Annotated in this window: 51 protein-coding genes, 2 tRNA genes, 1 rRNA gene and 2 other annotated features (1 of these 56 running past the window's edge); of the genes, 4 read left to right on the forward strand and 50 right to left on the reverse strand. The window is 47.0% G+C overall.

Annotated features, from left to right (window positions below; translation table 11 throughout):
- The 40 genes from WH46_RS21495 to WH46_RS21690 form a co-directional block, all read right to left on the reverse strand.
- Positions 1 to 153, reverse strand: a 16S ribosomal RNA gene (locus WH46_RS21495); the annotation flags it as partial.
- A 792-nt stretch (positions 154 to 945) separates the two neighbouring features.
- On the reverse strand, positions 946 to 1,827 hold the full coding sequence (gene pheA / locus WH46_RS21500; RefSeq protein ID WP_046228321.1) for a prephenate dehydratase: 882 nt from the start codon (positions 1,825 to 1,827) through the stop codon (positions 946 to 948).
- Complete coding sequence (thrB, locus tag WH46_RS21505; RefSeq protein ID WP_046228322.1) at positions 1,824 to 2,822, reverse strand: homoserine kinase; 999 nt, start codon at positions 2,820 to 2,822, stop codon at positions 1,824 to 1,826. The genes pheA and thrB overlap by 4 nt, the downstream gene beginning before the upstream one ends.
- 12 nt (positions 2,823 to 2,834) lie before the next feature.
- Positions 2,835 to 4,124 carry a homoserine dehydrogenase gene (locus tag WH46_RS21510; protein ID WP_046228323.1) on the reverse strand — a complete coding sequence of 430 codons (1,290 nt, stop codon included), beginning with the start codon at positions 4,122 to 4,124 and terminating at the stop codon, positions 2,835 to 2,837.
- A 106-nt stretch (positions 4,125 to 4,230) separates the two neighbouring features.
- The gene (locus tag WH46_RS21515) at positions 4,231 to 4,668 is read right to left on the reverse strand and encodes an ACT domain-containing protein (protein ID WP_017814061.1); all 438 of its coding nucleotides are present in this window, start codon (positions 4,666 to 4,668) and stop codon (positions 4,231 to 4,233) included.
- Between the two features lie 221 nt (positions 4,669 to 4,889).
- The gene (gene obgE, locus WH46_RS21520) at positions 4,890 to 6,200 is read right to left on the reverse strand and encodes a GTPase ObgE (RefSeq protein ID WP_017814062.1); all 1,311 of its coding nucleotides are present in this window, start codon (positions 6,198 to 6,200) and stop codon (positions 4,890 to 4,892) included.
- Between the two features lie 80 nt (positions 6,201 to 6,280).
- Positions 6,281 to 7,123: a Spo0B domain-containing protein gene (locus WH46_RS23945; RefSeq protein ID WP_082208489.1), complete on the reverse strand. Its 843-nt coding sequence runs from the start codon at positions 7,121 to 7,123 to the stop codon at positions 6,281 to 6,283.
- Between the two features lie 215 nt (positions 7,124 to 7,338).
- Positions 7,339 to 7,650, reverse strand: a complete 312-nt coding sequence (rpmA, locus tag WH46_RS21530) for a 50S ribosomal protein L27 (RefSeq protein WP_017814064.1) — start codon at positions 7,648 to 7,650, stop codon at positions 7,339 to 7,341.
- 17 nt (positions 7,651 to 7,667) lie between these two features.
- Positions 7,668 to 8,003, reverse strand: a complete 336-nt coding sequence (locus WH46_RS21535) for a ribosomal-processing cysteine protease Prp (protein ID WP_046228324.1) — start codon at positions 8,001 to 8,003, stop codon at positions 7,668 to 7,670.
- 13 nt (positions 8,004 to 8,016) lie between these two features.
- Complete coding sequence (rplU, locus tag WH46_RS21540; protein ID WP_017814066.1) at positions 8,017 to 8,328, reverse strand: 50S ribosomal protein L21; 312 nt, start codon at positions 8,326 to 8,328, stop codon at positions 8,017 to 8,019.
- Between the two features lie 14 nt (positions 8,329 to 8,342).
- Positions 8,343 to 8,424: a sequence feature (ribosomal protein L21 leader region), on the reverse strand.
- Positions 8,425 to 8,479: 55 nt separating this feature from the next.
- Positions 8,480 to 9,727 (reverse strand): Rne/Rng family ribonuclease, encoded by a 1,248-nt coding sequence (locus tag WH46_RS21545; RefSeq protein ID WP_046228325.1) that lies wholly within the window; start codon positions 9,725 to 9,727, stop codon positions 8,480 to 8,482.
- A gap of 212 nt (positions 9,728 to 9,939) precedes the next feature.
- Positions 9,940 to 11,082: an FtsW/RodA/SpoVE family cell cycle protein gene (locus WH46_RS21550; RefSeq protein ID WP_046228326.1), complete on the reverse strand. Its 1,143-nt coding sequence runs from the start codon at positions 11,080 to 11,082 to the stop codon at positions 9,940 to 9,942.
- A gap of 6 nt (positions 11,083 to 11,088) precedes the next feature.
- Entirely contained in the window at positions 11,089 to 11,883 is a 795-nt protein-coding gene (minD, locus tag WH46_RS21555) for a septum site-determining protein MinD (RefSeq protein WP_046228327.1), read from the reverse strand.
- A gap of 3 nt (positions 11,884 to 11,886) precedes the next feature.
- Positions 11,887 to 12,555 (reverse strand): septum site-determining protein MinC, encoded by a 669-nt coding sequence (locus tag WH46_RS21560; protein ID WP_017814070.1) that lies wholly within the window; start codon positions 12,553 to 12,555, stop codon positions 11,887 to 11,889.
- 101 nt (positions 12,556 to 12,656) lie between these two features.
- A complete protein-coding gene (gene mreD, locus WH46_RS21565; protein WP_017814071.1) occupies positions 12,657 to 13,187 on the reverse strand; it encodes a rod shape-determining protein MreD in 531 nt (176 codons plus the stop codon).
- On the reverse strand, positions 13,187 to 14,059 hold the full coding sequence (gene mreC, locus WH46_RS21570) for a rod shape-determining protein MreC (protein ID WP_197088308.1): 873 nt from the start codon (positions 14,057 to 14,059) through the stop codon (positions 13,187 to 13,189). Before mreC ends, mreD begins: the two co-directional genes overlap by 1 nt.
- 59 nt (positions 14,060 to 14,118) lie before the next feature.
- Entirely contained in the window at positions 14,119 to 15,153 is a 1,035-nt protein-coding gene (locus WH46_RS21575) for a rod shape-determining protein (protein ID WP_017814073.1), read from the reverse strand.
- Positions 15,154 to 15,192: 39 nt separating this feature from the next.
- Positions 15,193 to 15,882 (reverse strand): RadC family protein, encoded by a 690-nt coding sequence (gene radC / locus WH46_RS21580; protein ID WP_017814074.1) that lies wholly within the window; start codon positions 15,880 to 15,882, stop codon positions 15,193 to 15,195.
- A 27-nt stretch (positions 15,883 to 15,909) separates the two neighbouring features.
- On the reverse strand, positions 15,910 to 16,518 hold the full coding sequence (locus tag WH46_RS21585; protein WP_046228329.1) for a Maf family protein: 609 nt from the start codon (positions 16,516 to 16,518) through the stop codon (positions 15,910 to 15,912).
- Positions 16,519 to 16,559: 41 nt separating this feature from the next.
- A complete protein-coding gene (locus WH46_RS21590) occupies positions 16,560 to 16,802 on the reverse strand; it encodes a DUF4321 domain-containing protein (RefSeq protein WP_017814076.1) in 243 nt (80 codons plus the stop codon).
- A gap of 184 nt (positions 16,803 to 16,986) precedes the next feature.
- Positions 16,987 to 18,360: a UDP-N-acetylmuramate--L-alanine ligase gene (murC, locus tag WH46_RS21595; RefSeq protein ID WP_046228330.1), complete on the reverse strand. Its 1,374-nt coding sequence runs from the start codon at positions 18,358 to 18,360 to the stop codon at positions 16,987 to 16,989.
- Between the two features lie 6 nt (positions 18,361 to 18,366).
- The gene (locus WH46_RS21600) at positions 18,367 to 19,743 is read right to left on the reverse strand and encodes a bifunctional folylpolyglutamate synthase/dihydrofolate synthase (RefSeq protein WP_046228331.1); all 1,377 of its coding nucleotides are present in this window, start codon (positions 19,741 to 19,743) and stop codon (positions 18,367 to 18,369) included.
- Positions 19,744 to 19,753: 10 nt separating this feature from the next.
- A complete protein-coding gene (locus WH46_RS21605) occupies positions 19,754 to 22,423 on the reverse strand; it encodes a valine--tRNA ligase (RefSeq protein ID WP_046228332.1) in 2,670 nt (889 codons plus the stop codon).
- A gap of 157 nt (positions 22,424 to 22,580) precedes the next feature.
- Positions 22,581 to 22,849, reverse strand: a binding site (T-box leader).
- 140 nt (positions 22,850 to 22,989) lie between these two features.
- On the reverse strand, positions 22,990 to 23,943 hold the full coding sequence (locus tag WH46_RS21610) for an RluA family pseudouridine synthase (protein ID WP_046228401.1): 954 nt from the start codon (positions 23,941 to 23,943) through the stop codon (positions 22,990 to 22,992).
- Between the two features lie 14 nt (positions 23,944 to 23,957).
- Complete coding sequence (gene hemL / locus WH46_RS21615; protein WP_046228333.1) at positions 23,958 to 25,259, reverse strand: glutamate-1-semialdehyde 2,1-aminomutase; 1,302 nt, start codon at positions 25,257 to 25,259, stop codon at positions 23,958 to 23,960.
- Between the two features lie 152 nt (positions 25,260 to 25,411).
- A complete protein-coding gene (gene hemB / locus WH46_RS21620) occupies positions 25,412 to 26,413 on the reverse strand; it encodes a porphobilinogen synthase (protein WP_017814082.1) in 1,002 nt (333 codons plus the stop codon).
- Positions 26,414 to 26,492: 79 nt separating this feature from the next.
- Positions 26,493 to 28,049 (reverse strand): uroporphyrinogen-III C-methyltransferase, encoded by a 1,557-nt coding sequence (gene cobA / locus WH46_RS21625; protein WP_046228334.1) that lies wholly within the window; start codon positions 28,047 to 28,049, stop codon positions 26,493 to 26,495.
- Positions 28,050 to 28,053: 4 nt separating this feature from the next.
- Complete coding sequence (gene hemC, locus WH46_RS21630) at positions 28,054 to 29,004, reverse strand: hydroxymethylbilane synthase (protein ID WP_046228335.1); 951 nt, start codon at positions 29,002 to 29,004, stop codon at positions 28,054 to 28,056.
- Positions 29,004 to 29,699: a precorrin-2 dehydrogenase/sirohydrochlorin ferrochelatase family protein gene (locus tag WH46_RS21635; RefSeq protein WP_046228336.1), complete on the reverse strand. Its 696-nt coding sequence runs from the start codon at positions 29,697 to 29,699 to the stop codon at positions 29,004 to 29,006. Before WH46_RS21635 ends, hemC begins: the two co-directional genes overlap by 1 nt.
- Positions 29,696 to 30,523, reverse strand: a complete 828-nt coding sequence (locus WH46_RS21640) for a cytochrome C assembly family protein (RefSeq protein WP_046228337.1) — start codon at positions 30,521 to 30,523, stop codon at positions 29,696 to 29,698. The genes WH46_RS21635 and WH46_RS21640 overlap by 4 nt, the downstream gene beginning before the upstream one ends.
- A gap of 14 nt (positions 30,524 to 30,537) precedes the next feature.
- Positions 30,538 to 31,923: a glutamyl-tRNA reductase gene (gene hemA, locus WH46_RS21645; protein ID WP_046228338.1), complete on the reverse strand. Its 1,386-nt coding sequence runs from the start codon at positions 31,921 to 31,923 to the stop codon at positions 30,538 to 30,540.
- A 353-nt stretch (positions 31,924 to 32,276) separates the two neighbouring features.
- Positions 32,277 to 32,681 (reverse strand): adenosylmethionine decarboxylase, encoded by a 405-nt coding sequence (speD, locus tag WH46_RS21650; protein WP_017814088.1) that lies wholly within the window; start codon positions 32,679 to 32,681, stop codon positions 32,277 to 32,279.
- Positions 32,682 to 33,047: 366 nt separating this feature from the next.
- On the reverse strand, positions 33,048 to 33,629 hold the full coding sequence (locus tag WH46_RS21655) for a hypothetical protein (RefSeq protein ID WP_046228339.1): 582 nt from the start codon (positions 33,627 to 33,629) through the stop codon (positions 33,048 to 33,050).
- Between the two features lie 207 nt (positions 33,630 to 33,836).
- Positions 33,837 to 34,526 carry a ribosome biogenesis GTP-binding protein YihA/YsxC gene (gene yihA, locus WH46_RS21660; protein WP_017814090.1) on the reverse strand — a complete coding sequence of 230 codons (690 nt, stop codon included), beginning with the start codon at positions 34,524 to 34,526 and terminating at the stop codon, positions 33,837 to 33,839.
- A gap of 452 nt (positions 34,527 to 34,978) precedes the next feature.
- Positions 34,979 to 37,315, reverse strand: a complete 2,337-nt coding sequence (gene lon, locus WH46_RS21665) for an endopeptidase La (protein WP_046228340.1) — start codon at positions 37,313 to 37,315, stop codon at positions 34,979 to 34,981.
- A 326-nt stretch (positions 37,316 to 37,641) separates the two neighbouring features.
- On the reverse strand, positions 37,642 to 38,763 hold the full coding sequence (gene ispG, locus WH46_RS21670) for a flavodoxin-dependent (E)-4-hydroxy-3-methylbut-2-enyl-diphosphate synthase (RefSeq protein WP_046228402.1): 1,122 nt from the start codon (positions 38,761 to 38,763) through the stop codon (positions 37,642 to 37,644).
- A gap of 150 nt (positions 38,764 to 38,913) precedes the next feature.
- Entirely contained in the window at positions 38,914 to 40,170 is a 1,257-nt protein-coding gene (clpX, locus tag WH46_RS21675; RefSeq protein WP_017814093.1) for an ATP-dependent protease ATP-binding subunit ClpX, read from the reverse strand.
- Positions 40,171 to 40,184: 14 nt separating this feature from the next.
- Entirely contained in the window at positions 40,185 to 40,775 is a 591-nt protein-coding gene (clpP, locus tag WH46_RS21680) for an ATP-dependent Clp endopeptidase proteolytic subunit ClpP (protein ID WP_017814094.1), read from the reverse strand.
- 413 nt (positions 40,776 to 41,188) lie between these two features.
- The gene (gene tig, locus WH46_RS21685; protein ID WP_046228341.1) at positions 41,189 to 42,499 is read right to left on the reverse strand and encodes a trigger factor; all 1,311 of its coding nucleotides are present in this window, start codon (positions 42,497 to 42,499) and stop codon (positions 41,189 to 41,191) included.
- A 152-nt stretch (positions 42,500 to 42,651) separates the two neighbouring features.
- Positions 42,652 to 43,614 carry a hypothetical protein gene (locus tag WH46_RS21690; protein ID WP_046228342.1) on the reverse strand — a complete coding sequence of 321 codons (963 nt, stop codon included), beginning with the start codon at positions 43,612 to 43,614 and terminating at the stop codon, positions 42,652 to 42,654.
- 279 nt (positions 43,615 to 43,893) lie between these two features.
- On the opposite strand from WH46_RS21690, the gene WH46_RS21695 reads away from it, so the two are divergent.
- Positions 43,894 to 43,967: transfer RNA gene (locus tag WH46_RS21695), tRNA-Arg, on the forward strand.
- A gap of 178 nt (positions 43,968 to 44,145) precedes the next feature.
- On the opposite strand, the gene WH46_RS21700 is transcribed toward WH46_RS21695, so the two are convergent.
- Positions 44,146 to 45,150 (reverse strand): Gfo/Idh/MocA family protein, encoded by a 1,005-nt coding sequence (locus tag WH46_RS21700; protein WP_046228343.1) that lies wholly within the window; start codon positions 45,148 to 45,150, stop codon positions 44,146 to 44,148.
- A 451-nt stretch (positions 45,151 to 45,601) separates the two neighbouring features.
- Here WH46_RS21700 and WH46_RS21705 point away from each other — a divergent pair, with 451 nt between their 5' ends.
- The gene (locus WH46_RS21705; RefSeq protein WP_046228344.1) at positions 45,602 to 45,946 is read left to right on the forward strand and encodes a YkgJ family cysteine cluster protein; all 345 of its coding nucleotides are present in this window, start codon (positions 45,602 to 45,604) and stop codon (positions 45,944 to 45,946) included.
- 119 nt (positions 45,947 to 46,065) lie between these two features.
- Here the strand turns inward: WH46_RS21705 and WH46_RS21710 are convergent, their stop codons facing one another.
- Positions 46,066 to 47,409, reverse strand: a complete 1,344-nt coding sequence (locus WH46_RS21710; protein ID WP_046228345.1) for a Gfo/Idh/MocA family protein — start codon at positions 47,407 to 47,409, stop codon at positions 46,066 to 46,068.
- Positions 47,410 to 47,571: 162 nt separating this feature from the next.
- Between WH46_RS21710 and WH46_RS21715 the strand changes: the two genes are divergently transcribed.
- Complete coding sequence (locus tag WH46_RS21715; RefSeq protein WP_046228346.1) at positions 47,572 to 48,447, forward strand: helix-turn-helix transcriptional regulator; 876 nt, start codon at positions 47,572 to 47,574, stop codon at positions 48,445 to 48,447.
- Positions 48,448 to 48,595: 148 nt separating this feature from the next.
- Here WH46_RS21715 and WH46_RS21720 read toward each other — a convergent pair whose 3' ends face one another.
- The 3 genes from WH46_RS21720 to WH46_RS21730 all read right to left on the reverse strand — a co-directional run bounded on the left by WH46_RS21720 (position 48,596) and on the right by WH46_RS21730 (position 49,962).
- Positions 48,596 to 49,057 carry a hypothetical protein gene (locus WH46_RS21720; RefSeq protein WP_046228347.1) on the reverse strand — a complete coding sequence of 154 codons (462 nt, stop codon included), beginning with the start codon at positions 49,055 to 49,057 and terminating at the stop codon, positions 48,596 to 48,598.
- A 104-nt stretch (positions 49,058 to 49,161) separates the two neighbouring features.
- Complete coding sequence (psiE, locus tag WH46_RS21725; protein WP_017814103.1) at positions 49,162 to 49,578, reverse strand: phosphate-starvation-inducible protein PsiE; 417 nt, start codon at positions 49,576 to 49,578, stop codon at positions 49,162 to 49,164.
- A gap of 310 nt (positions 49,579 to 49,888) precedes the next feature.
- Positions 49,889 to 49,962, reverse strand: a tRNA-Arg gene (locus WH46_RS21730).
- A gap of 327 nt (positions 49,963 to 50,289) precedes the next feature.
- On the opposite strand from WH46_RS21730, the gene WH46_RS21735 reads away from it, so the two are divergent.
- Positions 50,290 to 52,158: a DUF342 domain-containing protein gene (locus WH46_RS21735; protein ID WP_052714333.1), complete on the forward strand. Its 1,869-nt coding sequence runs from the start codon at positions 50,290 to 50,292 to the stop codon at positions 52,156 to 52,158.
- Positions 52,159 to 52,396: 238 nt separating this feature from the next.
- Here WH46_RS21735 and WH46_RS21740 read toward each other — a convergent pair whose 3' ends face one another.
- The 5 genes from WH46_RS21740 to WH46_RS21760 form a co-directional block, all read right to left on the reverse strand.
- The gene (locus WH46_RS21740) at positions 52,397 to 53,272 is read right to left on the reverse strand and encodes an STM4011 family radical SAM protein (RefSeq protein ID WP_046228404.1); all 876 of its coding nucleotides are present in this window, start codon (positions 53,270 to 53,272) and stop codon (positions 52,397 to 52,399) included.
- 214 nt (positions 53,273 to 53,486) lie between these two features.
- Complete coding sequence (locus tag WH46_RS21745; protein ID WP_052714334.1) at positions 53,487 to 54,926, reverse strand: STM4012 family radical SAM protein; 1,440 nt, start codon at positions 54,924 to 54,926, stop codon at positions 53,487 to 53,489.
- Positions 54,927 to 54,971: 45 nt separating this feature from the next.
- Positions 54,972 to 55,757 carry an STM4013/SEN3800 family hydrolase gene (locus WH46_RS21750; protein WP_046228348.1) on the reverse strand — a complete coding sequence of 262 codons (786 nt, stop codon included), beginning with the start codon at positions 55,755 to 55,757 and terminating at the stop codon, positions 54,972 to 54,974.
- A gap of 6 nt (positions 55,758 to 55,763) precedes the next feature.
- Positions 55,764 to 57,200, reverse strand: coding sequence for an STM4014 family protein (locus WH46_RS21755; protein ID WP_156172330.1), 1,437 nt, complete (start codon positions 57,198 to 57,200; stop codon positions 55,764 to 55,766).
- Positions 57,173 to 57,671: the 3' portion of an STM4015 family protein gene (locus WH46_RS21760; protein WP_017814109.1), read on the reverse strand. The gene runs 344 nt beyond the window's last position; 499 of the gene's 843 nt are visible here — the last part of the coding sequence; its start codon lies beyond the right edge, outside the window; its stop codon occupies positions 57,173 to 57,175. The genes WH46_RS21755 and WH46_RS21760 overlap by 28 nt, the downstream gene beginning before the upstream one ends.

Raw genomic sequence — 57,671 nt, forward strand, 5'->3', positions numbered from 1 at the left:
TTATCCCAGTCTGAGGGGCAGGTTGCCTACGTGTTACTCACCCGTCCGCCGCTAAGTCTCAAGGAAGCAAGCTTCCTTGAGACTCCGCTCGACTTGCATGTATTAGGCACGCCGCCAGCGTTCGTCCTGAGCCAGGATCAAACTCTCCATAAAGTGTTTGACTTGCTCATTTCGTGCTGACGAGAACATTGCTGTTCTCTATATTTTGAAGAACTGAAGTTCTTCACTCACTCGTTGTTCAGTTTTCAAAGATCAAAGTCTTTTTCGTTGTCGCCGTATCTCTCGGTGACAACTTTTATATCTTATCATGTTAGCAACCATTCTGTCAACATCTTTTTTTGAAGAAGTTTTTTTGAAACTCACTTGCTTTAAGGATGTGTATGATGATTACTAATCTGATTTTGATGTCATTCGTTCGTGACAACTTTTATAATATATCATGCAGTTAGACTTTTAGCAAGCATTTTTTATTGGATTATTTCTTCGTTTTTTTGTCCTCGTTATTTTCCTGTATTTCTTTACTATGACGCCATGGATTAGTAAGCACAATGTAGATCCTTTATTGATATTATCTACTTTTGGTATCTAGCTTTTTTATGAGTTTATAATGCTGGTACCTTACCACACTACAAGATCATCCCCTTTCCTAGTATTTAAGTTTATTTAGAAATATTTATTACCTGTATAGGCCTTTTGTTCATCCTGCATACTGATAATATGCATCCCCCCTATCTTAGCTATTAGTCACTTCTCTATTGATGTGATTATTTATATATTCACTTATCAAATAATTAAATATTTTAATGCAGCTTATAAAAAAGGTTCACCTGCTCATTCATAAGCAAGTGAACCTTTTCCAATACAGGATTACCCTTAAAGATCTCATAATACATTCACCAGGCAGAAGCTCTTAGCTCTTAGCTCTTAGCTCTTAGCTCTTAGCTCTTAGCTCTTAGCTACCAAATTATACTCATAGCACGGATAAGAGCCAAGTACTCTTACCTGACAGCCAAGCGCTTCAATTTCTTCTATCGCTGCGTTTAGCAATACCGAGTTTCTATTGTCTAATACATCAATATAAAAATAATAGGTACCCAGCTTCTTCTTGGTTGGACGGGATTCGATACGGGACAGATTTAGTTTACGCCAGGAAAATGTAGCCAATACCTGATGAAGGGCCCCTGCAAAGTCTTCTGTGAGGGTGACCAATATGCTTGTCTTTTGGTGATCTGCATTTTTGGCAACGGATATCGGCTGGTTGCCGATCAGTACAAATCTTGTATGGTTATTATCATGATCGGTAACTCGGCTTGCCAGTATATCCAGGTTATACTTTTGAGCACCAAGCGTTGTGCCGATTGCTGTCCAACCGTTTCCAGGATTCTGACTAACCATTTGTACTGCTTCCGCTGTACTACCTACATGTTCGAGCTCGGCCTGCGGCATCTCTGCACGAATAAATTGAAGACACTGTGCCATAGCTACAGGATGGGACAGTACTTTAGTTACTTTGGAGTAGTCCAGTTGCTCATGATCCGATACAAATTCGGTACGATTGCCAATTAGATTTTGAATAGAAGGATATACCCATTCCAGCTGCATAGGTATATCCACTTCATGAACCAGCCAATCCATATGCAGAGATACTGAGCCTTCTATCGTATTCTCAATCGGAATCACACTATATTCCGTTTTTCCCTGCGCTGTAGACATAAAAACATCGGCAATCATTTTGTGATGTGTAATTTCAAATGGTTGTTCTCCCATAATATGCAGGAGTGCTTCATGAGAGACAGAACCCGAGGGTAAAGCTGCTATACGGATCATAGACGTACTTCTCCTTTGACGGTGTCCATAAATGAACTTGATTCGGTATCGTAGTAGTATATAACTCCTTCGGTCACCGGTTCAAGCCATAATGCCTGTGCAGCAATTCCATGAGACTGCATCGTCTGCAGCAAATAGTTTTCCAACTGCTGTTTTTGTGCGGAATGGCGATCAACAAGTGCAATCATGGTAGGTCCTGCTCCACTTAATGCGATTCCCAATGCACCATATTCTGCTGCATGTGCCAGAATAGGTTCCATTCCCGGTATAAGTGCAGCACGGTACGGCTGATGCAAGCGATCCTGCATGGCCTCTCTGATCATTTCAAGTTTACCCGACGAGAGCGCTGCAACAAGAAGAGAGCTGCGGCTGATATTGTACACGGCATCGGCCATAGATAGCTGGGCAGGAAGTACATCACGTGCCTTGGTTGTAGACAATTGGAATTCCGGGATAACGACTAGAGCCTGCAAGGCTTCCGGCGGCTGAATACCAATACATCTGGCCTGTTCTCCATCCCATGTCGCTGCTATAATGCCCCCATACAGGGAAGCACCTACATTATCAGGATGTTTCTCAAAAGCGGTAGCCATATTCAGCAATTCCTCATCTGATAACAGGTGACCTGTAAGTGCATTGGCCGCAGCCAGCGCACCGATCAGAGCAGAAGCACTGCTGCCGAGTCCTCTTGTCAGCGGGATATCGGAGTACATGGTAATTTCCAGTTCCGGTATCGATACGCCAGTCTTCTCGAAAACCGACTGTGCTATCTTATAAATCAGGTTGGTCTTGTCGGTAGGTATTCCATACAGCTGATCTCCAAGCAGAGTAATAGAGGTCTGCTCGGCTTCTTTCAATTCCAGCCAGGAATACAGACTCAAAGCCATACCAAGTGTGTCAAATCCCGGGCCCAGGTTAGCTGTGCTCGCAGGTACGGCTACACGCACAGAGCTTCTACGGCTGTATACTTTTTCTGATTCCTGATTACTCATCATTGCATGGCTCCTTTAAATATCTTCTACCCGGTATACGCTCTTGATTCTCTGAATGACATCAAGCTCCTCAAAATGCTGAAGCACTCTATCCAAATTCGCTTTGCTGGCACGGTGAGTAATGATCACAATCTCTGCATCCGGATTGTGTTCATTAGGCTGCTGCACGACTGAAGCCAGGCTGACATCGTATTCGGCAAATACCTGGGTAATCTGAGCAAGTACACCGGCTTTGTCATCCACATGCAAGAGAATAAAGTTTTTGTAAAATACCTGATCAGGACTTTGCAGCTTTTTGGTTTTGTAAGGCACGATTGCCTTGAGTCCGTTCACACCCAGTTTAAGATTTTTGACAACAGCTACCAGGTCAGCTACAACTGAAGTGGCTGTAGGCATTTCTCCGGCGCCTGCCCCATAAAACATTGTCTCTCCTACTGCTTCGCCATGTACATATACGGCATTGAATACACCATTGACCGATGCAAGCGGATGACTCTGTTTGATCATCGTTGGCTGTACGCTAATCGTAATATGTTCATTGGAACTGGTGGCGATTCCCAGCAATTTCATCTCATAACCCAGATTACGGGCATAGTTAATATCTTCCTTGGTCACCGAAGAAATCCCCTGTACAGCTACATCATCCAGTTCCACATTGGTACGGAATCCAAGTGTACCCAGAATCGCCATTTTGCGAGCTGCATCCAGACCTTCTACATCACTGGTCGGATCAGACTCTGCATAGCCCAGATCCTGAGCCTCTTTGAGAACATCCTCGTAAGAAGCAGCTTCCTGGCTCATCTTGGTCATTATGTAATTGGTAGTACCGTTTACAATCCCCATGATTTTGACGATACGGTCGGAAGAGAAGCCTTCAATCAATGTACGAATGATAGGAATGCCTCCCGCAACACTGGCTTCATAAAAGACATCGCACTGCTTTTCCTGAGCTTTGGCCAGAATCTCGGAACCATGTAGTGCCATCAGATCCTTGTTGGCGGTGACTACATGCTTACCACGTTCCAGTGCTTCCAAGATATATTCCTTGGTCTGATCAATCCCACCCATTACTTCAACAATGACGTCAATCTCCGGATCACGAATAACTTCCCACGGATCAATTGTCAGCTTGGCGGCATCAATCTCTATGTTACGTGCTTTATCTGCACTGCGTACAGCAATTTTCTCAATTACAATCGGTGAACCGACCTGACTGTTCAGATCCTGCTGGTTCCCTTCGACAATTCTTACTACCCCCGTACCTACAGTTCCTAGTCCCAATAATCCTACTTTTACCGGTTTCATATGCTGATTCCCCTCCTGGGCTGATTTAGATTGCCATAACTATTGTTATTCATTGTACGGATTAACTGTTATCTGTAAAGCATTGCAAAAAGCAATAATTGTGAAATTATCCTTGCCCAATAATATGGATATGACGGACACCTGTCACATTCTGCATCGCCTCTACCATCGTATCCAGATCCTGTGTCAGACGTGATGTCTCCACAGATAGTACAACATTGGCTCTTCCCTGCAGTGGAATACTTTGATGAATTGTCAGTACATTACCGCCGTATTCAGCCATTAGACCAAGCACATGGGATAAAATACCGGATCGATGATCCAAATCAAAAGATACGGTAATAATTTTATCCCTTTCCAGTCTATTGAGCGGGTGTATACCATCTTTGTATTTGTAAAAGGCACTACGACTGAGGCCGACCTTCTCGACTGCTTCATTGATCGTACGACTCTCCCCTGCAGCCAGCAGTTCTTTGACACGCATTGTTTTTAACACAGCATCGGGTAATATATCTTCCCGTACCAGATAATATTTTTCTTTCACAAACGTCCTCTCCTCAAAGACCCATGTATTCGTATAGTGGACATTATAAAGTAACTCTGCAGGTCAGGCAACCTTTTCTTCCAGTAACCTATGAAAGATAATAGCACTCTAGCAATGAGTAATCCTTTTTCCACAAAAAAAACCGGAAACCCTGAAGGCTTCCGGTTGGTCTGATATTCATTTCATTGTAACTGTATAATCAAGCAATTGGAGATAGACGTTTAGAAATAGCTGCTGCCTTCAACAAATTCAAATTCAAATTCGCCAATACGTACAATCGTACCATCTTTGGCACCACGTTTACGCAGTTCTGCATCGACGCCCATATGTCTCATTGTACGTCCCAGCTTCATAATTGCATCTTCTGAAGTCAACTGCATACGCTTCATGAGATTTTCGATTTTTTTGCTCTCGACGACGAACATCTCGTTTTCGCGGTGTACAGTGAAGCCTTCGTCTTCTTTTTTCTCCAGCTTGTAGACTTTACGTTCAGCTACCTGCTCAACTTCTTCTACAGTCACGATTTCAGGCATCTGATCCAGCATATCGGCTGCTTTGTACAGAAGCTCCTGAATTCCCTGACGTGTCAGAGAAGAGATAGGGATGATCTGAATTTCTGGATTCACTTCGCGAATTCGCTTGGTGAATTCCTCCAGATTCTCTTGTGCTTCGGCCATATCCATTTTGTTGGCTGCTACGATCTGAGGACGGCTCTCCAGTTCAATATTGTAGAGCTTCAGTTCTTCATTGATCTTTTGCCAGTCTTCAAAAGGATCGCGTCCTTCGGAGCCGGATACATCGACCACATGAATAATGACACGTGTACGTTCAACGTGACGAAGGAATTCATGCCCTAGTCCGATTCCTTCATGCGCACCTTCAATCAGTCCTGGCAAATCTGCCATAACAAAGCTGCGATCGTCGCCCACAGCAACAACGCCGAGGTTAGGCGTGATAGTCGTAAAGTGATACGCGCCGATTTTCGGTTCAGCTGCTGAGACTACAGACAGCAGAGTGGATTTTCCGACACTCGGGAAACCAACCAGACCTACATCAGCCATAACTTTCAATTCCAGTACAATATTGCGTTCCTGGCCTTCTTCGCCATTTTCAGCCAGATAAGGAGCCGGATTATTCGGTGTGGAGAAACGTGTATTACCACGTCCACCGCGTCCGCCTTTGGCCACTACAATCTCCTGATTATGACGGGTCAAATCCGCAAGGATTTCTCCATTGTCTTCATCAATAATAACGGTACCCGGAGGAATACGTACAATCGTATCCTCTGCACCTGCTCCATGCTGGTTTTTGGTACGGCCTTTTTCACCACGCTGGCCTTTGAAATGACGCTGATAACGAAAGTCCATCAGTGTACGCAAGCCTTCATCAACACGGAAAATAACGTCGCCACCGCGTCCGCCATCACCGCCTGCAGGTCCGCCATTCGGTACATACTTCTCACGACGGAACGAAATGGTACCATTACCACCGTCGCCGCCTTTTACAAAAATCTTCGCTTTATCTACAAACATGGATTGCACCTCAACTTTTATAGTACTCTAGCTCATGATTATCTCATGAGAATATCCGCTTACTCAGCGGATGTGTCTGTCTAAATCGGATAGATATGCAGTGAAATAGAAGCAGGATCATCTTCCGGGCGGGTAGCGGTAATATTCGTTCCTGCAATCAACTGATTGACCGCTGCCCAGATCTGATCCGGCCCGGGATAGATTTCTTCGGGTTCAAATATGAACTGAACCTCTTCGTCCTCATTCCGGATAATAATTGATAAGGTGGGGCACTCACCCCAGGACGATCCTCCGCTTGTCTGATAAGCAGAGATCGTCTCTTGAATGACTCGGGTCAATTCCTCACGCTGTTCCGTTCCAAGCCGGTCGGCAAGTGTGATCCCATCTTCTATCTCTACTTCTAACTGAATATCACGGTTTAACGCCTTGAAGGACTGCAAATAAAATACGAGGGAAGGAATACCCAGCTTGGATACCCGGCTGTCCGTCATCATTTGCTCTTTGATTCGCTCAATATTTTCGATGAGCTTGTCTCTGTTGCCGAGCTGAATATAGCCATACAGCAGTTGAAGATCATTCATCCAATCATGACGATGATGACTAAAAGCTTCGATTGCTGTAGCATGAGTGGTCTCAGTCTGCTGCTGTAACCGTGTACGTTCCTGTTCACGATTTAGCATCTCCTGTTCTAACTGCTCATTCTGCTGCAATATCTGTTTCATTTGCTGGTGTACTTCTTGTGTCTGACGGCTATTTTGCTCCTGCGCTTGGCTTTGTATACTACGAATGCCAAGCCAATAAGCAGCGCCAATCCAAATCACCAACACAATATAAGCTGCTACCGAATGAAGCCAGTAGGTTGCGATTAAAGGTATGATGATTGTTCCAGCCAGTAAGACAGGAACACGGCTAAAATGATTCATGGTTTCTCTCCAATCTTCCGATGGCTTTTTAACCAAGAACAAGTATATCACAATTGTCCAGAAACCATTGTCAAAACTCAAACATAATCTGGAAAATAATGTGTATAACCGTATTATACTTAACTATTGCTGTATTCTTCAACGGTAGATAAATATAATAAGCCTCCGGCACCAACATGTACCGGAGGCTTATTGATCCTAGTCCGTAGACAGGATTATTGTTCGATTGCTGCTGCTACTGGAGCAACGTCAACCGGGTAGACGCTCACTTTTTTGCGGTCACGGCCCCAACGTTCGAATTTCACGACGCCGTCAACTTTTGCAAACAGTGTATCGTCTTTACCGATGCCCACGTTTGTTCCTGGGTGAATTTTAGTACCGCGTTGACGGAACAAAATGTTACCACCAGTTACGAACTGACCATCTGCACGTTTTGCACCAAGACGTTTGGAGTGGGAATCACGTCCGTTCTTTGTGGAACCTACACCCTTCTTGGAAGCGAACAATTGCAAATTAAGCTTCAACATGTTGTCTACCTCCTTTTTTACGTTAATGTGACTTGCTTTATCTTGATATACTCTCCGTAAGACTCTTCAATACTAGCCAGCATAACCTGCATCGATTCCAGCAACAACTGAACCTGTTCCTTAGGGCTGTTTTCCGGAAGATCCGGCAAACGTGCACTCAGAAAACCATCCTTCATCTTGGTCTTCATTTCTACACCGGTCAGAGCTTCAATGGAGTTCACTGTACCTACCGTAACGGCAGAAATAGCTGCACACACAATATCTTCTCCATGATCGGCGTATCCTGCATGTCCACGTGATGAAAAACCATCAATTGTACCATCTTCATGACGCTCAATACGTACGATAACCAATTACCGCACCTTCTTATGCTTGGATTTTCTCGATAGTCACTTTAGTATATGGTTGACGATGACCTTGTTTTACGTGGTAGTTCTTTTTAGGTTTGTATTTGTAAACTACAACCTTTTGGCCTTTAACGTGTTTTTCAACTTTCGCTGTCACGCTAGCGCCTTCTACCAGCGGCAAACCAGTTACCAGACCGTCTTCTTTGGATACAGCCAGAACGCGGTCAAAAGTTACGCTGTCGCCATCAGTAGCGTCCAGCTTCTCGATGAACAATACATCGCCTTCTTGCACTTTGTATTGCTTACCACCTGTTTCGATAATTGCGTACATTCTCCTTGCACCTCCTCATGTCTCAGACTCGCCTGATCCAGGTGCCATAGGGAATACCCATGAACTTATACCCGATCGGAGCGGTTGCAGCATGTGAAAGGAGTAATACCCGACACATACCAAATTATTGTAGCACAGCCAAATCAATAAATCAATCTTTTATCCGGGATGCAATTTTGCCGGTTCCGTGACATGTACTGCAGGTTTTGTACATCATGCTGGCTGTTTCTTCGCGTGCTTTTTTGCGAGTCATTTCCAGCATTCCCAGTCGAGTCCAGCCGACAATATGCGTCTTGGTACGATCCTGATACAAAACTTTCTCCATTGCTTCAATTACTGCATGGCGGCCAGCCTCACTGTCCATATCGATAAAGTCCACAATAATAATCCCGCCCGTGTCACGCAAACGCAGCAACCTGGCAATCTTCTCGCCTGCCTGTATATTGGTGTGGGTCACCGTCTCTTCCAGGGTAGCGCCACTTGTAAATTTGCCGGTGTTCACATCAATAACCGTTAACGCTTCGGTCTGATCCCAGATAATATGACTGCCATTATCCAGCCAGATTTTGCGCTGGAAATCGCGATGCAAGTGTTCCTGCACGCCCATATGTTGAAAGAGCGGTTCCTGTCCGCTGTATGTCTCTACAGGAAGTGGTGATCCCGATGGAGTCAGTGTGCTGATAAATTCCGAAGCCTGATCAGCGCAATCCACCTGATCGGTGATAAAACGATCTTCCTGTGGATTGAATACATCCCGAATCATGCGTTCCACAATTCCCAGATCGCGGTGCAGCTCTACGGGTGGTGCACCATGATCTGAACGACTGACAATACGCTTCCATGTCTCCCGCAGCTGCCGGATATCAGCTGCAATCGCTTCAGGCTGTGCTCCTTCGGATATGGTACGCAGGATCAATCCTTCTTCTCCTTGACGCAGCTCTTCACCAAGTCTTTTTAATCGCTGGCGTTCTTCGTCGATGCTGATCTTTTTGGAGACTGCGATATAATCTGCCTCTGGCATGTAGACGACCCAGCGACCCGGCAGTGAATAATGGGTAGTTAGTTTGGCACCCTTGGTACCCGCTGGTTCCTTGGTTACCTGAACAATAATATCCTGTCCAGGACGGATCAGATCAGCGATACTGGGTTTGATTAAAGGCTGTTTGTCCATATGGGGATGCAGTACATCGTCTATATATAAAAAACCGTTCTTCTTCTGACCGATATCAACGAATGCCGCCTGTATACCAGGCAGTACATTCATGACTTTCCCTTTATAAAAGTTACCGGCAATCCCTTTACCAGATGAATGTTCTGAAGCAAATTCAACCAGCTGGCCCTGATCCAGGAGTGCCATCTGTATTTCTTTGGATGTACAACTTACTATCATCTGCTTCATTATTGGGTCCCACCTCTGTTTTCTGAACAAGCTGTCGCTGTCTATGGCATATTGTTATTTTCATCACCATATCTCTTTTTCTAGACGACAGGCGGTTATAAAAGGTTTCAGTTCAGCACTAAGTAACACGACCATTCCTACTGCTTCGTATTTCTGCGATAGTCTTCTATGTCTGATTCTGAACAAACAAAAAACCGGTACCTGGGTACCGGTTAATCCACTTCGTATTTTTCCTGATAAATCTTAATACTGAGTACCAGACCAATACTGAACATGTTCAGTATAAGGGAAGTACCTCCATAACTGATAAATGGGAGTGTAATCCCCGTGATCGGCATCAATCCAATCATCATGCCTACATTCTCAAAAATCTGGAATACAAACATACTGACAATACCAACAATAATATAGGAACCCCGCCTGTCATAACACTGCAAGGCGATGAGTATCATTCGATAGATCAGTAGGAAATAGATAACGAGCAAAATGGACGATCCGACAAATCCGAATTCTTCGCCAATAACAACAAAGATCGAATCGGAGTACGGATAAGGAACAAATTTATTGTTTTTTAGCTGGCCCTGCATATAGCCGTCACCAAACAGTCCGCCTGAACCGACTGCAATCTTGGCGTAGCTGGACTGATGTTTTGCATCATCCGAGGCATTTGTCGGATCAACAAAAGTATTAATCCGTTCATACCAGTGAGCCTTGTTGTTCTGATATAAATAATCATGAATCTGCTGGTTAAAGGTCGTGAACAATACAACTACCAGTATCAGCCCACCAATAACAACAGTAAGTCCCATAATGACATGCGTATATTTGGTGTTACCAATCCAGAGCATACCTACCAGGATGATCAAATAAATAATTGCATTTCCCAGATCGGGCTGAATCAAAACAATAAAAAATGGGATACAAACGACTAATGCGGTCGGCAGCAAATCCGAACGAAAACGAAGTGGATCACCATCACGTTTGCCAAGCAGATAAGCGGTTGTTAAAATAACAACAATTTTGACCATCTCTGCCGGCTGGAATTGGAATCCAGGCAAGTTGTACCAGCTTTTGGCACCATTAATCTCCGAACCAAAAGGGTACAGCAGCAGCAAAGATACAATCCCTATTCCATACAAATACCAGTGTTTACGTAGTAAAATACGATAATCGAATATACTGACTGCAAACATAACCAAAAGTCCAATCCCATAAAATATCAGTGTACGGATATCATAACCATGAAATTTGGGATCCGGGGCAATCGCACTGCGTACGAGCAACGTACTGAACACCATAAATACGCCGAGCAGGGTAATAATTCCCCAGTCCAGCTTTTTGAACTTGTTAAGCAAAATCCATCAACCCATTCCAAAAAACTTCTTAAAGCGAGAAAATGCACTTTTTTTCTGATCCATCTGCATTAAAGGTACCGTATCTCCCAGGATTCGGCGGGCAATATTACGGTAGGCAATAGCGGCTTTGGAATCAGGATTCATTACAGTAGGCTCTCCGGAGTTAGCTGCCTTGATTACCAGCTCATCATCTGGTACAACGCCCAGCAGATCAATATTCAATACCTGCAGCACTTCATCAATGTCCAGCATATCCCCAGATTTCACCATACTGTGGCGAATCCGGTTTACGATTAGCTTGGGAGCACTGATATGTGAGCTTTCCAATAGACCAATGACACGGTCAGCGTCACGAACAGAAGCATTTTCAGGTGTCGTCATCACTATGGCCTGGTCCGCTCCGGCAATTGCATTTTTGAATCCTTGTTCTATTCCGGCAGGACAATCAATGAGGACATATTCAAAATCCTTTTTCAGTTCCTCGATGATTTCTTTTACCTGTTCCGGTGAGACCGCGTTCTTGTCTTTGGTCTGTGCGGCAGGCAGCATATACAACTCATCAAAACGTTTATCTTTGACCAGCGCCTGGTTCAGACGGCAACGACCATCGGCTACATCACATAGATCATAAATAATCCGGTTTTCCAGTCCCATTACAACATCCAGATTACGCAGACCAATATCTGTATCGACCAGACAGACTTTTTTGCCGAGGAGCGCGAGCGCGGTACCAATATTTGCGGAAGTGGTTGTCTTTCCTACTCCGCCTTTGCCTGAAGTGATGACAATAGCCTCTCCCATGTACTACACCCCTTTAAACACGTTAAAATCCCGGCCAAGCCGGGCCATATTTGCCATTTTATCGATTTTCATGATTCCATCCTGCAGATAGGCGAATTCCATGTGGGATTCCCGATTCTCTCCTTCGTCAGGCGGCCGACTGATTCGATCCGCAATTCTGAGCTGTGTCGGAGAAAAAAAGGAAGCGGCAATAACAGCATCTTCATTTCCATCAATACCTGCATGCGCCATTCCGCGCAGTGCACCCAGTATATAGATATCATCTGTGCTGATTACTGTACCCCCTGCATTGACATCCCCCAGAAAAAGCAGTGGGCCTTCATGATGAAGTACTTGTCCCGAGCGGATCATACCAGTGAGAATTTTCACATCATTCCGGTCCGGTACTTCTGGCTCCGGTGCAGGCGGTTCTTCAAAAGAGCGGACGAGCAGATTACCCTTTTGGCTCAATATATCCAGCAGGGTATCCTTTTGCTCCTCCGTCATCTCGCGTTCACCTGTTCGGATATCCACATGTACCAGTGGACCGGTCAGAATGTTCTGATGAGTATGTTCCAGCTTAAAACGCAAATCGTTAACCAGCTCTTCAAAATCACATTTATCATCAAACTGGAAAGTTAATCCGTCTTTGATTCCCTTAATGGTTACATATCTTGAGGCTCTTACAGCCATTCTTCGGTCACCCCCACCTTACTATCAGTTCGCGCCGGTGGCGGGAATTCCTGCCTGAACTGCAAATTAAGCAGCATTTTCCATAGCAGCGTACGTTGATCTTATTCTTCTTCTGCTGCACGTCTGCGCAGTTTGGCAACCTTCTCCAGCTGCTGACGTACCGGCACAAAGATGATCAATGCAAAGATAAAATGCAGCAGCAGATTCGGGAACATATAATGTCCGAGTGCCCATGCATAAGGTTCGCGTGTCAGACCAAATACCAGATAGATCCCGTACAGCAGATGATCCAGCAGCAGACTGCCGATCAATACTACTGTCATCATCAGCGGATAAGGTGCACGAGGCGACTGGAACAGCAGTCCCAGCACATATGCCGACAATCCCATGGCAAAAGCATAAGCACCAATCATATCCCCATAAAAGACCACATCATGCAGCAGACCAAAAATCAGGCCGAGTGCGAGCGCTGTATGACGATGATAATAAATGGATACAAACAGGATCAGAATATAGGCCAGATGAGGTACAAGCCGGGTATCCAGAAAGTCGGGTATTAACCAGGGAATAATCGTCCCTTCCCAGATAAAGACCAGAAATAACAGCAGCAGCAATACCACCCGACGCGCCATTATTCCTGCGTCTCCTTGGTATACACCACAAATACTTCTTTCCAGTTCTTGAAGTCGGCTGACGGATCGATGGTCGCCGTATTGGTAAGACCAAAGTCACCCACTTGACGACTAATCACTTCACCGATAATCATGCCTTTCGGGAACAGACCACCGCTACCGGAAGATACGATTGTATCGCCTCTTTTCAGTGGGTCATCTTCTTTGATCTGGGTCATGGTGAGCATACCTGTTGCCTTGTCATAGCTCTCTACCATACCAAAGGACTGATTTTCCTTGCCGACTGCCGTTGCTGCAATCGCCTTGGAGTTTGGATCCAGCGGATCCAGTGTGGTGAGCAGTTTCACTGTAGCATGATAATTGCTCGTCTGGCTGACGATTCCGACCATTCCCTGCAGAGAAATGACCGGCATATCCTTGCGAACCCCATCTTTGCTGCCCAGATCGACAATGATAGTACCTGTATCTTCGTCATTATCGACACTTGTTACATTGGCTATATGCAAATCAAACTGATTCTGGGCCAGCTGGTTTTCTGTAAATTTGTTTTGCTTTTTGAGCCTCTTATTTTCCTGTACCAAATCATTATAGCTTGCCTGCTGCATCATGTACTGCGCAGCAGTTAATTTAAGTTCCTGATTCTCCTCATGCAATTCACCGAGGTTACTGATATCTTCAAAGAAGCCCGCTATGTAAGAAGCGGGCTTGTAAAATACACCTTGCACAAAACCGACCGTATCCCGGGCCACTTTTTCAGGCCAGGATAACGAAGTGCGGTTGGTCAATGTATATCCCATTAATGCGATGAATAAAATCAGTCCTACCAGCAGGATAAACAGTTTCTTGTTACCCAGCAGCTTAAACAGTTTCAACACCCTCTTAATTAACGGTTATTCTTCCCTGATAGGGGTTGACCATAGATGGCCGTAAATTAACGCTTCGAACGGACGGCCGAGCTGCTGCGTGATTTGAACAGATGGATGTTTTCCAGAGCTTTGCCTGTTCCGATTGCTACACAGTCCAGCGGATTCTCTGCCACGATGACCGGCATGCCTGTCTCGCCAGCAAGCAGTTTGTCCAGGTTACGAAGCAGTGCGCCGCCGCCTGTCAGAACGATACCGCGATCCATAATATCAGCAGCCAGTTCCGGTGGACATTTCTCCAGCGTTACTTTAACCGCTTCTACAATAGCTGCGACTGTATCGGACAGTGCTTCAGAGATTTCATCGGAAGTGATTGTCAGTGTTTTTGGCAGACCTGTTACAAGGTCACGACCACGAATTTCCATTGTTTCCACTTTTTCAAAAGGAATCGCAGAACCGATATCCATTTTGAGCTGCTCGGATGTACGCTCACCAATCATCAGATTGTACTGACGCTTGATGTACTGGATGATTGCTTCATCCATTTCGTCACCGGCTACACGAACCGAACGGCTGGTTACGATACCGCCAAGAGAAATAACAGCAACTTCAGTTGTACCACCGCCGATATCAACGACCATACTACCTGTAGGTTCCCATACTGGCAGATCAGCACCAATTGCTGCTGCAAAAGGCTCTTCGATCGTGTAGGCTTCACGTGCTCCAGCCTGTTTGGTTGCGTCTTCCACTGCACGCTGCTCAACAGCAGTAATGCCGGAAGGTACACATACCATTACATTCGGATGCTGCGGGAACATCGAACGTTGTTTTTGTGCCTGGCGGATAAAATACTTGATCATTGTAGCTGTAGTATCAAAATCAGCAATAACGCCGTCTTTCATCGGACGGATCGCACGGATATTACCAGGTGTACGGCCGATCATTTTTTTGGCGGATTCGCCAACAGCCTCGATTGTATTCGTATCCGTACGGATCGCGACTACAGAAGGTTCTCTAACTGCAATTCCTTTACCTCTTACATATACCAGTGTATTTGCTGTCCCAAGGTCAATCCCCAAATCTTTCGTAAAACCACCAAACATAACTTTTAACTCCCTTTCCTCTGAATCTCGACTATTATATTACATGAAGCCCTGTTCCTTCAAACTTACGAATTTCATATCTCCAATGACCAGATGATCCAGTACTTCAATTCCGATAATTTGCCCTGCTTCCACCAGTCTACGAGTCAGTGATATATCCTCCGGACTTGGCGTAGGATCACCACTTGGATGGTTATGCGCACAGATTACAGATGCACTGCTGCACTTGATCGCTGCACGGAACACTTCACGCGGATGAACAATAGAGGCATTGAGGCTTCCCATCGACAACGTTTCCTGGGAAATAATATGATTCTTGGTGTTCAGGAACAAACATACAAAATGTTCTTTTTGCAAATAACGCATTTGTTCAATAAGTAAATCGGCAGCATCACGCGGACTGCGGATCACCAGCGCATCTTCTTTGCCGGTACGACTGATCCGTCTGCCGAGTTCAATTCCAGCTTTGATCTGAATCGCTTTGGCTGTTCCAATTCCCTTGATCTCGGTCAATTCCTCGATAGTAAGGTCTACCAGCTGACGGATCGTGCCCACCTGCTGCAAAATTCGCGTCGCCAGATGAATAGCAGACTCGTCTTTTGTACCGGTGCGCAGCAAAATAGCCAGCAGTTCTGCATGGCTAAGCGCCTCGGCTCCATAACTGATCATCCGCTCACGCGGACGGTCTTCGAGAGGAATATCACGCAAACGATATTGTGGCGCCTCCATCAGGTATTCCTCTTCTCTATCGCAAAATTAAGAACCAAGAACAGATATATCAAATTCCTCCAGCATATCGCTGAGCAGCGAAACAGGCAGACCCACTACCGTAAAATAACAGCCTTCAATACGGTCCACCAATGTGGAACCGAGTCCCTGGATCGCGTAGGCACCAGCCTTGTCGGCCGGTTCACCGCTGCGTACGTAAGCTTGAATCCGCTCTGATGTGAGAGGTTTCATATGTACAAGCGTGTGCCGGTAATCCGTACGCGTGCGGCCTGTCGCCGTATCGATACAAGCAATTCCGGTATACACGTAATGGCTACGTCCCTGTAAAGACTGCAGTATGGCTGCCGCCTGTTCCTCATTCTCCGGCTTGCCAAATATGCGACCATCCAGCACCACAATCGTGTCGCTGCCGACAACAACCGCATCGGCTACCTGTGCAGAGTACTGTTCGCATACAGCGTTTGCCTTACGAAGTGCCAGTTCAGTAACGATACGTTCCGGAGACCAATCTCCGGGTACGGATTCATCGGCTTCACTGGGCATGATTTCAAATTCCAGCTGTAAAGAGGCCATCAATTCCTTTCTCCGTGGAGAAGCGGACGCCAGTATGATACGACGCTGAGATTCTCTACTCATAAGAAAGGCCCTCTCCTTTTACAATGTCATCTTTAAATGATTCAGAGTCTGCGGTACAGCCATATCGCGGCTACTACCCCGAGCAGACTGAGCAGGCTCAATTTGAGATGAAGCTCAATGTTGTAGCGTATAATGTTCAAATTGGCACTGGGAGACCATTCAATGGTTGTTGACTTGGTCAAAAAAGATAAAATGGCTACCGGTTCCAGCAGTGTGGCGATCCATTCGCCAATCAGCCAACCCAGCAGCAAAAACAAGATTAATATTCCTGCGTTTTTTTTCATGCCGTCTTTCCCCTGCCTTTAATTTGACACCACATTATTATACGTTGATTCTTACAGCAATACAAACAAAAAAGAAAAGAGTTGTATTTTGCTGAAAATCCCGTCAAAAAAGACTGTCCGAAGACAGTCTTTTGATAAAATCATGCCTGCATGGTGCCTTGCGGCAGAATAACCAGTTCGCTTATTACACTGATTCAAGCTGTTCTGCGAGTGCTTTTGATACTTTCCAGATGTCGCCTGCACCCATGGTAATGATCAGGGTACCCGGATCCATACGGGACGAAAGTGCAGTAATTACTTCTTCTTTGTCTGCTATATAATGAGCATTGCTGTTACTGTTTTCACGGATCAAATCAACTAGACGTGAAGAGTGAACCCCTTCGATCTGCTTCTCGCCTGCTGGCGCATAAATGTCCGTAATGATCACTTCATCCGCTTCACTGAAAGCACGGCTGAATTCATCCAGCAGGAAGAATGTACGGGAATATCGCTGCGGCTGGAAGATCGCAATGATCTTTTTGCCGGTTGCCCGTGCAGCCTGCAGTGTCGCTTCGATCTCGGTCGGATGATGCGCATAATCGTCCACAACCAGCACATCATTTACTTCGCCAATAACCTGGAAACGGCGCTTCGCTCCCTGGAAACGCACAATCGCTGCCGCTACAGCAGTAAAGGAAAGTCCCGCTTCCAGACAGGAAATGATCGTTGCCATGGCATTGTATACGTTATGGATACCTGGTACGGACAGCTGTACGGTACCCAGCGTCTCTCCCTGATATTTCATAAGGAATGAAATTTTACGGTCATCCGGCTGAATATCTTCGGCCGTGTAATCTGCCGGTTCCTGAATACCAAACGTGATGGTATCGCCCTGGATATTCGGCAGCAGCTCACGAATATTCTCGTCGTCTGCATTCACAATTGCTTTGCCGCCCGGACGCAGCTGACTAAGAAATTGGACATAGGCTGCCTTGATATTGGCAAAATCGCCATCGTAATTTTCCAGATGATCTGCTTCGATATTGGTTACCACTGCAATTGTAGGATGATACTGCAGGAATGTACCGTCGCTTTCATCCGCTTCGGCAACAACATAGTCGCCTTTGCCTGCTTTGGCATTGGTACCAAGGTTTACGATCTCTCCGCCGATAATATACGTCGGGTCCGCATCGCACTCCTCCATCACCAGTGCGATCATGGAAGATGTTGTTGTTTTGCCATGTGCTCCGGCAACCGCTACTCCTTTGCGTTCGTTGAGCAAACGCGCCAGCATCTCGGAACGGTGCAGTACAGGAATATTCAGGCGTCTTGCCTCTACCAGTTCCACATCATCATCCGCAACCGCCGAAGAATAAACGAGTAGATCGGCACCGTGTACTTTCTCTGCATCGTGTCCGATATGGATTTGCGCACCCTGCTTTTCCAGCTTGGCTGCCAGTGCGCTCATGGCCACATCCGAACCGGTTACCTTATATCCCATTTCAAGCAGTACTTTGGCAATGGCGCTCATACCATAACCGCCGATGCCTATAAAATGTACATGTTCTGTCTTATTCATTATGTCTCACCAGCCCTTTTCAGAATCGGATTGATGCAAAAGAGTCGCTCTTACATCTGAAATTAAATACAGTGTTCCGGTAACGACCCCAAGATCTTCCCGTTCTGTGCGTGACTTCAGCAGCTCTAATGCCTGCTTCCAATCACGTTCCACTATAATCTCAACTTCCGTTTTGTTCATGTCCTGCTGTATTTGACGGACCAGATCATAGAGTCTGTCCGCATCCATTTTACGTCTAAAATCCGGTTCAGTCAGAATCAGCGTGTCCGCAATGGACAGCAGATGACGAAATACCGGTTCATGCTGTTTGTTCTCCAGCATACCTGCCAGCATATGCAGCTTGTTGTACGTATAGGTCTGGGGAATACTCTTCACGAGTGAAGCAGCTCCCTCGGGATTATGTGCTCCATCCAAGACGATCGGTGGTTCATCCGACACCTTTTCCAGGCGGCCGGCCCAGAACGTATGACGGAATCCGGACAGAAGCGGCTCATCATCCAGCACAAAAGCCATATACTGACGAAGCACTTCAAGTGTCATCATCGCCAGTCCCGCATTGGCACACTGATGATCGCCCTGCATGCCAATCTCGATATCCATTTCGCGGAATGGTCCCTGGAAATGGAAAGACTGACTATGGGCATCACCCTGCAGCCGTTCTGCTGTATAATCACGGCCTGCCAGATACATCGTTGTGCGGCAGTCTTCGGCTTTGCGGGCAAGCACTTCGATAACTTCCGGCTGATCCACACTGGTTACGACCGGAACACCCGGCTTGATAATACCTGCTTTTTCCCCGGCAATCAATTCCAGCGTATCGCCGAGAATATCGGTATGATCATAACCTACATTCGTAATCACCGATACGATAGGATGCACGATGTTGGTTACATCCATGCGTCCGCCAAGACCAGTTTCCCAAACGACGACATCTGGATAGCACTCTTCGGCATAGTATACAATAGCCAGCGCTGTCGATACTTCGAACATGGTCGGAGAACCAAGCTCGGTCGCTGCCATCTCCTGAACGAGCGGGTACAGCCGATTGGCTACGCGAAGCAGTGTCTCTTCGGGAATATCCTTACCGTTATACTGAAACCGGTTGGTGAACTTGGTAATATACGGCGAAGTGAATGTACCCACATCATAACCGGATTCAATCAGTACCCGGGTGAGAAAGGCGCAGGTACTGCCTTTGCCATTGGTGCCTGCTACATGAATAAATTTCAGTCTGCGATGCGGATTGCCGAGCAGCTGCATTAGCTGCTCGATCCGCTCCAATCCCGGACGAATGCCAAAGGGGATCAGATTATTAATCCATTCCACCGCTTGTTCGTAGGTATGTAGAGGGGCAATTTGCCCCTCCGCAGTTTCATATTCCATCACGTTCACCTTAACCTTTCAGTTCGGCAATACGGGCAAGAACCTTGTCGCGCTTGTCGGAATAATCAGCCTGCTTGGCACGCTCTTCCTCGATAACTTTCGCTGGTGCTTTGGATACGAAGCCCTGGTTGGACAGCTTTTTCTCCACGCGTTCCACTTCAGAGTTGAGTGTAGCCACTTCTTTTTCAAGACGTGCAATTTCCTGACCGATATCCAGCAGTCCTGCCAGTGGCAGATAGAGCTCCGCACCGGTTACTACAGAAGACATTGCCTTGTCTGGTGCATTCAGATCCAGACCTGATTGATATTCGGATGTATTGCAGAAACGCTGAATATAATGAGCATTGGACTCGATGATATCGAGTGACTTTTGATCATTTGCTTTTACCAGCAGTTCGATTTTTTTGCTCATTGGTACATTTACTTCCGCCCGGATATTACGTACAGAACGGATCATATCGATCAGCAGACTCATTTCTTCCTCCGCCGCTTTGTTTTCCAGTGCAGGATCGAATTCCGGCCATGCTGCCAGTGTGATCGTCTGACCTTCATGCGGCAGATGCTGCCAGATTTCTTCGGAAATGAACGGCATAAACGGATGAATCATACGCATCGTGCGGTCCAGTACATAAGCCAATACGGACTGTGTTGTTTTCTTCGCGGCTGCATCTTCTCCGTACAGAGACAACTTGGCAATCTCGATATACCAGTCACACAGATCATCCCAGATAAAGTTGTACAGCAAGCGTCCGGTCTCACCGAATTCATAAGAATCGATCAGGCGTGTAATATCGCGTGCCGTTTCATTCATACGATGCAGAATCCAGCGGTCTGCCGTACTCAAATTGCCAGTCAGATCGATATCTTCAAACGTGAATCCTTCCATGTTCATCAGTGCAAAACGGGAAGCATTCCAGATTTTGTTGGCAAAGTTACGGGACTGCTCTACACGTTCCCAGCGGAAACGCAGATCCTGTCCTGGCGTGCTACCAGTCGAGATCATGTAACGCATAGCATCTGCGCCGTATTGCTCGATAACTTCCAGTGGATCTACGCCGTTACCCAGCGATTTGGACATTTTCTGGCCATCGGAGGCACGTACCAGACCATGCATCAGTACATCCTTGAACGGGATTTGATCGGTAAACTCGATAGCCGTAAAGATCATACGAGCTACCCAGAAATAGATAATGTCATAACCGGTTACGAGCAGATCGGTTGGATAGTAGCGCTTGAGATCGGCTGTCTCGTCCGGCCAGCCCAGTGTGGAAAACGGCCACAGTGCCGAGCTGAACCATGTATCCAATACATCATCATCCTGACGCAGCGTTTTGCCTGCATGTTCAGGCAGATTGCTTGGATCTTCGGCAGATACAATAATCTCTCCTGTTTCTTCACAGTACCATGCCGGAATACGATGTCCCCACCACAATTGACGGGAAATACACCAGTCGCGTACATTTTCGATCCAGTTCAAATAGGTCTTTTCAAAACGATCCGGTACAAAATTGGTTCCTTTACCATTACGCTGTGCTTCGATAGCTGCGTCTGCCAGAGGCTTCATTTTTACGAACCATTGGGTAGACAGATACGGCTCAACTACCGCACCGGAGCGCTCGCTGTGACCTACCTGGTGAACATGATCCTCGATACGAATCAGTACACCAGCATCCTGCAGATCCTTGACGATTTGCTTGCGTGCATCACTGCGATCCATGCCTTCGTATTTGTCGGCATTCTCATTCATGATACCGCCTTCGTCCATAACTACGATCTGTGGCAGATCATGACGCTGACCCATTTCAAAGTCATTCGGATCATGCGCAGGTGTAATCTTCACAGCGCCGCTACCGAACTCACGATCTACATAATCATCGGCAATTACCGGAATTTCGCGTCCGATAATTGGAAGCACCAGCATTTTACCGATCATATCCTTGTAACGTTCATCTTTGGGATGAACGGCTACTGCTGTATCGCCCAGCATCGTTTCGGGACGTGTGGTAGCTACAGTGATCGAGCCGCTACCATCTTTGAGTGGATATTCCAGATGATAGAGGTGACCATTTACTTCTTTATATTCAACCTCGATATCGGACAGCGCTGTACGGGCTTGAGGATCCCAGTTAATGATGCGCTTGCCGCGATAGATCAGGTCTTTTTCATACAATTTTACGAATACCTGGCGTACTGCTTTGGACAGACCTTCATCCAGTGTAAAACGCTCACGGGAATAATCCAGGGAAAAGCCCATTTTGGCCCACTGTTCGTGGATCGTCTGTGCATATTTATCTTTCCATTCCCATACCTTCTCTACGAACTTCTCACGTCCCAGATCATGACGGGTAATGCCTTCAGCACGCAGATTCTGCTCTACTTTGGTCTGTGTAGCAATACCGGCGTGATCGGAGCCCGGCAGCCATAGAGCATCATAGCCCTGCATCCGTTTGGTACGGATCATAATATCTTGCAGGGTAAAGTCCAGTGCATGACCAATATGCAGCATACCTGTTACGTTAGGCGGCGGGATTACAATCGTATACGGCTGTGCATCCGGACGCTGGCCTGCACGGAAGAAATCATTTTCCATCCAGTAATCGTACCATTTGCGCTCGGCCGATTTGGGGTCATACGTTGTCGGCATGGATGTTCCTGCCGGATTCGTGTTTGGTTCTGTCATACAGTTCCCTCCATAATTATCATATAAGTAAATGTGTACACTCTCTGCATGTACGAAGCCGCCTGTTGCGGCTGCCGTGCCTGCGTATAAACCGTGTATGATGGGGTTGGGCAGTTATTCTCCAGTAAGGCCAGGTCAACAAAAAAAGCCCTTCGTCTCAAAGGACGAAAGGCCTGGCTCTCGTGGTACCACCTTTGTTTCGTTATCCGTGTAGCCTAATAGCCGGACAACGACACTCTAAGGCAGATAACGGCTGCTACCGGTTTATTCTACACCTGCTACCGATCATCAAGATCAGACAAGCCTGGTCTCAAACAAACAACTCCCGGACGACTTCGACGTATCGCATCCTACAGAACCTCTCAGCGCAGCAGTTCCGCTCTCTAAAGGCCGATCATGTCTACTATTTCCGTTCATAGTTTTTGAAATAATTTTCACTCAACATCATAACTTGTGAGCGCATTAAAGTCAATAAAAAAGCTGACATCTGGTAGGAGGTCTACCGGATGCCAGCTTAATTGCCTATAGGTTCCAAGGAACCCCGATTTTATCAAAAGAGTGCAGAATCATTCCTTTTCAATCAGCTTGAGGTCTTCAGTCAGCTTCATCATATCTGCAGGCCATGGATCATTTACAACGATCTCTTCTGCTGTCCAAGGATGAATGAAAACAAGCTGTTCGCCATGCAGTGCCTGACGATTCAACAAATCGCTGCGGCCGCCATACAGTGAATCTCCTATTAAAGGATGTCCCATACAGCTCATATGCACACGAATCTGATGTGTACGACCAGTCTCCAGCTTCAAACGAACGAGACTGGCGGCTTTGGTCCCTGCTATCTTTTCTATATAGGTTACCGCAGACTGACCGCCAGGGGATACCCGGCGGCGCTGCTTGTGATGACGATCTTTGCCGATCGGCTCATCGATCACGGTCAGCTGTTCATTTACATTACCCTGCACCAGCGCGATATATCGTCTGCCAATATCTTTGTCCCTCATCTGCTCGTCCAACAGGGAAAGGGCAAATTCATTTTTGGCATATAATACCGGTCCTGTCGTATCTTCATCCAGGCGATGTACATGACGCACCGCACAATCCTGTCCCGTACTCTCATAATGAGCGGCAATTGCATGGGCAAGTGTGATACGCGTATCCTGCGGATCAGAAGGATGCACAGCCATACCTGCAGGTTTGTGCGCGACGAGCACATAGTCATCTTCATACAAAATTTCTGCCGGATGATCATAGCGAGGTTCAAAACCATATTCTACAGCCGGGAACAGACGCAACCGGATGCGATCTCCATTGATCTTGATTTCTCCCTTTGAATGCAGTCTACCCAGCAGCTTGGCTGGAAAAGAATGGCTTTCCAGCCACTGCATCATACGGGTATGGCGCTGCTCGGTCTGCTGCAGATCAAGCTCTTTACCAGGCATGACTTCCAGCCATTCTCCCCGGCGTTCAGCCGCGGGACGGCTGGATTGAGGCGAATGGTTATTACTATTGTGGTCGTCCATATGGGATACCATCGTTATAGTGACTTCATCACATCACGATGAATCGAGATGGTCTGTTCAATATCTTCATCGCTATGCACGCCCGATACGAACATACCTTCAAATGGAGAAGGAGCCACACTAATCCCGCGATCCAGCATCGCGCCGAAATAGCGTTTGAACATATCCATATCACTTGCTTTGGCTGTATCGTAATTGGTTACCGGTCCTTCGGTCAGGAATGGACATACCATCGAACCTACACGGTTAATCGTCAGCGGAATTCCCGCTTCACGTGCGTTGGCTTCGAATCCTTCCTGCAGACGAGCGGAGATTTGCTCCAGACGGGCATATACTTCAGGAGTCAGCAGACTCAGTGTAGTATAACCAGCTGTCATCGCGAGTGGATTACCACTAAGCGTACCTGCCTGATAAATAGGGCCTGTTGGTGCAATCTGCTCCATAATCTCGCGTTTGCCGCCATATGCGCCTACCGGAAGACCGCCACCGATCACTTTGCCCAGACAGGTCAGATCCGGCGTCACGCCAAAACGTCCCTGCGCGCAGTTGATATCTACGCGGAACCCGGTCATTACTTCATCAAAAATCAGCAAGCTGCCGTATTGGGAAGTCACTTCGCGCAGTCCTTCCAGGAAGCCTGCCGCTGGAGGAACAACGCCCATATTACCGGCTACCGGCTCTACAATAATACAAGCGATATCTTCACCAAAGCGCTCGAATGCCAGGCGTACCGAATCCAGATCGTTATAAGGAACGGTAACCGTATTGGAAGCAATAGACTCCGGTACGCCGGGGCTATCCGGCAATCCCAGTGTTGCTACACCCGAACCTGCCTTGATCAACAGGCTGTCGCCATGACCATGGTAAGAACCTTCGAATTTGAGGATTTTATCACGTTTGGTATATCCTCGTGCCAGGCGAATTGCACTCATGGTTGCTTCTGTACCGGAACTTACCATGCGCACAATATCGATTGACGGTACACGTTCAGCGACCAATTTAGCCATACGTGTCTCAATCTCGGTTGGGGCGCCAAAGCTGGTACCTTTTACTGTAGCTTCCTGCAGCGCACGCACCACTTCCGGATGGGCATGTCCCATAATAAGCGGCCCCCAGGAACCAACATAATCGATAAATACATTCCCATCGATATCGTACAGTCGGGAACCTTCTCCACGATCTACATACACAGGAGTCAGACCTACCGTTTTAAAAGCGCGTACCGGACTGTTAACGCCACCCGGAATATACTGTTTGGCTTCTTCAAAAGCTGTACGCGAGTGTTCATCACGGCGTACGGAATTCATATTGTTCATTGATTAAGCACCTCCATAAATGGTATCAAATGAAACAGACGAGCGATGAGCGGACAGACCCGATCATCGCTTCAACTGTATTCATTTTCCCTGTCCCGTATATTTACCCGTTCGGTTCATTCACAATCCCGAATACACCGATCAGGGATATCTTATTCCTCGCGCAGCCAGCGTGCTACATCTTTGGAGAAGTACGTAATGATCATATCTGCTCCGGCACGTTTGAAGCCCAGCATCATCTCGGTTACGATACCACGCTCGTCGATCCAGCCCTGCTGTGCAGCAGCTTTGACCATTGCATACTCACCACTGACATTATAGGCGACCAGCGGCAGATCAAAATTCTCGCGTACTGCGCGCAGTACATCCATATAAGCAAGTGATGGTTTGACCATCAGCATATCTGCACCTTCCTGTACATCGCTCTCTGCTTCACGCAGTGCTTCACGTACATTGGCAGGATCCATTTGATAGGACTTGCGATCACCGAATTGTGGTGCGGATTGAGCAGCTTCACGGAATGGACCGTAGAATGCGGAAGCATATTTAACCGCGTAGGACATAATCGGAATGTCCTGGAATCCTGCATCATCCAATGCTGCACGAATCGCATACACAAATCCGTCCATCATATTGGAAGGCGCGATAATATCCGCTCCAGCCTGTGCCTGGGATACAGCCGTTTGCGCCAGCAGTTCCAGCGATTCATCATTATCTACATCCGCATGAATATGACCATCGATCTCATGAGCATGTACGACGCCACAGTGGCCATGATCGGTAAATTCACATAGACAGGTATCAGCGATTACTACAAGCTGAGGATAATTGTCCTTGATATAACGAATAGCCTGCTGCACAATACCTTGCTCTGAATACGCTCCGCTACCAACACTGTCCTTGGTCTCGGGTACACCAAATACCATAACAGCCGGAATGCCCAGCTCTACGATTTCCTGGATCTCTTCGCCAATACGATCCATTGAGAAATTATATACACCCGGCATAGAGGAGATTTCCTGTTTTACATTCGTTCCATACGTAACAAACACCGGCTGGATAAAATCCGTTCTGTGCAGCCGGGTTTCGCGAACCATACTGCGGATCGCTGCAGTTTTGCGTAGACGACGATGACGTGTAAAAGCTTGACTCATAATAATACTTCCTCTCTTGTTTATAAAATAAAGCCGACCTGCTCAAGCGGTGGTCGGCATACGATATGTCGATCATTCATTATTGGGACTGGAGAGATATACTCCCCGCATTCCAGCGGCACAAAATATCAATCAATCCATCCAGCGTAGACTGCTCGGCCATCAGCCCTACCTTCAGTCCTGCTTGTTCAGCCGTAAGGGCTGTCTGCGGTCCGATACAGGCAATTACCGAATGCTGCAAGGTATCCACCGGGTTATCGAAGCCCATTTTGCGCATAGCCGCCAGCAGATTCGTGACTGTCGATGAACTGGTAAAGGTAACAGCATGGATCGCCTTTTCTTCAAACAGCTTGCGTAGTTCGATATCATCCTCGTCTACCATAACCGTCTCATACGTATCCACTTCGGTAACGTCCAGCTGCATCTGTCTTAGCGTATCCGGAAGCCAAGAGCGTGCCAGATCACCGCGCGGCAGCAGAACGCATTGTCCCGCTTCCAGCTGACCGTTCAGACTTTCCAGCATGCCTTCTGCATGGAACTTCTCCGGCAGTGCCACTGCCGTCAGACCATGACTACGCAAGGCAGCAAGCGTTGCCGGTCCTACAGCTACGAGCCGAGCCTTATGCAGGGATCGTATATCCCGTCCCTGCTCTTCCAGATGACGGAAAAAGTAATCGACACCATTTACACTGGTGAAAAATACCCAGTCATACTTGGACAGCTGAGAAAATGCCTGAGTAATCTGCTGCTTGGCAGATTCGGCAGCAGGCATCACGGTCTCGATCACCGGATATTCATACGGCTCTCCACCCAGTTCATCGATACGGTCAACCAGTTCACTTGCCTGACTGCGTGCACGCGTGACCAGAATCCGTTTACCGAACAACGGCAGCCGTTCTGCCCATTTCAGATGCTCACGTTGATTAACCACTTCGCCGACAACAATAACAGCTGGCGGCTTGAAATTGGCAGCCGTTACCCGATCGGCAATATCCTTGAGTGTGCCTACAAGTGTATCCTGCTCGGCCCTTGTTCCCCAGCGAACAAGCGCTACAGGTGTATCTTCCGGTCGTCCATGGCGAATGAGCTGCTCACTGATGTAACCGATCTTGGCTACGCCCATCATAAAGACAAGTGTTCCAGTAGCGTTAGTCACCTTATCCCAGTGAATGCTCTCGTCCAGCTTGTCCGGACTCTCATGCCCGGTAATAATCGATACGGAAGAAGCATGGTCCCGGTGGGTTACCGGAATGCCTGCATAAGCCGGTACAGCAATAGAGGAGCTAATACCCGGCACGATCTCGTACTCTATTCCATGCTGACGCAGAAGATCTGCTTCTTCGGCTACTCTGCCGAAAATCGTCGGATCGCCACCTTTGAGACGAACGACGGTTTTGCCCTGTAATGCCAGATCGACGAGCAGCTGATTGATCTCTTCCTGCTTCATCGTATGACGGTCAGGCAGCTTGCCCACGTAGATCTTTTCCGCTCCCGGTTTGGCCTGCTTCAGCAGCCTCGGACTTGCCAGACGGTCGTATACGACCGCATCGGCCAGTCCGATGCATTCCCAACCACGCAGCGTAATCAGCTTTAAAGCTCCGGGCCCTGCGCCCACCAGATACACTTTGCCGGTCATTCCTTCATCCCCTAACTTCTGCCAGAATCTGATCTGCTCCACGAAGAATTAACTGATCCGCTACAGCAAGCCCAAGTTCTACGGGATGAGTGCCCTGCAGCGTTTCTTTCAGTATGATACTGCCATCCGGTGAAGCAACCATTCCCGTCAATTGTATAACGTTTTGATCCGCTTGAGAATCCGGTGTCAGCAAGCGTACGGCATAAGCACCAATCGGTACCTGACAGCCGCCATTCAGCTTGGCCAGAAACGTACGTTCCGCCGTCACAGTAAGTGCAGTCAAATCATCGTTATACAAAGAGAGCAGCTGCAGCATATGCTCGTCATCTGCACGGCATTCCACGCCGAGTGCTCCCTGCCCTACAGCAGGCAGACAAATATCTGCAGGCAGATAAGCGCTAATCCGGTCCGACCAGCCCATCCGGTCCAATCCGGCAGCTGCCAGCATAATTGCGTCGAATCCTTCACTCTCCAGCTTGCGCAGCCGTGAATCGATATTTCCGCGAATCGATTCGATCTGCAGATCGGGACGATAGGCTTTGAGCTGACTTGCACGGCGCAGACTGCTGGTGCCGAGTTTGGCACCAATCGGCAGTTCATCCAATCCACCGCCGCTGCGGGTAATCAGGCAGTCGCGTGGATCGACCCGTTTGGGAATCGCTCCATTGACCAGTCCATCTGGCAGTACAGAAGGCATATCCTTCATACTGTGAACAGCCATATCGATCTCGCCATTTAGCAACGCCTGTTCGATTTCCTTAACGAACAATCCTTTACCACCGACTTTGGAGAGAGTCACATCCAGGATCTGATCGCCTTTGGTCACGATCTTTTTGATTTCAAATTCCACTTCTATTCCATGCTGTCTGCCCAGCTCTGTCAAAGCATCTATAACATGTCCAGTCTGGGTCAGTGCCAGAGCACTTTGCCGGCTTCCTACGATTATTTTGCGCATTAGGTTATCTCTCCCCGATGTTGTGCGATCCACTCTTCAATCCGAGGTTCTTCCCACCAGCAAAACTGTTCCTGCCGAATCTCCTCCAGTATATCCAGCTCTGAAGCTCGTTCCAGCAATCGCCTGCGTTCTGCCGGGTCCTGAACCGCTTGCTTGATCCGGTGGCGCAAATAATAAAGAAATTCAATATAAGTCTCATATTCCTCGCCAAAATGCTGCTCCAGCTCGCCAGCCAAACGGCGTCCTACCACAGGTCCCGCTCCCGAAGTTGTAATCGAAGCAATCAGACGCCCACGGCGAATAACCATTGGATTAATAAATGTACTGGATTCGTGATGATCTGCTACATTCACAGGAATACCTGCAAATCGTGCTTCTTCTGCTACCTGACGATTAACCTGCGCATCTACTGTTGCCGCATGAACAAGAAAATAACGCTTTGTTCCGTTATGTTGCAATTCTGCAGAACCAGAGATATCACCAGACTCATAATGACGTGCAATCCAGTGAATCTGGCTCAATTGGACCAGTTCCTGCAATTCAGTAGTTAATATGGGGCTGATTACTGTGATGACCGCGCCGCCGCGCAGCAGGTTGCGCGCTTTGCGCTCTGCTACCGTGCCGCCTCCCACAATCAGGCAATGCTGATTTCTACAATCCAGCATTACAGGAACGTAAGGAACAACATCACTCATACGCCCACCCACTGGTGAAACGCCGACCATGTATTGGCAACAAAATTAAGAATAAATACGACATAACCAGCAATCGCCCAGCGAGCCATAACTACAGCCGAATAATTGCGCATATGACGCGTGGCAAAATAGGCAATATACACACATAAAGCAAGCAGTGTAAAGACCACTTTGAGATCCAATAGCAGCACGTAGCGTCCTTCTGCAAAAATGGACATTAATGCCACAATCAGTGATACGATCAGCAGTGGTGTACCGATAAGCATGGAAGTGTATGTATAGCGCTCCATACTCTCCAGGCTTGGCAGCCGGCGTACGGTATTATCCCATTTTTTCTGCTTGAGTTTGCGGTGCAAAAACAAATACATAGCCGCAAAAACCGCTGCTACCGTATAAAAAGCAAAACTCAGATTAGCCAGTGCTACATGCAGGATCAATAGACCATGCACCGTATCCCAGCCCGAAGGCAGTGCCCCTTCACCGGGAGAATGCAATCGATTCTGAACCATAGCACAAAAGCCGATTACATTTAACAGCAATACGGCATAATCAGTCTTGAGTACCCTTTCGATAAAAAAGGAAATCAATATTAAAATAAACGTAAGGAAAAAGAAAAAATCATACGTTGAAAACAGCGGCAGCGTCTTCTCTTCTACGGTGCGAATCGTAATACTCGCCAACTGGATAATAAATACCAAAACAAGAAACCCTGTGCCCGTCCGCTTCGCCCTCGGATTGCGACGTATGCAATCCGAGAAATAAAACAGAAGGCTCAGGGCGTATAAATAAATAATAATATCGTATAACAGGTTAAACAGCGTCAAAGCAAATCACCTGCCTATAAAATTGCGGGAGCAAAGGATGCCATGTTTCCTTCAGCAACCGGTGAATGGGATGGCATAGAAGTCCGCTCGGAAGCAGGCTTGCTTACACTAGTTGATTCGGTAAGAGACTGTGTCTGTTCTTCAAGTGCGAACAAACGCGTGAACAATTCCACGGTCTCTGCGCCATTTTTCTCGGCAGCCATTTCCTTGACCCGGTTAATCGGCTCGTGATTCATTTGATTGACAATACTCTTGGTCAGACGGCTGATTACTTTACGCTGTCTTTCATCCAGCTCTGGGAGCTTGTTGAACAGGCTTTCCAGTGTCTCTTCATGAATACGTGCACCACGCTCCTGAAGAGCGCGGATTACCGGTCTGACACCGAGTGTTTTCAGCCACTGCTGGAACACTTCCATCTCTTCGCGAATCATGCGTTCAATCTTGATCGCTTCGGCACGACGCATCGCCATATTGCTCTCTACAATGCCTTCCAGATCATCAATATCATACAGGAATACATTGCTGATTTCGCCAATTGCCGGGTCAAGATCACGGGGAACCGCGATATCAATCATAAAGAGAGGACGTGATTTGCGCTGCTTCATGCTTTCTCTGATCATACCCGGATCCAGTACGTAGCCCTGTGCGCCTGTCGAGCTGATCAGAATGTCTACTTCATGCAGACGCTGAACTGCTTCGTCCATCGTGCATGGTGTACCGTTAAATTTGTTGGCCAGCTCCTGCGCCCGTCCCAGTGTACGGTTCGCTACAATCACTTCTGCCGCTCCGTTCGCGTACAGATGCTTGACGGTCAGCTCGCTCATTTTGCCTGCGCCTAGAATCATAATAACCTTGTTATGGAAAGCACCAAAAATACGTTTACCCAGCTCCACTGCAGCATAGCTGACCGATACGGCACTCTCGCCGATCATCGTCTCTGCATGCGCACGTTTGCCAAGCGTAACAGCTTGCTTAAACAACATATTAAACCATGTGCCCGTCGCTTTGTTTTCCTGAGCCAGCTGGAAAGATCGTTTGACCTGTCCCAGAATCTGGGTCTCTCCCAGTACCATGGAATCCAGTCCACAGGTTACCCGGAACAGATGGTCAATGGCCTGCTCATCTTCATATATATATAAATGCTGCGTAAATTCCTGACGGGAAATACCAAACCACTGCTCCATGAAGCCGCGGATAAAGTGTCCACACATATGCAGACGGTCCAGTACAACATAGATTTCCGTACGGTTGCAAGTTGCTACAATGGTGCCTTCCAATACACTTTTGGTATCCTTAAGCTGCCGGAGAGCTTCCGGTAATTCTTCATCCGCAATGGCAAACCGTTCTCTTACTTCAACCGGTGCTGTGCGGTAGTTGAGTCCGACAACAATAATGTGCATTGCAAGTTCACCCACCTAGTCTAAAAATTGTAACTTATCATTTTCGTTCTTCACAATACGTTAATTATATCACAGCAAAAAGGGCAATTTCGCCGTCTTTATGAAATGTTTATGAAATCCCGACATATCTTCATGCATTATTTAATTAAATTCATGGTTATATAGCCGATATCATGTACATTATTTTACCTACTGTATTATGTCGGTGATATTCTTCTATTTCTTTAACCAATTCTGCATAGGTTGCAGCCAAAAATCCATACATATAAAAAGGCATCTGATACACAGTACCAGATGCCTTTCGTTCGTGCGGTATTCATTTTCATTCTTTGCCCGTTTAAAGCAAAGCCTTATTATCGATTAATCAGTTCGCTGGATTGCATTACTGGAGTCTCGACTTGCAATTCTCCAAGACCACGAACCAGTTTTTTGGCATACGTTTTTTCAGGCTTTAGAACGGACACCAGGTAGTCGATCGCCAATTGTGGATCTACGGTTTCTCCGCAGGTATAACAGTCAATAGCCGCGAATCCTCTCTCAGGATACGTGTGAATCGAGAGGTGACTCTCCGACAACAAAACAAGCACTGTCGCCCCTTGTGGTTCAAATTGTTTGGATTGAACAGACATTACGGTTGCACCGCAAGCCTCAGCTGCTTCAACCATCTGAGCCTGCAAATATTCTGCACTGTTCAGCAAATCAAAATCTACACCCCAAGTATCAACAGCAACGTGTCTTCCGAAAGTTGAGTATTCCATCTTCCGGTTCCCCCTTCCTAGGAATAAAATGTTTGGAAATTTCATCCGCTAGGACCTACGTCATTCACTTCCCGAGGGAATAATCTCTCGCAACATTACCATGTCCTGAGTGAATCCTGGTTCCTATGTTATTTTCAACGAGATTAAAAATAACATCTATCGACACGAATTGCAAGCTTTTTTCGAATATTTTTGTGGGATGAGTAAGTCCATGAAAAAGCCCGGCTTTATGCGAGTTTACCCAATCTGGCAGCTGCCCAACCAGCGGTGATTCCTTATACATTTTCGTGCATAAATATAATAAAAGACCATCCATCTAATAACGATGAATGGTCGATATACATGTTAGGATATGTTGGTTCCTATTCAGGCTTCCAGGCTAAATAGCCGTCTTGCCTGAAGCTGCAGTTCCCGGTCAATATCCTCGTAGGGACCTGCGGAAGCATTACGCTGATCCAGCAGTTGATCCACAATCCGGCGGACCAGTTCGATGTCCGTCTCAATCGATGTGGATTGCAGGCGACTCTTGAGCTCCAGCGAAGCATTTTTCTGCTGGTAGATCAATTTCTCGCCTTCTGCCGTATGCTCGGTGATCCTCTGCACAACACCCTGTTCATAATCATATATCATTGTGAATCCTTTGTAGATGCGGTTCACAATGCCTGAGCCCTTAAAGGCAACAAACAATTTACGAATCATATTTGTTAAATGCGGATTTACCAAGCGGAAAGACAACTCACAGACATAGCTTCCTTCTTTGAGGTCAAAAGGTAAATGAACTTCCTCACCATTACGGGTACCAAATACCACTTCCTGAATACCATTATCGAGTATTTTTACCCGGTGATGGATATGGGGGTCTTCGGCATAGTGGATAAACTGGGACATTTGCTCTTTCGACAACTGTAAACTGGCTTTGATATACTCTGTGGCTAACCGCTGAGCCATAAAAATCTCCTCAATTCTATTGGCATTCCAATATATTCATTATTATACATCAATCATGAACGGTATTGCCTGCCACCCGAGTCAACAATTTTCATCATATTTCAGAGAAAAACGGATTAATCGCTGTAAAGAACGAGAGAACGCCCTTGATGCTCCATTTTCCTCGCTAAATACCTTGTTTTGCGGGTTAATCTATGAGTTTATGGCTTACTGGGAAGGAATATCATCTTCTTCACGTTCGTGGTGGTTGCTGCTTTCTTCGCTCGTAGATAGAGATTCTGATTCTTCCTCTTCCAACTCGTCTTCATCGGGGGCAAAGGCATGACGTTCGATGATGGACCATAATTCATCCTTACCCAGCCCGGTCTCTGATGAAAACAATACAAAGTCATCTTCCGGTACAAAGCCCAGATCTGTTTTGACGACTTTGATGTGTTTGTCCCACTTGCTGCGCGGGATTTTATCGGCTTTGGTCGCTACGATACAGATATTGCAATCGTAATACTTGAGCCAGTCATACATCATAATATCGTCTTTGGACGGAGCATGACGCAGATCGATCACGAGAATTACCAGCTTCAGCGGCTCGCGCTCCAGCAGGTATCTTTCGATCATTTTGCCCCAGGCTTCCCGCTGGCTTTTGGATACTTTGGCATAGCCGTAACCAGGAAAATCGACGAAATACAGCATTTCATTGATCAGATAGTAGTTCAGATGCTGCGTTTTGCCGGGAGTTGCACTGGTACGTGCCAGATTTTTGCGGTTAATCAGACGGTTGGTCATTGAGGACTTACCTACATTCGAGCGTCCGGCCAGAGCGATCTCCGGCAGACCATCTTCCGGATACTGATCCGGACGTACAGCACTGATAATAAATTCTGCGTTGTTTACTTTCATAAGTTAGAAATCCCTTTCGTATATAAAATAAAATGAACGACGTGTGATGAAGCTCTGTTAGCGTGCGCTGACGGCCGTATCACAAATGTGCCCGTTACCTTCGTATCTTGCAGCTTGCCTACCGACCCGATTCGCTTCTAGCCTAGTATATCATCTTTTGCACGCTTGCAGGCCTTCTTAATCTGCTACTTCAACTAGAGCCTACCAATTAAGAAGCAAGAAGCCTTTTGCGGCAAAGGGTCAGGATTAATGATATTAGAAGCTTATAAGCTTAGAATCTCACAGTCCCCAACTACAGCGGATTAGATTCTAATGCAAAAAGCGGCATCGCTCGCCGCTGTCTGGGAGCGATGCCGCTATATCGGATGACTAGCGCCATCTTTCTGTATGACACAGTTACTAATAGAGTAATTTACATCTATTCGAATAGGCACTTTCACCGGTATTATTCGTTAATGCAGTGTTGTCTCACGCACCAGAGCATGCTCCAGCACCTGATCCATGGTTGCTACCGGGACAAAAGTCAATTCTTCCTTGATACTATCGGGAATATCCTTTAGATCGCGCTCATTATCCTGCGGCAGCAGAATTTTCTTGTAACCCGCACGGTGTGCTGCCAGCGTCTTCTCTTTGAGACCGCCGATAGGTAGTACTCTGCCGCGCAAAGTAATCTCGCCGGTCATTGCAACTTCCTTGGACACATAACGTCCGGTCAGCGCGGAGATAAGGGCTGTTGCGATCGTAATCCCTGCCGAAGGACCATCTTTGGGAATAGCACCTTCGGGAATATGGATATGAATATCATTTTTCTCGTAGAAGTCTGTCGGGATATCCAGCTCGCCTGCTTTGGAGCGGGTATAGCTGAATGCCGCCTGGGCGGATTCCTTCATGACATCACCGAGCTTACCGGTCAGCATCAGTTTGCCGCTGCCGGGCACCACTGTGACTTCAATCGTCAGCGTCTCACCGCCTACTTCAGTCCATGCCAGTCCGGTCACACTGCCGATCTGGTCTTCTTTCTCCACCAGCCCATAGCGGAACTTCGGTACACCGAGATAATCCTTGATATCATCCGGAGTAATCGTTACCTTTTCCAGTTCATCGGAGACGATGGCGCGTGCAGCCTTGCGGCATAATGCAGCGATTTGCTGTTCAAGGTTACGTACACCCGATTCCCGGGTATATTCGCGCACCACCTTAAGCAGTGAATCTTCGCCGACTTCCAGCTGTTCTGCTGTCAGACCATGCTCCTCGGTCTGTTTGGGCAGCAGGTACTGTCTACCGATCTGCAGTTTTTCCAGTTCCGTGTAGCCGGGAATATAGAGCATCTCCATCCGATCAAGTAGTGGGCGAGGAATACTCTGTACACTATTCGCTGTGGTCACGAACATCACATTGGACAGGTCAAACGGTACCTCTACGAAATGGTCACTAAACGTATTGTTTTGCTCGGGATCAAGTACTTCCAGCAGAGCCGCAGACGGATCGCCGCGGAAATCGGAGGCCATTTTATCGATCTCATCCAGCAGAAAGACCGGATTCATACTGCCAGCATTGCGCATACCCTGAATAATACGACCAGGCATCGCACCGACATAGGTACGGCGGTGACCACGGATTTCCGCTTCATCGCGTACGCCGCCCAGTGAGATGCGGACAAACTCGCGTCCGAGCGACTTGGCAATCGAGCGTGCCAGTGAAGTTTTACCTACCCCTGGTGGACCAACAAGACACAGAATCGGTCCTTTAAGCTTTTTAACCAGCTTTTGCACAGCCAGATATTCAAGTACGCGTTCTTTTGGCTTATCCAGACCATAGTGATCTTCATTCAGAATCTGCTCGGCATGATGCAGATCCAGATCATCGGTTGTACACTTATCCCATGGCAGACTGAGCAGCCAATCCAGATAATTGCGGATAATGCCACCTTCGGCTGAGTTCGCAGGTGTTTTCTCCAAGCGATCAATTTCTTTTTCGATCTTCTCCTGGACTTTCTCCGGTACTGTCAATTCAGACAGCTGCTGACGCAGTTCTTCCGCTTCTCCGGCTCTGCCTTCTTTTTCACCCAGCTCTTTCTGAATAGCCTTCATCTGCTCACGCAGATAGTATTCACGCTGTGTTTTTTCCATTTGCTTTTTGACGCGCTGGCTGATTTTGCGTTCCAGCTCCAACACTTCACGCTCACTATGCAGTATATCCAGCAGACGCTCCAGACGCATACGTATGTCTACAGCTTCCAGGATATGCTGCTTGTCCTTGATTTTGATCACCAGGTGGCTGGTAATCACATCTGCCAGTCGGCCGGGCTCTTCAATATCGGATACGGCAGCCATCGTCTCGGGAGTCACTTTTTTGGATAGATTAATATAATGTTCAAATTCGGTCAGCACCGTGCGCATCAGGGCATGAACCTCAGGATCATTATTCTCTTCCTCTGTCAGTTCTCTGGCCTGTACCTCGTAATACTCTTCATTGTCCATATATTCAATTATTTCGGCACGTTCCAGACCTTCTACCAGTACCCGAATCGTACCATTGGGCAGCTTGAGCATCTGACGTACCTTGGCAATTGTACCTATTTTGAAAATCTCATCCGGACTCGGTTCTTCAATATTAACCTCCGACTGGGAGCAGAGAAGAATCAGGTTATCATCGACCATCGCCTTTTCTAAGGCCTTCACGGATTTATCCCGCCCTACATCCAGATGGAGCACCATGCTTGGATACACGAGCAGTCCTCTTAAAGGCAGCAAAGGAAAACGACGCGCCTTGTTTTTATGTGGTCCCATCGCTTTCGTACCTCCTGTAATTCGTGCATATTATACTGCCTATATCATTCCTAGTTTAACAAATATCACATCGAAACACCAATGAGCGGCAATCCAAACTGAAAAAAAGATACTGACAGAAGCAACTACCTTCTATCAGTATCTTGATCTGCACCGACAGACTTGCTATACGTCTGCCTGACGCCAGTATTACCTTTTATATAAAATTTAAAATTGCAGATAATTGATATTTTTAAATATACTTTCCAATCATGTACCCGTCTGGTCAAATGACGTTCCTGTATGCACAAGCTGTCTTGCAAATACCTGCGCACTACCTGATTGTCTTATGGCTGTACAACAGGAGCATGACGCTCTTCACGTCCAGGAATCTTGCCGGTCGCTTCAAAAGCTTCTACGATAGCATCAATTTCCTTTTTGAGTTCTACAACCATATCCGCTTCTGGTACTTTACGAATCATTTTGCCATAACGGAACAGCAATCCTTCACCACGAGCACCGGCAATACCGATATCCGCTTCTTTGGCTTCACCAGGACCATTAACTGCGCAGCCCAGTACGGATACTTTGATCGGCACTTTGAGTTTGGAGATATAATCTTCCACTTCATTAGCAATAGAGAACAGATCAATATCCAGACGACCACAGGTTGGGCAGGATACGAGTGTTGCCGCATTGGAAATCAGACCAAACGTTTTGAGCAGCTCACGAGCTACTTTTACTTCTTCTACAGGATCTGCACTCAGGGAAATACGCACTGTAGATCCAATACCCATTGACAGCAGAGCACCTATACCTGCGGAACTCTTGATAGTACCCGTATGCAGAGTACCTGCTTCAGTAATACCCAGGTGAAGCGGGTATGGGATAACTTCTGCCGCTTTGCTGTAGGCAGCAATTGCCATCGGTACATCCGAAGCTTTGAGCGATACGATAATATCATGGAAATCCAGCTCTTCCAGAATACCGATATGGAACAGTGCACTTTCAACCATCGCTTCCGGTGTTGGATAACCGTATTTCTCAAGCAGATGATTTTCCAGAGAACCGGCATTTACACCGATACGGATAGGGATATTTTTTTCTTTGCAGGCACGAACAACCGCTTCGACTTTTTCGCGTTTACCGATGTTACCCGGGTTAATCCGCACTTTGTCGATACCGTTCTCGATCGCCAGCAGAGCAAGCTTGTAGTTAAAATGAATATCGGCAACAAGCGGAATATTGATGCGTTTTTTGATCTCTTTAATCGCAGCAGCCGCTTCTTCGTTGTTCACCGTTACACGCACCAGCTGACAACCCGCTTCTTCGAGGCGCAGAATCTCAGCGACCGTCGCTTCCACATCTGCTGTCTTGGTGGTGCACATACTCTGGATCAGAACTTCATTGTTGCCTCCAATAGTCAGATCTCCAACTTTGACAGGTCTTGTGTTTTCTCTCAAAAACATGGTTTCTTCTCCCTTGCATTTGGGCTTAACCGCAAACCAGCCTTTATCCTGCAAATAAGGAAAAAGGCCGGCGCGATATGATTTATACATCATGGAAGTCAGCAGGCTGGATGACATTAGACAGTTACCAATGTCATCCGTTCCTTTTGATTACGCGCTTTCTTCCTGCTTTTTGTCTTTACCGGTCTGGAGCTCAGGTACAACCTTGCTTTCCACAACCTGTTCTGTAATTACACATTTGGTTACATCGTCACGGGACGGCACTTCGTACATCACATCCAGCATAATGCCTTCGATGATAGCACGCAGACCACGGGCACCAGTGTTACGTTTGATCGCTTCACGGGCAATAGCTTGCAGTGCATCCGGTTCGAATACCAGTTCTACATTGTCCATTTCCAGCATTTTGGAATACTGTTTGGTCAATGCATTTTTCGGTTCGGACAGAATACGTACCAGTGTCTCTTCATCCAGAGGTTCCAGAGCAGAGATAACCGGCAGACGTCCTACAAATTCCGGGATCAGACCGAATTTGAGCAGATCCTCAGGCAGTACCATACGCAGGTATTCGCCAGCTTTCAGCTCTTTTTGACCTTGATTTTCGGAATTAAAACCAATTACTTTTTTACCGATCCGGCGTTTAATGTATTGTTCCAGACCATCAAATGCACCACCAACGATAAACAGGATATTGGTCGTATCGATTTGGATAAATTCCTGATGAGGATGCTTGCGTCCGCCTTGTGGTGGAACCGAAGCTACAGTACCTTCCAGGATTTTGAGCAGTGCTTGCTGTACACCTTCACCGGATACATCACGAGTGATGGATGGATTTTCGGATTTACGGGCTACTTTATCGATTTCATCGATATAGATAATGCCGCGTTCCGCTTTTTCCACATCATAGTCTGCAGCCTGGATCAGTTTGAGCAGAATATTCTCAACGTCTTCACCAACATAACCTGCTTCTGTCAGGGAAGTCGCATCTGCAATCGCAAACGGCACGTTCAAAATGCGGGCCATTGTTTGCGCCAGCAGTGTTTTACCCGAACCGGTTGGTCCTACGAGCATAATGTTACTTTTTTGAAGTTCAACATCTTCGATCTTGCTTTGCGAATTCACACGTTTGTAGTGGTTGTATACCGCTACAGACAGGGACTTTTTCGCTTGATCCTGACCGATAACATACTGGTCAAGAATAGAACGGATCTCCTGTGGTTTCGGGATATCCTTGAGATCCAGCTCTTCTTCGTGACCAAGCTCTTCCTCAACAATCTCCGTGCACAGTTCGATACATTCATCACATATATATACACCGGGACCCGCTACGAGCTTGCGGACCTGATCCTGTGATTTGCCGCAAAAAGAACATTTAAGCTGTCCTTTTTCATCATTGAATTTAAACATGTCTACACCCCTTCTTAGCTTGTGAGCGGACGAGTAATAACCTGATCGATTAATCCGTATGCCTTGGCTTCTTCAGCTTCCAAGAAATAGTCACGGTCCGTATCACGCTCAATTTTGTCCAGCGACTGGCCTGTACGCTCTACATAAATTTGATTAAGCTTCTGACGCGTCTTGATAATCCATTCCGCGTGAATTTTCATATCCGATGCTTGTCCGCTGATTCCACCAAGTGGTTGGTGAATCATAACTTCACTGTTTGGCAGCGCAAAACGCTTGCCGGGTGCACCTGCTGTAAGCAGCAGAGAGCCCATGCTTGCGGCCATACCCATACAGATGGTGGACACATCAGGCTTAACAAATTGCATTGTATCGTATATACCCATCCCTGCTGTGACAGAACCACCGGGAGAATTGATATACAAATGGATATCTTTTTCCGGATCTTCCGCAGCGAGGAATAATAATTGTGCAATAACAAGATTGGCTACATGGTCATCAATCGCCGTATTTAAAAATATGATACGGTCCTTGAGCAATCTTGAATAGATATCATAAGATCTTTCGCCTCTACTGGTTTGTTCAACAACCATAGGTACCAGACTCATAGAACCAACCTCTTTCTTTTCGGGGAATATGACGACAGATATATATATTAGTACGAAAATACGAATACAGATTCTATTTTAACATGTACACTGCGTCATGTCATTTTTTCGAAGATGAATATTTGGAAAACATTCATCATATAATAGTACCCATGTTTATAGTGCCAAACGCTGGTGGTAAGATATTTTGCTGCGCAAAAATCACTTTTTATTGGAGCAGGACCAAGTCGCGTTTATGGTGCCAAACGCTTGATGTAAGATATTTTGCTGTGCAAAAATCACTTTTTTATTGGACTAGAACCTATCGCGTTTATGGTGCCAAACGCTTGGATAAGGAAAATAAGGCACGTCATTAATACGTGCCTTATTGGAAAAGGTTGCAAAAAATGCAACGCGGTTATGAAATTGTGAAATTACGCTTGTTCAGCTGCTGCTTCTACTTCTTTGCTGCTATCTACCAGCAGTTCGATTGTTTTGCGCAGTTTGATTTCTTCGGACAGGCTTGCAAGAGAACCGTTCGCGGACAGGATGCTGCGAACTTCTTCTGCGCTGCGTTGGAATTGGGAAGCCATTTTCTCCAGCTCAGCTGTTACTTCGTCTTCAGAAACTTCGATGTTCTCTTCTTTTGCGATTTGCTCCAGAACAAGGTTGTTACGAACACGCTTGGAAGCTTCTTCTTTCATTTGCTCTTTCAGGTCGTCTGTTGTCTGGCCGGAGAAGCTGGAGTACATGTCCAGGTTCATGCCCTGTTGACGAAGACGGTTGTCGAAGTCGCGAACCATGTTGTCGGTCTCGGAGCTAACCATAGCATCCGGGATTTCGATTTCAGCATTTTCAGCTGCTTTTTCTACAACTGCTGCTTCTTTGGCTGCTTTTACTTCGTTTTCTTTGCGGGAAGCGATTTGCCCTTTCAGATCGGCTTTGAATTCGTCCAGTGTGTCGAATTCGCTAACATCTTTGGCAAACTCATCATCCAGCTCAGGCAGGTTTTTGCGTTTGATTTCATGCAGTTTTACTTTGAACACAGCTTCTTTGCCAGCCAGTTCAGTTGCATGGTAATCCTCAGGGAAAGTAACTGTTACATCTTTGAAGTCGCCAGTAGCCATACCAACTACTTGCTCTTCAAAGCCCGGGATAAAGGAGTTGGAACCCAGCTCCAGAGAGTAACGCTCAGCTTGTCCACCTTCGAATGGAGTACCGTCAACAGATCCTTCGAAATCGATGGATACTGTGTCGCCATTCTCAGCAGCGCCTTCTTCAACAACAGACAGCTCAGCGTGACGCTGTTGCAGACGCTCCAGCTCGCTGTTGATGTCTTCGTCTGTTACTTCTACTTTGGATACTGGAACTTCCAGTCCTTTGTAGTCGCCCAGTTTTACTTCTGGTTTTACAGTTACTTTTGCTTTGAATTTGAAAGGTTGGCCTTTTTCGAACTGCTCGATTTCGATTTCAGGACGGTCAACCGGGAAGATATCAGTCTCATCGATTGCTTCGGAGTATGCTTCCGGCAGCAGGATGTCGATTGCATCATTGTACAGGCTCTCTACGCCAAAACGCGCTTCAAAGATAGACCGTGGTACTTTACCTTTACGGAAACCTGGTACACTTACTGTTTTGCCTACTTTATTAAAAGCTTTATCGATTGCTGCGCTTACACGCTCAGCAGATACTTCTACTTCAAGAACGCCAAGGTTCTTTTCTGTTTTTTCCCATTTTGCTGTCATTTCAAGAATTCCCCTCCAAAAAATATTAACATGAATTGATTATTGAAATTGTATACATTTCACGTGCAGAATAACCACTATAGTATATACAACAATTCATGTTTTATCAAGTTTGTTTCTGCACTGTATCCAGAGGTATCATGCATCCGCGGTCAGCGGGGCATCTGGCTCGATACAAACTGGTGGATTGCGCGGTAAGCCTGTTCGTAACGGAAGCGGATGCTGTCCGTCACTCCGTACATATTACGCGTCTCTTCTTCGTTGCTGCTGCCTTCGAGCGTCTCTGCTACCGTCTGGTGCAGAGCAGCTGCCCAGATATCAATCTCCGCATCATCACCGCGTGTGATCCAGATATAGTTCTGGGTGCCATAGATGCTCATAATAAACTGCGTCCACAGCTCCTGGGCAAAGTAAAACAGATTCGGCGCACTGATCTCGGCCTTGTCGGATACCCGCTCCAGAATCTGAATGATAGTCAGCGGAAACTCGGTCGGATCAAGCGGCACAGTCTCGACTTCAACATCTACCCGTTCATGCTGATGCATAAAAGAAACGGTTCCACGGTAACCACGGCGGCGAAGCGTCTGCAGAACACGGAACTGAATCAATGGATGAATCTGATGATCTTTCTGCAGCCATTCAATCAGACGCTGTTCGATATCCGGCTGATCCAGATAAGAGAGCTGTTCAAGCGCCAGCAGCGTACGCTCTGATACCGGACGCTCCATCGCTGTCTTGAGCAGCTTCTCTTCATATAACCGGTCTTCGGACTGCTTGAGCCGGATACGTTCGCGCATAATCTGTTCATTATTCGCAGCAGGTTCTTCATCCTCTGCAGCATCCAGACCCTCAAAATGGTCATGGGAAGACTCTGGGAACGTCGTGCGCAGCCATCCGAGCAGCGACTCCCATTCTTCCAACTGACGCTGATCCTGTCCCTGGCACTGCAGCAAAAACTCTAGCAGACTAATGGCTTCATGATAGCGCTCTGTCTCAAGCATATTGGTTAATTCAACCTGATAATAGTCGAGTGTCTTGGGAAACAGGACTACATTCCGATTGCTGTCTGTATGTGAATTTGTTGAATCCGTAATAACGGCACCTCCTACATTCATCACATCGTTTGTGATTTCATGATTATAGCACAGCTTCCTTCCTGCTCAAAAACCCAGGCTGTCTCCTATATTGTATATAAACCATATCGTTCGTAGATACCAGATGACCGCGTAATTCTTATATTGTTTATTAAGGAGAAATTTGCTTTTGAACACCGGTATTCTTTTGTGCTTTTAACTGGTGGAGGAACGGTATGCTAGCAGTTCATTAAAATTTGCTTGCCTTCCAACTTGGTTCATGATATTATATTTTTGTTGCGCTTGAAATATTGAATATTTGTCCCAGTAGCTCAGCCGGATAGAGCAACGGCCTTCTAAGCCGTCGGTCGGGGGTTCGAATCCCTCCTGGGACGTTACACACAAGAAAAAACCTTTCATCCTTTTAGGGGATGAGAGGCTTTTTTTGTTTTGGATTGTTCCCGGAATATTGTTGTTGATTTTGATGATACAAGTTTGGTGTGGTTATATTTATTAAAATAAAATCAGGATTACTTTTATTTAAGAAAAGCATCTTCAGGATTACATATTTTATTACATGCTTTCTTCTGGCTCGGAAGAAGCGAGCTTTTGCTCAAAGGGGTAACGCATATCCCATTTTTCACGAATACGTGTCATCAGCTCCATTACATCTGTCGTCAGATTCATCGTACGCTCTATCTGTTCTCCCTGAACGCAGCGATTCATATATCCCACTTCATATGCGAGTGCCTGATCCGTTGATCCACTCTGAATCATCTCGGTCTGACCATCTGCGTAATGAATAATCGCCTGGTCCGCCCGGGAAAACTCCTTGATCTCGATGTATCCCTTCTCACACCCAATCGTACCGATACGGGGAATCGAGGTATTCAGCGACAAGGATACATTGGCCATTTCATTGCGGCTTGTTCGCAGAATAGTCGCTGATTGCTCATCGACCCCGGTAGCAGCCTTCTGTACACTGGTCAGGATCTGGTCCAGCGGACCCGACAAAAAGCAGCGTACAAAAGAAAGCGCGTATACGCCCATATCAAGCAGTGCTCCTCCGGCCAGTTCAGGATTATAGAAACGGTTCTTCGGATCATATTCCTTGGGATCACCCATAGACACATTGATCATCTTGAGAGCACCCAACCGACCGCTATCTATAATCTTGTGCAGTTCCCCGTAGAGCGGCATATGATATATTGTCATGGCTTCCGCCAGGATCAACTTTTTCTCTGCTGCCACGGCCTGAATCTCCTTCAGTTCTTCGCTGTTAACAGTGATCGCCTTTTCGCAAAAAACATGCTTGTCTGCATGAAGACACTTCATGACATAGCTATGATGGTTACTATGAGGGGTAGCGATATATACAATATCAATCGAAGAATTACGCAGCATTTCATCTATATTATCGTAGGCATGCTCGGCACCGCATTCGGATGCAAACTGTCTGGAACGATCCATTTGGCGGGAGCACACTGCGAATACACGTCCATTCACCTGACGAATCGCGGCTGCAAAATCATGTGCAATTTCTCCTGTACCGACGATCGCCCAATTTAAAGTTGTCATACACTTGCCTCCTATTCTGTTGCTTCAGTCTTCTCTACCATTACCCTTTTACCATGATCGCTTACCAGTGCATACAAAAAGACGGCCGCTGTGTTCATGACAGGCGTACCGTCTATACAAAGAAAGTCTACTATATTTTCAACTGCTTGGTGTAGAGGATTCCAATCCTATTACCTTATTATTTGAAGCAAGAGCAAGTAAAACGATAGGGACATTTTACGAGCAGCTGTATCAATAAGAGAAAAGGGGAATAAGGTAAATCGCGAAAGTGACCTCCCCAGGAAATCTTTGTATTTTTTGGTTGGTTTTGATATAAATAACTTTGTTGAGGTAGATTGATATCTCCTGGTAGAGGTAGATTCATATCTCCTGGTAAGCGATAATCATGATGCTCACGAGCCTATTTCAATATAATCGCTCCCACCTATTACAGATTGGAAAGGAGAGTATTATGGAAGATTTACCATGCAAAGGCTGTAATGGAATGTGCTGCGGGCCTGTTCCCGTGACGGAGCAGAAGCTTAAAATAATCAAAAAGAAAGTAAAATCCATGCCTAAAAAAAGCAGGATGGAGCTGGAGAAGCAGCCGAGAAATTTTGGCACCTGTATGTTTTTTGATATGGAGAAGGATCGGTGTGGCATTCATTCCGCCAGACCAGGGGTTTGCCGTGCTTTCGGGTATTATAAGACTCTTGTTTGTTTTCGCAAACCGGAAATGGCGACCAAAGTGCATTGGAGCCCTGCCGACAAACCCGTTGGTATACTGTCGATAGACATCACATGGCAAGCTTTTTAGATAACAAGGGATATTTCCAGAGAATCTGGGAATACCCCTTGGGCGCAGGCTTTGTCCACATTCTTTGTCCTGGCTCTATAAAAGAACTACATATAAAAGGTTTATCTGCTTAGTAAAGTTTATCTGCTCAGTGAACCATCAGCAGCTACTGATGAAGCTGGGGAAAGGATCGACGACGGAATCTGAATAAGACTATCTACCTGCACAGACATTCCGGTACGGATCGACTGGTTGGCAGCAATCCCTGTCAGGATCGATCGGGCTCCATCGATATGATTGGCTGCACGGTGAAAAGGATCTTCTGCTGGCTCACCAAACAGATCGTTCAGCAGCTCAGGATCTCCTCCACCGTGACCGCCTGCCTTTTCTTCTACATCTACCTCGTATGGTTCGGCGAACATTGGGAATACCCGGATCTGTTTGCCTTCCAGTGCGCCTTCATCGGCTTTGTCTCCACCAGCGTTAACATAGGACTTTTCAATGACCTGCATTTCGATCCGCCCACGGGTACCATTAAAAGCAATGCGATAGCCTTCCCAGGGCATATAGGCATTCAGCGAATACGTAAGCATCGCTTTGTTCTTGTAGCGGACGATAACACTCATCGTGTCCTCAATACTGATACCGTCACCGAATACGCTCTGATCTCGCTGATAGCCGTCTTCATGCTCGGCATCCAGATACATCGCTTTGAGATTGGGATTATCATCGAGTGTTAGAGCGAATGGGTCATCCACTGCAGCCGGATTGCCGGTTGCCCGGTTATAAAAGGAAGTCACACCCCGCTGTTCTGCATTTTCCCGGCCATAAAACAGCAAATCACCAAAAGCAAATACCGTATCCGGCTGAGAACCGATCCAGAAATTCACCAAATCAAAATGATGGGTGGACTTGTGTACAAGCAATCCCCCGCTATTGCGCTTGTCCCGGTGCCAGCGGCGGAAATAATCGGCGCCATGCTGGGTGTTGAGCAGCCATTCAAAATGTACCGAAGTCACTTCGCCTATCACACCATCGCGGATCAGCTCGCGTGCCCGGGTATGGTGGGGAGCATAACGATAATTGAAGGTCACCCGTACATTGCGTCCGGTTCGGGCAACTGCATCCATAATTTCCTGGCATTTATGTTCATCTACTGTCATCGGCTTCTCGGTGATCACATCGCAGCCCAGCTCCATCGCCCGGATAATATAGCGATGATGGGTACGATCCACACTGGTGACAATCACAATATCCGGTTTCTTTTCGGTAATCATCTGATCAAACTGATCGGCTGTATACAAATCGACCGGGTGATAATCATACTTTTGCTCCAGAAGTGTATTCGCATAACGTGCTCTCGTCTGATTGATATCGCAAAAAGCTACCAGTTCAGCGGTCTCGCGAAAATCGCGGGCAATTGCTCCATAAAAAAACTCCGCACGTCCACCTGTGCCTACAAGTGCATACTTTTTCTGCTTCATTTAAATAGTGCCTCCTCAGAACATGATAAGACTGTCTGAGTCCACATTAGCAAAAAAAGCGGTTCTATTCTCCGCAAATGATGCTTTGTTTCGATAATACCGCTTATTTTGTGTGATATACTCTCGAATAGATAACGCTTACATAAAGGTAGGGAAACATATATGAATCCGGATCTGCACAGTAATCTAACCAGCCCTCATGCGCTGGTCGCTGAATATATCGTACGTAGTGATTATTTTGCCATGACTACCGAACATGTACATCCTCATTATGAGATCTATATTCTGTTGTCGGGTGAACGAACCTATTTTATCGGGGATCAATTATATGAAGTGCATACCGGAGATATTGTATTTATCGGCAAAGACGAGCTGCACCGGACACTGCCCGGCAAGCTGCCGGATCATAAGCGCATTGTGCTGTATTTTAATGATCAGTTTGTAGAACAGCATTTTGGTAAAGATAAACAGTGGCTGCTTCGGCCTTTTCATAGCGGTTATCCGGTCTTCCATACCACTGTTCGGGATCAGATATGGCTGCAGCCGGTTATTCAGCAGCTGGTACGTGAACTGACTATTCAGGCTGAAGGATACCAGCTGCTTGTTCATCATCTGGTGATGGAGCTGCTCATTCACTGCGCCCGCAGCCAATCTTCATCCTCAGCCGAATCGCCATCCAGCCGGACTGCTGTCCAGCAGCAGATGTCCGATGTGGCCCAATATATCAAACAGAACCATCAACAGCCGCTGTCCCTACAGACCATCGCTGATCAATTTCATCTCAGTCCATCCCATCTAAGCCGGATGTTCAAGCGGACGACCGGATTCCACCTCACGGAATATATGAATACAGTACGCATCCAGACTGCCCAGCAGTTGCTACGGGAAACCGAGCTCAAAATCATCGATATTGCCGAATTATCAGGATTTAACAACTTCTCCCACTTTGGCAAAATATTCAAACAGATGTGCCAGGTCAGTCCACGGGAATATCGAATAGCAGCAGGCAAGCGATCCAACCTGAACGCCCAGCAATAAAAGCAGCCATGCTATATGATTAACTGCTGATATAAAATCATTGATCGCTGTACGAGCGAAGTTTGCTATACGATCGAGGCCCACTATAAGATCAACAACCATATAAGACCAATAGCGGTATACAGTCAGCGGTTGTCTACTGCCGATTTTACAGTTGCGAAGCTTCGGCAGAAGTCAGCAGTGCACGCAGCAGTAGTGAAGAGCTGCCATCTTCGTGTTCCAGCAGCACCCAGTTAACCGCAATCGTATCTTTGAGCTGCTGTGCTTGTTCAAGTGTCAGCTGAAGGCCGTCCATTCGCCCTTCTTCCCCTTCGGTATAATCACGTTCTGTCTCCATAGACAATGCATACTTGAGCCAGTTCTTCATTCCAGGCACTGTTGTAAACGTCATACGATATCCGTCACGGACTGCCTCTACCAGCTGTTCACCATGTTCCTTTGCATAATTCATCCATTCGGCAAAATCGATATCTGCACTGCTGACCGCGCGTAGCGGAGCATCTTCCTGTTCATTCAGTGCCTGAATCATCATATCTTCTGCCATACCATCCGAACGCAGACGTTCAATAATAATCGCACTGCGCTGGGAGATTTTCACTTGTTCTGTCATGGGTTCGTCCTCCATTGCTTCATTTATAGCGATTGATGCTGAGCATAACCGATCAATAGCTCTACAACTATCGTATCATACTCCCTGCACCGTATGCTGCTGTATCAGTTGTCGCGGCGAATCGGGCGTGTATTGGCGAGCAGCAGTGCACCGAGCAGCGCCAGAATAGCGAGAGACCATAATAGCGTACTCATCGCATTATCATAATCTACAATGATCAGCCGAATAATTGCTGTGATTCCAATATAGATGAAGTAACGCAGCGGAAAATGGAACCCGCTTTTGAAATACTTGACGATCAGGGCAATAAACTCAAAATACAAAAAGAATACCAGCAGTTGATCCATGAATTCATACGCAGTTGTCCCTGTATCTGCACTAATAAAGATGAAGCTGAAAATGTACCAGGTCTCTTTTAAAAGAAAAAAACATAATGTAAAAGCGACCAACCCAAGTGTGATATTGAGTACTGCCTGCAAAATAGCCGGAATCTGTTGCACATGCCGCATCCAGTTTTTCATATTTATTTCTCCTGTCTATGGATTTGTTTAGTTATAGGAACAGGTCGCAATGTATGAATCTGTAAGGCTTCGATAGATGAACTGAGTATACAATTTGTTATTATAAGCTGCAATAAGCCATTAAGGATGTCTCGACAGATAGTGTAATTGGTGCTGATGGGTAATGTATTACAAACTACTTCAGGTAAAGATTATGCTCTATTTGAATACTCTTATATCTGCTCGGACAGGCTCTCTTCACATTCAAATTTCATGAAATAAATACAAAAAAAGCGCCCTTCATTATATAAAATGAAGAGCGCTTTTTGAACGTCCCAGGAGGGATTCGAACCCCCGACCGACGGCTTAGAAGGCCGTTGCTCTATCCAGCTGAGCTACTGGGACAAAGAATATGTATAATTTGACGACAAATGATATTATACCGTAAATCACAATTTTTTCAAATATAATTTTTGATAGCAGTTAGCCAGCCCTTGCTATCTGGTATATACTGGCTAAATAAGTGGTTATTCAAATAAAAATGCTCTTTATTTCAATTTTTAACGAAAATAATAGTGCTAATTATCCAAAAATAAGTTTTAATTGGGAAAATGTGTATTATAATATACCTACAACTATTTAACTAATATAAAAGCGCTATTAACTCTTTATATATTGCAATCGTTATCATATCGGCTGATATGTCATTGAACTGAAATGGAGGTATCCATAATGTCTACATCTCTATCCGGCCATGAATCAGAGCATCCTATGCAGGAGTTATCGGAGGAACCAACTAAATCAGCTGCCTCTTCGGTATGGGATGATGATATCCCGGACGGCGGAAAGCACGGATGGGTCAAGATCAAAGATAACCGTATCCATGTATTTCCTCCACGTCAGGGAGGTCGGCCGGCTTCGATCCGTGGTGCTGCTCCGGTCTCGTTGATTGTGAACAAAAATATTATTGCCGGAACTGCTCCGATTGGTGAAGAAGATATCATTACCTGGGAACTTCAGCATGAACCGCTGTTCGAGATCAAAGTCTCTTCGGACAAGATGGAAGCGTACCTGATTCTGCATGAAAAGGTACGTTACGAATGGAATCTGGTGGATACCCCAGCTTCGGCGCAGCTTACGGTACAGGCCGTACCGAATCATGAGCGCATTATCGAGACACTGGAATTCACTCATATTATGGATGCACTGGAGAGCCGTCATATTATCAAAAATATAGACAAAGCCGCCATTTTGCAAGAGCTGGAGCTTCCTTCCGGCAAACCGGTCGTAGTAGCACGCGGACAGGCATCCGTACCAGGAACCGATGCCAGATTGGAGCTGTTTTTCCCGGAACAGATTGAATCGGTGTTCCATGAAGCAAGTGGTGTCGTGGATCATCGCAGTTACCGGCGTATTCCATCGGTACATGAAGGCGAAGTGATCGCTACCAAGCATGCACTGGTAACCGGATTACCCGGCTATGATGTATTCGGCAATGAATTGCCTCCAAAACAGGCGCTGGATCTGGAAGTAACCGCGGGAGAATCTACTGAAATGAATGAAGCCGGTGAGATCATTGCTCTGCGTCCGGGCCGTCCGCGGATGACCGGGCGCGGCAACCGTCGACAGGTAGACATTTCCAGTGCTTTTGTTGTAAATGGAGATGTGGATCTGCGTACAGGCAATATTGTATTCGCCGGAGACGTCATTGTGCATGGCAATGTCACTGATCATATGATTATCGAATCGCTCGGTAATGTGTATATTCATGGCAATGTATACAACTCTACCATTACTGCAACAGGCAGTATTTCTATTCAGGGAACCGTAATCGGTGGACGGGTATATTCGGGCTATTTTGGCGTGATGTTCAACCGGATGTATGCTGCTTCCAAACAGCTTAGTCATGAAATGCGCCAGCTTGATATGGCTGCACAGGTGCTTGCCGACGAGCTGCGTACCCGTAATCAGCCGATTCGTTACAGCCAGATGGTCATGCTGTTGATTGAACGCAAGTTCCGTAATATTCCCGAGCTTGGCAAGGAATTGCTTCAGGTCTTTTCCAGTATTCAATATATCCAGACCAAGGATACCGAGCAGCTCAAGCTGATGCTCGCCGATCTGATGAACTCTGCCAGCATTCTGGAGAAGATAGACGAACAGAGCATTCTGAGTATGCGCGGTTATCTGGATCGGCTGTATGCGAGCGTATCCAGTATGCAGGAGATTCAGGTCAATATTGAACTGTCCCGCTGCCAGTCCAGCGAGATCAAGTCGAACGGAGATATTATCATTACCCGTGAAGGAGTGCTGCAAAGTAACCTATACTCCGCTGGCAGCATTGCCTTTATCAAGGATCAGTCGGTATGCCGCGGCTCTCGTCTGGAAGCTGAAGAGCGTATTATTGCAGGTACGGTCGGCAGTGATGCCAATGCCCGCTGCGTACTGCAAGCCAAGCAGCATGTGTATGTCAAAAAACTGTACAATGGCTATATTGTCGTGGATCAACATCGCTGGAATGTGATTGATATGATGCATGATCAGTTGTTTGATGTAGAGTATATGCAGGTTCATGCTCCTATTCATTCTTCGACGGTATAAAAGGAAGATCCTACGTATTTATCAGCTGCCAATATATAAAACAGGCTAATCCTGGGTTGGGAAATGACCGGGATTAGCCTGTTACTGTTATTGGGACGTTATTGCTATTGATAGGGTGTGATAGTTATACCAGTCGGTACAATATCAGGTTGATCAGGATGCTCGGTCTACATTTGCATCGACCTATTCGCCTAGGGATCAATAATCTATCAGTGAATCTAGTGAATCTAATGTGCATTTATCTGTCTATGTGATGAATATAACCAGTCGGAATACGCTCCAGTATACTTTTGCCGTAAATGTCCGCAAACGGCTGATCCGGCATGTGGATATATCCAATATAGCAGCCGCATTGCTTCATTCCGCAGGGACGTACACCCGCAATATCGCGCAGACTGCGCCGGTAGATATTGCCGATCACCCGCTTGTCCTGATAGCAGCGCTTCACCATGCCATTCCCCTGTATATAAAATACATTCTGTCCAGCCAGACAGGATTGCCCCAGACTGTCGTAATCACGCAAATTATACTCAAAATAGGGATCGATCTGCTGCAGCTCAGAGACTTCTTCCGGCCGATAATATGCCGGACGATCCTTGAATGCATTAATCCAGACATATACATCTTCCGGCAGACGGGCACGCAGCGAGCGGATCGCCGGGAACGCTTCGCGCAGACCGACGATTCCTGCACTAAAGGATATCCCCTGCTCATGCAGCCGCATCCCCTGCCCCACAAAAAAATCCTCACTTGTCTGTCCCGGATGGTAGGTCGCCCAAAAGGCTGCTGTGCTGCGGTTCAGATCAGTTGTCCAATCCAGCTTGACCGACAGATTGGTCTGAATGGCTACCTTGTCCACATGCGGCAGATGAGACAGCTCTACCATCGCCCTCCGGTACCAACCATGTACCAACCCTTCTCCATATGGATTGAAAAAGATAGACAATCGATTCCCAGCCTGCTCCTGTTCGCGAGCCCACTGCACAAATTGTTCCAGCTGCTGCCGATCCCGCAGCAGTGTCTCCCGGCTGTCTACCGTCTTGCTAAATGGGCAATAAGGACAGGCATAATTGCAGGAAGACAGACTACCACGGTAATACAGGGAAAAGGACAGCTCCTGCGGTACCGCTTCTACAGCGGAATGGTTGTTATGCTGCTCGGCTCCGATGACTTTACTCCCGCTATTTAGAACAGAAGCATATTCGCGCATATCCTTTTTCCCCTTTCTATAAATAATGTGCATCGTCTTGTTATTCCGATTGGCTTATAGTGAGCCATTGGCTTCAGCATGATATCCAGCCCTATCAGCTGCTGCATTGCCCACATCTTCATTGTCCGACATAGCTTTCCATCAATGCATAGACCTCCGGTGAGATCAGCCAGTCGCCAATGCTGTCCGAATAAGCCAGCCCTTCACGGGTCAGTCGAAGTACTTTGGTCGATATAGTAGATGAATCCACACGCCCTGAATCATGTTCAGCCGTCGAATATGAAGAAACGACCATTTCGGCAAGTCCGGTCCAGATCAGATGATGCAGCTCTGGCAGATCGTCCAGTGGTGATGTACCGAATCGCTGGTGATAATCGGACAGCTCCAGACCTTCACGATGCAAAATGGCTTTGAGAACAAAGCGACGCTTGCGCTCCTGCTCATTCAGCACAAACCCATAATCGGCGGTGTCATAGCGCTCTGCCGCTACATAATCGGCAATAATGCTGCGGGTAGCGGCTGTACTCACTCCATAACGCGAAGCATAATGTACATCCTGCGTATAAGAACGTGCGCCGCATCCAAGTCCCGCCATCCCTTCTTCCTGACAGCTATAGGGCAGCAGCTCCTTGGATGAATGAAATTCCCGGGCAAACCGGCGCATGGAATACTGGGTGTATCCTGCCGCTTCAAGCCGATTGACAGCCGCCCGATACAGCTGCAAACGGATATCCTGTTCCAGTCCGGTCTGACCCGGTTTGAGAATCGTATTCTCACGGACATACAATGGATAGAGGAATATCTCGCCCGGCTCATATGATAATGCCTGCTCCACCGAATACAGCCATGATTCCACGGTCTGTCCCGGTAATCCATAGATCAGATCCACATTCAGCAGAGGAAACTGATAGTCTGTCAGCATATCCAGCGCCTGACGTACCAGCGCCGGCTTTTGCGGACGGTAAATAGCGGCACTCTCGGCTTCGATAAAGCTCTGAATTCCCATGCTGACCCGGTCGGTTCCGCGGCGCTTCAGAATCTCCAGACGCTCCGGCGTAACGGTATCCGGTGATGTTTCCACCGAAATAGACGCCTGCGCCGGGTTTAGTCCCATCACGTTCTCGGCGATATCAAACAGCCGCTCCAGCTGCTCCGGAGCCAGTAGTGTCGGTGTACCTCCGCCGATCGCAAACCGGGAGAACGGCCGTCCCGACATGATCGGTGCCCACTGACGAGCCTGACGTTCCAGGGCATCTACGTATTCTTTATGTACATCTGCCCGCTTGTCCGGCAGGGTAAACAGATTGCAGAATCCGCAGCGCGCCGCGCAGAACGGAATATGCATATACAAAAAATAGCTGTCCAGCTGTTCTTTTGACCATAAGGATTGAAGGGAATAAGGAGGGTCCAGTTCACGGTATGCCGTCTTGTGCGGATAGGAATACAAATACGAACGATAAGGGGCTTCGGTAATCTGGCGGTTCCATTCCTGCAGTTCAGGCGTCCATTCCAGAGGAGATAAGGCATGGAGCGGTAATTGTGTAGGCTCCTGATTCATGGTGTAACACTCCTTTTTGTACGTTCTAGCTCACTGTGGTGCCTGTTACAGGAAAAATTCACGATACGGCACATTCCAGACCACCTCGTGCGCGAGCCGGTGACCTTCATATCCATCTTCGCCATAAGCTGTGCCGTGATCGGAGAAAATGAGACAGAAGACCGGACGCTGACGATTCCTCAGCGCTTCAAACAATCGTCCCAGCTCACCATCCACATAACGCAGAGCAGCCCGCTGACTGTCGACCGAATCGTGATGAGTACCGGGAATAAAATAATGATTGGGTCCATGGATCGCAGACACATTCATAAACAAAAACAGCTTTTGCTGCTCATCCGCGCCATCCAGCAGCTTGAGGGCATGGTTCACCTGATTCTCTGTTGAACGTGGATTGGTGACGCCAAAGTTCATGCGCCAGTAGCTTTCCTGAAAGTAGCCGGGCAGCACTTTGGATAATTTATTTTTTTTGGTAAAAAAGATCACGCCGCCGATACAGATCGTGCGGTATCCCTCCTGGGCGAGTCCGGATACAATATCCGGCGCATCAAATAGCCATGTGTTGGGATGGGTACGCAGTCCGCTGTTTTTACCGTGAAACAGCCGCACATGGGAAGCCTTGTCCGTATTGGCAGGTGTCGGCAAAAAGCCTCCAAAAAAAGCATGATGCGCTGCATAGGTGAAGCTGCCCGGCGTATGCCGCTTCTCCCAGGAGCCTGATCCGCACAGATTGGGACAGTTTTCTTCTTCCAATTTGGCGACATCATAGCGCAGCGTATCCAGCGTAATCATCACGATATCGTGGCTGCCTACCACTTCATTCATATTAATCATGTTATATTAATTCCTTTCCAGCCAGCGAGCGAGCTCCCATTCATAGGCGCCCATCTCCTGATGCTGTACATAATAAAGCAAATCACCAAACGGATTCACATCTGCGATCAGCGGCATACCTCCACCGGCAGGCACAAGCACATCCATACCCGCACAAAAAGAACCCGGAAATGCAGCAAGACCAGCCAGTGCCGTAGTACGGATATTTTCCCTGATCGCTGCGGACAGACCGGTTTGCTCCAGCAACATCCGTTCATTGCGCAGATGCAGATTCGTTATGGGTGTCCGGCTAAGTCGTACTACCGCATGGCCAGCCTGTGCGCCGCAGACAAGCTGGCGTATATCATAAGCTTTGCCATCCAGCATGTCCTTGCTGATCCAGCGCTCCACATGCATGCCTTCCTGTCCTACCCAGTCCATGATTCGGCGGATTGTCCCGTGATCGGTATACTGCCGAAGTCTGCCGGAATTATAGATAACCGTCTCTCCATTCCACTGCTCGATACCTACTGTAGTCGAAGCAATCTCTGCACCTGTGCGGGGATGATACTGGTAAGCAATCACACCTGACGCACCGGACCCGCAGAACAGTTTGACAAATACGCGATGTACCTGTCGCCGCTCCATGAGCTGCCGCAGCGAATCATAGCTGTTGGGCATCTCTGTATACGATGAAGCCAGCACAACCGGTACCTTTACGTCTGCCTGATCCAGCCAGTTCGAGCAGCGGCGTTTGTCGAACATAATAGCGGCTTCGGCCGGATCATTCATCCAGTTGGCATGAGGCAGATCACGCTGCACTTGCACATGCAGCCAGGACAGCAGTCGGCACCAGCCGCGGAACCACTGGGCCGGATACAGCACTCGTCCATGATACGGCTCCAACCGCCTCGCAAGCATTGCCGAAATCGAACTTCCCTGTGTGTACGCAGGCAGTGGCAGCAGATCATCATCGATCCAGCCTTCCGCATCGTCTGCTCCCAATGCAATCAGTCCACGTTCTACCGCTATATTCTCGCCAGGTGCATCCAGCCGCAGGGTGAGCAAGCCGGATAGCTGACTCGCTGTCCATCCCTGCTTCTCTTCATCATTATCCATGTGCATCCTGTGATCAGACCATTCATTATTGTCCAAAGAGACAGGAGGCGCCGATTCAGCTGCTTTTCCGTTTCCTGCCAAACCATGTTTATCCATGAAAGGAAACGAAGAATCTGTCTGAATAAGTCGATGATTATCCTGCCGCCGAATCAGACTTTCCAATAGATCAATGAGGCGATCTCCTGCACGAATCGCCTGCAGCAACCGGATATAGGGAACTTCCAGCGCAGCAGGCTGTCCATGATACTGCAGAGCCTGCTGCCAGCCGGTCGTCCGTCTATTGCCGGGATTACCGAACAGAATCGTATAAGAACGCATTACTCCGTCAGCGACGGATAACGCCAATCATCATCCAGATCCTGCTGATCGTCGAGTGTGACATTTACTCCGCTGTTGCGCCATTTGAGCACCAGGCTATCCGACATATAATGATAATTCAGATTAAGATGCTTCAAGCTCCGCACCGCTTCGCTATTTAGCAGCGCTTCTCCGCCTTTGTCCGTTAATGTGCCTTCGGACAGATCCAGCTCTTCCAGTTGCTGCACTACCGGTGCATTAGCTGCGGCAATCGCAATCTCATCCTGTAGCTCACTGTCTTTGAGTCCCAGAGAGGTCAGTTTGGGAAATGGATTCTCGTACAGGAAAGGTAGAATATCCTTTTCCAAATTCCCGTCAAATCCGTAGTCGTCCACTCCCAGATACAATTCCAGCTTGCGCAGTTCGGGCAGGTTGGCCTTATGAATCGATTGCAGAACCGAAGCTGACAAGCCGCCACAGATAATCGTCAGTTCCTGCAAGCGCGCATGTTCCAGCGGT

The organism is Paenibacillus dauci, from assembly GCF_000971985.1.
In the GTDB taxonomy this organism is placed as follows: Bacteria; Bacillota; Bacilli; order Paenibacillales; family Paenibacillaceae; genus Saccharibacillus; species Saccharibacillus dauci.

Excerpts from the sequence above, each read along its gene's own strand:
- WH46_RS21720 (WP_046228347.1), bottom strand. The coding sequence starts at position 49,057 with ATGACAGAACAAGTGAAAATCTCCCAGCGCAGTGCGATTATTATTGAA.
- hemL (WP_046228333.1), bottom strand. The coding sequence starts at position 25,259 with ATGAACAATATGAATTCCGTACGCCGTGATGAACACTCGCGTACAGCT.
- obgE (WP_017814062.1), bottom strand. The coding sequence starts at position 6,200 with ATGTTTGTAGATAAAGCGAAGATTTTTGTAAAAGGCGGCGACGGTGGT.
- minD (WP_046228327.1), bottom strand. The coding sequence starts at position 11,883 with ATGGGAGAGGCTATTGTCATCACTTCAGGCAAAGGCGGAGTAGGAAAG.
- WH46_RS21715 (WP_046228346.1), top strand. The coding sequence starts at position 47,572 with ATGAATCCGGATCTGCACAGTAATCTAACCAGCCCTCATGCGCTGGTC.
- thrB (WP_046228322.1), bottom strand. The coding sequence starts at position 2,822 with ATGATGAGTAATCAGGAATCAGAAAAAGTATACAGCCGTAGAAGCTCT.
- WH46_RS21655 (WP_046228339.1), bottom strand. The coding sequence starts at position 33,629 with ATGGCTCAGCGGTTAGCCACAGAGTATATCAAAGCCAGTTTACAGTTG.
- WH46_RS21575 (WP_017814073.1), bottom strand. The coding sequence starts at position 15,153 with ATGTTTGGTGGTTTTACGAAAGATTTGGGGATTGACCTTGGGACAGCA.
- WH46_RS21510 (WP_046228323.1), bottom strand. The coding sequence starts at position 4,124 with ATGAAACCGGTAAAAGTAGGATTATTGGGACTAGGAACTGTAGGTACG.
- clpX (WP_017814093.1), bottom strand. The coding sequence starts at position 40,170 with ATGTTTAAATTCAATGATGAAAAAGGACAGCTTAAATGTTCTTTTTGC.
- WH46_RS21545 (WP_046228325.1), bottom strand. The coding sequence starts at position 9,727 with ATGAAGCAGATGATAGTAAGTTGTACATCCAAAGAAATACAGATGGCA.
- lon (WP_046228340.1), bottom strand. The coding sequence starts at position 37,315 with ATGGGACCACATAAAAACAAGGCGCGTCGTTTTCCTTTGCTGCCTTTA.
- WH46_RS21700 (WP_046228343.1), bottom strand. The coding sequence starts at position 45,150 with ATGACAACTTTAAATTGGGCGATCGTCGGTACAGGAGAAATTGCACAT.
- tig (WP_046228341.1), bottom strand. The coding sequence starts at position 42,499 with ATGACAGCAAAATGGGAAAAAACAGAAAAGAACCTTGGCGTTCTTGAA.
- murC (WP_046228330.1), bottom strand. The coding sequence starts at position 18,360 with ATGAATAAGACAGAACATGTACATTTTATAGGCATCGGCGGTTATGGT.
- hemB (WP_017814082.1), bottom strand. The coding sequence starts at position 26,413 with ATGAGTCAAGCTTTTACACGTCATCGTCGTCTACGCAAAACTGCAGCG.
- WH46_RS21560 (WP_017814070.1), bottom strand. The coding sequence starts at position 12,555 with ATGGCTGTAAGAGCCTCAAGATATGTAACCATTAAGGGAATCAAAGAC.
- hemC (WP_046228335.1), bottom strand. The coding sequence starts at position 29,004 with ATGCGCAAAATAATCGTAGGAAGCCGGCAAAGTGCTCTGGCACTGACC.
- WH46_RS21710 (WP_046228345.1), bottom strand. The coding sequence starts at position 47,409 with ATGAAGCAGAAAAAGTATGCACTTGTAGGCACAGGTGGACGTGCGGAG.
- psiE (WP_017814103.1), bottom strand. The coding sequence starts at position 49,578 with ATGAAAAACTGGATGCGGCATGTGCAACAGATTCCGGCTATTTTGCAG.
- WH46_RS21590 (WP_017814076.1), bottom strand. The coding sequence starts at position 16,802 with ATGAAAAAAAACGCAGGAATATTAATCTTGTTTTTGCTGCTGGGTTGG.
- WH46_RS21635 (WP_046228336.1), bottom strand. The coding sequence starts at position 29,699 with ATGAGTGATGTTGTTCCTTACGTTCCTGTAATGCTGGATTGTAGAAAT.
- WH46_RS21605 (WP_046228332.1), bottom strand. The coding sequence starts at position 22,423 with ATGACAGAACCAAACACGAATCCGGCAGGAACATCCATGCCGACAACG.
- WH46_RS21585 (WP_046228329.1), bottom strand. The coding sequence starts at position 16,518 with ATGAGTAGAGAATCTCAGCGTCGTATCATACTGGCGTCCGCTTCTCCA.
- WH46_RS23945 (WP_082208489.1), bottom strand. The coding sequence starts at position 7,123 with ATGAATCATTTTAGCCGTGTTCCTGTCTTACTGGCTGGAACAATCATC.
- yihA (WP_017814090.1), bottom strand. The coding sequence starts at position 34,526 with ATGAAAGTAAACAACGCAGAATTTATTATCAGTGCTGTACGTCCGGAT.
- hemA (WP_046228338.1), bottom strand. The coding sequence starts at position 31,923 with ATGCACATTATTGTTGTCGGACTCAACTACCGCACAGCACCGGTTGAA.
- WH46_RS21690 (WP_046228342.1), bottom strand. The coding sequence starts at position 43,614 with ATGAATGTAGGAGGTGCCGTTATTACGGATTCAACAAATTCACATACA.
- WH46_RS21610 (WP_046228401.1), bottom strand. The coding sequence starts at position 23,943 with ATGGACGACCACAATAGTAATAACCATTCGCCTCAATCCAGCCGTCCC.
- speD (WP_017814088.1), bottom strand. The coding sequence starts at position 32,681 with ATGGAATACTCAACTTTCGGAAGACACGTTGCTGTTGATACTTGGGGT.
- radC (WP_017814074.1), bottom strand. The coding sequence starts at position 15,882 with ATGGAGGCGCCACAATATCGTTTGCGTGATATTCCTCTCGAAGACCGT.
- WH46_RS21705 (WP_046228344.1), top strand. The coding sequence starts at position 45,602 with ATGGAAGATTTACCATGCAAAGGCTGTAATGGAATGTGCTGCGGGCCT.
- cobA (WP_046228334.1), bottom strand. The coding sequence starts at position 28,049 with ATGACCGGCAAAGTGTATCTGGTGGGCGCAGGGCCCGGAGCTTTAAAG.
- mreD (WP_017814071.1), bottom strand. The coding sequence starts at position 13,187 with ATGGCGCGTCGGGTGGTATTGCTGCTGCTGTTATTTCTGGTCTTTATC.
- WH46_RS21750 (WP_046228348.1), bottom strand. The coding sequence starts at position 55,757 with ATGATTAATATGAATGAAGTGGTAGGCAGCCACGATATCGTGATGATT.
- clpP (WP_017814094.1), bottom strand. The coding sequence starts at position 40,775 with ATGAGTCTGGTACCTATGGTTGTTGAACAAACCAGTAGAGGCGAAAGA.
- rpmA (WP_017814064.1), bottom strand. The coding sequence starts at position 7,650 with ATGTTGAAGCTTAATTTGCAATTGTTCGCTTCCAAGAAGGGTGTAGGT.
- rplU (WP_017814066.1), bottom strand. The coding sequence starts at position 8,328 with ATGTACGCAATTATCGAAACAGGTGGTAAGCAATACAAAGTGCAAGAA.
- WH46_RS21735 (WP_052714333.1), top strand. The coding sequence starts at position 50,290 with ATGTCTACATCTCTATCCGGCCATGAATCAGAGCATCCTATGCAGGAG.
- ispG (WP_046228402.1), bottom strand. The coding sequence starts at position 38,763 with ATGTTTTTGAGAGAAAACACAAGACCTGTCAAAGTTGGAGATCTGACT.
- WH46_RS21600 (WP_046228331.1), bottom strand. The coding sequence starts at position 19,743 with ATGGAATATGAAACTGCGGAGGGGCAAATTGCCCCTCTACATACCTAC.
- pheA (WP_046228321.1), bottom strand. The coding sequence starts at position 1,827 with ATGATCCGTATAGCAGCTTTACCCTCGGGTTCTGTCTCTCATGAAGCA.
- WH46_RS21745 (WP_052714334.1), bottom strand. The coding sequence starts at position 54,926 with ATGAATCAGGAGCCTACACAATTACCGCTCCATGCCTTATCTCCTCTG.